General features: G+C 69.6%; 50 protein-coding genes, 2 tRNA genes and 2 rRNA genes (2 of these 54 only partly in view). 22 read left to right on the forward strand and 32 right to left on the reverse strand.

Features of this window, described 5'->3' with window-relative positions; all coding sequences use genetic code 11:
• From AC3AOF_RS30745 to AC3AOF_RS30765, 5 genes are all read right to left on the reverse strand, one after another.
• Positions 1-29: ribosomal RNA gene (locus AC3AOF_RS30745) — 23S ribosomal RNA — on the reverse strand (it extends 2,774 nt beyond the left edge of the window).
• 271 nt (positions 30-300) lie between these two features.
• Positions 301-376 (reverse strand) — tRNA-Ala (locus AC3AOF_RS30750).
• Positions 377-416: 40 nt separating this feature from the next.
• A tRNA-Ile gene (locus AC3AOF_RS30755) sits at positions 417-493 on the reverse strand.
• A gap of 142 nt (positions 494-635) precedes the next feature.
• Positions 636-2,118, reverse strand: a 16S ribosomal RNA gene (locus tag AC3AOF_RS30760).
• The 16S and 23S rRNA genes sit together here with 2 tRNA genes alongside, the layout of an rRNA operon.
• A 452-nt stretch (positions 2,119-2,570) precedes the next feature.
• Positions 2,571-3,740, reverse strand: coding sequence for an epoxide hydrolase family protein (locus AC3AOF_RS30765; protein ID WP_488349353.1), 1,170 nt, complete (start codon positions 3,738-3,740; stop codon positions 2,571-2,573).
• A 156-nt stretch (positions 3,741-3,896) separates the two neighbouring features.
• On the opposite strand from AC3AOF_RS30765, the gene AC3AOF_RS30770 reads away from it, so the two are divergent.
• Genes AC3AOF_RS30770 through AC3AOF_RS30780 form a run of 3 tightly spaced genes read left to right on the forward strand, consistent with a single transcriptional unit; the run spans position 3,897 to position 6,668 of the window.
• Complete coding sequence (locus AC3AOF_RS30770; RefSeq protein ID WP_236993004.1) at positions 3,897-4,982, forward strand: isocitrate/isopropylmalate dehydrogenase family protein; 1,086 nt, start codon at positions 3,897-3,899, stop codon at positions 4,980-4,982.
• A gap of 5 nt (positions 4,983-4,987) precedes the next feature.
• Positions 4,988-5,908, forward strand: a complete 921-nt coding sequence (locus AC3AOF_RS30775) for an NAD(P)-dependent oxidoreductase (protein WP_488349354.1) — start codon at positions 4,988-4,990, stop codon at positions 5,906-5,908.
• 55 nt (positions 5,909-5,963) lie between these two features.
• Complete coding sequence (locus AC3AOF_RS30780) at positions 5,964-6,668, forward strand: glutathione S-transferase family protein (protein ID WP_236993002.1); 705 nt, start codon at positions 5,964-5,966, stop codon at positions 6,666-6,668.
• A 165-nt stretch (positions 6,669-6,833) separates the two neighbouring features.
• Here AC3AOF_RS30780 and argC read toward each other — a convergent pair whose 3' ends face one another.
• Positions 6,834-7,775 (reverse strand): N-acetyl-gamma-glutamyl-phosphate reductase, encoded by a 942-nt coding sequence (gene argC / locus AC3AOF_RS30785; RefSeq protein WP_488349355.1) that lies wholly within the window; start codon positions 7,773-7,775, stop codon positions 6,834-6,836.
• 239 nt (positions 7,776-8,014) lie between these two features.
• Here argC and AC3AOF_RS30790 point away from each other — a divergent pair, with 239 nt between their 5' ends.
• Positions 8,015-8,539: a DUF5872 domain-containing protein gene (locus AC3AOF_RS30790; RefSeq protein WP_236993000.1), complete on the forward strand. Its 525-nt coding sequence runs from the start codon at positions 8,015-8,017 to the stop codon at positions 8,537-8,539.
• A gap of 78 nt (positions 8,540-8,617) precedes the next feature.
• Here AC3AOF_RS30790 and rpsI read toward each other — a convergent pair whose 3' ends face one another.
• The 3 genes from rpsI to AC3AOF_RS30805 form a co-directional block, all read right to left on the reverse strand.
• Complete coding sequence (gene rpsI / locus AC3AOF_RS30795) at positions 8,618-9,109, reverse strand: 30S ribosomal protein S9 (RefSeq protein ID WP_093570597.1); 492 nt, start codon at positions 9,107-9,109, stop codon at positions 8,618-8,620.
• A gap of 1 nt (position 9,110) precedes the next feature.
• Positions 9,111-9,572, reverse strand: coding sequence for a 50S ribosomal protein L13 (gene rplM / locus AC3AOF_RS30800; RefSeq protein WP_048426999.1), 462 nt, complete (start codon positions 9,570-9,572; stop codon positions 9,111-9,113).
• Positions 9,573-9,756: 184 nt separating this feature from the next.
• On the reverse strand, positions 9,757-10,206 hold the full coding sequence (locus tag AC3AOF_RS30805; protein ID WP_236992999.1) for a PaaI family thioesterase: 450 nt from the start codon (positions 10,204-10,206) through the stop codon (positions 9,757-9,759).
• Positions 10,207-10,316: 110 nt separating this feature from the next.
• Here AC3AOF_RS30805 and AC3AOF_RS30810 point away from each other — a divergent pair, with 110 nt between their 5' ends.
• Both AC3AOF_RS30810 and AC3AOF_RS30815 read left to right on the forward strand, forming a co-directional pair.
• A complete protein-coding gene (locus AC3AOF_RS30810) occupies positions 10,317-11,111 on the forward strand; it encodes an enoyl-CoA hydratase (protein WP_488349356.1) in 795 nt (264 codons plus the stop codon).
• Positions 11,108-11,635: a CoA-binding protein gene (locus tag AC3AOF_RS30815; protein ID WP_236992997.1), complete on the forward strand. Its 528-nt coding sequence runs from the start codon at positions 11,108-11,110 to the stop codon at positions 11,633-11,635. Before AC3AOF_RS30810 ends, AC3AOF_RS30815 begins: the two co-directional genes overlap by 4 nt.
• Before the next feature lie 89 nt (positions 11,636-11,724).
• On the opposite strand, the gene mgtE is transcribed toward AC3AOF_RS30815, so the two are convergent.
• On the reverse strand, positions 11,725-13,092 hold the full coding sequence (gene mgtE / locus AC3AOF_RS30820; protein ID WP_236992996.1) for a magnesium transporter: 1,368 nt from the start codon (positions 13,090-13,092) through the stop codon (positions 11,725-11,727).
• Positions 13,093-13,435: 343 nt separating this feature from the next.
• Between mgtE and AC3AOF_RS30825 the strand changes: the two genes are divergently transcribed.
• Entirely contained in the window at positions 13,436-13,882 is a 447-nt protein-coding gene (locus tag AC3AOF_RS30825; RefSeq protein WP_236992995.1) for a low affinity iron permease family protein, read from the forward strand.
• Between the two features lie 6 nt (positions 13,883-13,888).
• Here the strand turns inward: AC3AOF_RS30825 and AC3AOF_RS30830 are convergent, their stop codons facing one another.
• A complete protein-coding gene (locus tag AC3AOF_RS30830; RefSeq protein WP_236993515.1) occupies positions 13,889-14,305 on the reverse strand; it encodes a response regulator in 417 nt (138 codons plus the stop codon).
• A gap of 406 nt (positions 14,306-14,711) precedes the next feature.
• Between AC3AOF_RS30830 and pal the strand changes: the two genes are divergently transcribed.
• The 10 genes from pal to AC3AOF_RS30880 all read left to right on the forward strand — a co-directional run bounded on the left by pal (position 14,712) and on the right by AC3AOF_RS30880 (position 27,623).
• Positions 14,712-15,248, forward strand: a complete 537-nt coding sequence (gene pal, locus AC3AOF_RS30835; RefSeq protein WP_236992994.1) for a peptidoglycan-associated lipoprotein Pal — start codon at positions 14,712-14,714, stop codon at positions 15,246-15,248.
• A gap of 245 nt (positions 15,249-15,493) precedes the next feature.
• The gene (gene ybgF, locus AC3AOF_RS30840; RefSeq protein ID WP_236993514.1) at positions 15,494-16,432 is read left to right on the forward strand and encodes a tol-pal system protein YbgF; all 939 of its coding nucleotides are present in this window, start codon (positions 15,494-15,496) and stop codon (positions 16,430-16,432) included.
• A complete protein-coding gene (gene tilS / locus AC3AOF_RS30845; protein WP_488349357.1) occupies positions 16,429-17,502 on the forward strand; it encodes a tRNA lysidine(34) synthetase TilS in 1,074 nt (357 codons plus the stop codon). Before ybgF ends, tilS begins: the two co-directional genes overlap by 4 nt.
• A 141-nt stretch (positions 17,503-17,643) precedes the next feature.
• The gene (gene ftsH / locus AC3AOF_RS30850; RefSeq protein ID WP_236992992.1) at positions 17,644-19,566 is read left to right on the forward strand and encodes an ATP-dependent zinc metalloprotease FtsH; all 1,923 of its coding nucleotides are present in this window, start codon (positions 17,644-17,646) and stop codon (positions 19,564-19,566) included.
• 227 nt (positions 19,567-19,793) lie between these two features.
• Positions 19,794-21,137 (forward strand): phosphoglucosamine mutase, encoded by a 1,344-nt coding sequence (gene glmM / locus AC3AOF_RS30855; protein ID WP_236992989.1) that lies wholly within the window; start codon positions 19,794-19,796, stop codon positions 21,135-21,137.
• 270 nt (positions 21,138-21,407) lie between these two features.
• Entirely contained in the window at positions 21,408-22,343 is a 936-nt protein-coding gene (locus AC3AOF_RS30860) for an outer membrane protein (RefSeq protein ID WP_236992988.1), read from the forward strand.
• A gap of 192 nt (positions 22,344-22,535) precedes the next feature.
• Positions 22,536-23,375 carry an outer membrane protein gene (locus AC3AOF_RS30865; protein ID WP_236992987.1) on the forward strand — a complete coding sequence of 280 codons (840 nt, stop codon included), beginning with the start codon at positions 22,536-22,538 and terminating at the stop codon, positions 23,373-23,375.
• 533 nt (positions 23,376-23,908) lie between these two features.
• The gene (locus AC3AOF_RS30870) at positions 23,909-24,865 is read left to right on the forward strand and encodes an omptin family outer membrane protease (RefSeq protein ID WP_236992986.1); all 957 of its coding nucleotides are present in this window, start codon (positions 23,909-23,911) and stop codon (positions 24,863-24,865) included.
• Between the two features lie 205 nt (positions 24,866-25,070).
• Positions 25,071-25,841 carry a glucose 1-dehydrogenase gene (locus AC3AOF_RS30875; protein WP_236992985.1) on the forward strand — a complete coding sequence of 257 codons (771 nt, stop codon included), beginning with the start codon at positions 25,071-25,073 and terminating at the stop codon, positions 25,839-25,841.
• Positions 25,842-25,949: 108 nt separating this feature from the next.
• Positions 25,950-27,623 carry an acyl-CoA dehydrogenase family protein gene (locus AC3AOF_RS30880; protein WP_236992984.1) on the forward strand — a complete coding sequence of 558 codons (1,674 nt, stop codon included), beginning with the start codon at positions 25,950-25,952 and terminating at the stop codon, positions 27,621-27,623.
• A 40-nt stretch (positions 27,624-27,663) separates the two neighbouring features.
• Here AC3AOF_RS30880 and AC3AOF_RS30885 read toward each other — a convergent pair whose 3' ends face one another.
• Both AC3AOF_RS30885 and AC3AOF_RS30890 read right to left on the reverse strand, forming a co-directional pair.
• Positions 27,664-28,929: a GGDEF domain-containing protein gene (locus tag AC3AOF_RS30885; RefSeq protein WP_236992983.1), complete on the reverse strand. Its 1,266-nt coding sequence runs from the start codon at positions 28,927-28,929 to the stop codon at positions 27,664-27,666.
• A 213-nt stretch (positions 28,930-29,142) separates the two neighbouring features.
• Entirely contained in the window at positions 29,143-29,319 is a 177-nt protein-coding gene (locus AC3AOF_RS30890; protein ID WP_236992982.1) for a hypothetical protein, read from the reverse strand.
• 129 nt (positions 29,320-29,448) lie between these two features.
• Here AC3AOF_RS30890 and AC3AOF_RS30895 point away from each other — a divergent pair, with 129 nt between their 5' ends.
• Both AC3AOF_RS30895 and AC3AOF_RS30900 read left to right on the forward strand, forming a co-directional pair.
• Positions 29,449-30,705, forward strand: a complete 1,257-nt coding sequence (locus AC3AOF_RS30895) for a glycosyltransferase (protein WP_488349358.1) — start codon at positions 29,449-29,451, stop codon at positions 30,703-30,705.
• A 38-nt stretch (positions 30,706-30,743) separates the two neighbouring features.
• Positions 30,744-32,207 (forward strand): DegQ family serine endoprotease, encoded by a 1,464-nt coding sequence (locus AC3AOF_RS30900; protein ID WP_488349359.1) that lies wholly within the window; start codon positions 30,744-30,746, stop codon positions 32,205-32,207.
• 502 nt (positions 32,208-32,709) lie between these two features.
• On the opposite strand, the gene AC3AOF_RS30905 is transcribed toward AC3AOF_RS30900, so the two are convergent.
• The 17 genes from AC3AOF_RS30905 to AC3AOF_RS30985 form a co-directional block, all read right to left on the reverse strand.
• Positions 32,710-33,159: a hypothetical protein gene (locus AC3AOF_RS30905; protein ID WP_236992979.1), complete on the reverse strand. Its 450-nt coding sequence runs from the start codon at positions 33,157-33,159 to the stop codon at positions 32,710-32,712.
• A complete protein-coding gene (locus AC3AOF_RS30910; RefSeq protein WP_236992978.1) occupies positions 33,156-33,491 on the reverse strand; it encodes a flagellar protein FlgN in 336 nt (111 codons plus the stop codon). The genes AC3AOF_RS30905 and AC3AOF_RS30910 overlap by 4 nt, the downstream gene beginning before the upstream one ends.
• A gap of 5 nt (positions 33,492-33,496) precedes the next feature.
• The gene (locus AC3AOF_RS30915) at positions 33,497-33,970 is read right to left on the reverse strand and encodes a rod-binding protein (protein WP_488349360.1); all 474 of its coding nucleotides are present in this window, start codon (positions 33,968-33,970) and stop codon (positions 33,497-33,499) included.
• Positions 33,971-34,022: 52 nt separating this feature from the next.
• Positions 34,023-34,451, reverse strand: coding sequence for a hypothetical protein (locus tag AC3AOF_RS30920; RefSeq protein WP_236992976.1), 429 nt, complete (start codon positions 34,449-34,451; stop codon positions 34,023-34,025).
• Positions 34,451-35,206, reverse strand: coding sequence for a flagellar biosynthesis protein FliR (gene fliR / locus AC3AOF_RS30925; protein WP_236992975.1), 756 nt, complete (start codon positions 35,204-35,206; stop codon positions 34,451-34,453). Before fliR ends, AC3AOF_RS30920 begins: the two co-directional genes overlap by 1 nt.
• Positions 35,203-37,290: a flagellar biosynthesis protein FlhA gene (flhA, locus tag AC3AOF_RS30930; RefSeq protein ID WP_236992974.1), complete on the reverse strand. Its 2,088-nt coding sequence runs from the start codon at positions 37,288-37,290 to the stop codon at positions 35,203-35,205. The genes fliR and flhA overlap by 4 nt, the downstream gene beginning before the upstream one ends.
• Before the next feature lie 72 nt (positions 37,291-37,362).
• The gene (locus AC3AOF_RS30935; RefSeq protein WP_236992973.1) at positions 37,363-37,629 is read right to left on the reverse strand and encodes a flagellar biosynthetic protein FliQ; all 267 of its coding nucleotides are present in this window, start codon (positions 37,627-37,629) and stop codon (positions 37,363-37,365) included.
• A gap of 42 nt (positions 37,630-37,671) precedes the next feature.
• Positions 37,672-38,091, reverse strand: a complete 420-nt coding sequence (gene flgD, locus AC3AOF_RS30940; RefSeq protein ID WP_236992972.1) for a flagellar hook assembly protein FlgD — start codon at positions 38,089-38,091, stop codon at positions 37,672-37,674.
• Positions 38,092-38,631, reverse strand: coding sequence for a flagellar biosynthesis repressor FlbT (gene flbT / locus AC3AOF_RS30945; protein WP_236993513.1), 540 nt, complete (start codon positions 38,629-38,631; stop codon positions 38,092-38,094). It lies immediately after the preceding gene.
• Between the two features lie 8 nt (positions 38,632-38,639).
• Positions 38,640-38,987, reverse strand: coding sequence for a flagellar biosynthesis regulator FlaF (gene flaF / locus AC3AOF_RS30950; protein WP_236992971.1), 348 nt, complete (start codon positions 38,985-38,987; stop codon positions 38,640-38,642).
• 84 nt (positions 38,988-39,071) lie between these two features.
• On the reverse strand, positions 39,072-40,112 hold the full coding sequence (locus AC3AOF_RS30955; protein WP_236992970.1) for a flagellar hook-associated family protein: 1,041 nt from the start codon (positions 40,110-40,112) through the stop codon (positions 39,072-39,074).
• Positions 40,113-40,153: 41 nt separating this feature from the next.
• Positions 40,154-41,593 carry a flagellar hook-associated protein FlgK gene (gene flgK, locus AC3AOF_RS30960; protein WP_488349361.1) on the reverse strand — a complete coding sequence of 480 codons (1,440 nt, stop codon included), beginning with the start codon at positions 41,591-41,593 and terminating at the stop codon, positions 40,154-40,156.
• Between the two features lie 128 nt (positions 41,594-41,721).
• The gene (locus AC3AOF_RS30965; protein WP_488349362.1) at positions 41,722-43,005 is read right to left on the reverse strand and encodes a flagellar hook protein FlgE; all 1,284 of its coding nucleotides are present in this window, start codon (positions 43,003-43,005) and stop codon (positions 41,722-41,724) included.
• Positions 43,006-43,157: 152 nt separating this feature from the next.
• A complete protein-coding gene (fliI, locus tag AC3AOF_RS30970; protein ID WP_488349363.1) occupies positions 43,158-44,486 on the reverse strand; it encodes a flagellar protein export ATPase FliI in 1,329 nt (442 codons plus the stop codon).
• A 2-nt stretch (positions 44,487-44,488) separates the two neighbouring features.
• A complete protein-coding gene (flgF, locus tag AC3AOF_RS30975) occupies positions 44,489-45,217 on the reverse strand; it encodes a flagellar basal-body rod protein FlgF (protein WP_236992966.1) in 729 nt (242 codons plus the stop codon).
• A 7-nt stretch (positions 45,218-45,224) separates the two neighbouring features.
• Entirely contained in the window at positions 45,225-46,454 is a 1,230-nt protein-coding gene (locus AC3AOF_RS30980; protein WP_236992965.1) for a DUF1217 domain-containing protein, read from the reverse strand.
• 136 nt (positions 46,455-46,590) lie between these two features.
• The gene (locus AC3AOF_RS30985; RefSeq protein ID WP_488349364.1) at positions 46,591-47,142 is read right to left on the reverse strand and encodes a hypothetical protein; all 552 of its coding nucleotides are present in this window, start codon (positions 47,140-47,142) and stop codon (positions 46,591-46,593) included.
• Between the two features lie 157 nt (positions 47,143-47,299).
• Between AC3AOF_RS30985 and AC3AOF_RS30990 the strand changes: the two genes are divergently transcribed.
• On the forward strand, positions 47,300-47,611 hold the full coding sequence (locus AC3AOF_RS30990; protein ID WP_236992963.1) for a PilZ domain-containing protein: 312 nt from the start codon (positions 47,300-47,302) through the stop codon (positions 47,609-47,611).
• A 733-nt stretch (positions 47,612-48,344) separates the two neighbouring features.
• On the opposite strand, the gene AC3AOF_RS30995 is transcribed toward AC3AOF_RS30990, so the two are convergent.
• The gene (locus AC3AOF_RS30995; protein ID WP_488349365.1) at positions 48,345-50,264 is read right to left on the reverse strand and encodes a bifunctional sugar phosphate isomerase/epimerase/4-hydroxyphenylpyruvate dioxygenase family protein; all 1,920 of its coding nucleotides are present in this window, start codon (positions 50,262-50,264) and stop codon (positions 48,345-48,347) included.
• Between the two features lie 188 nt (positions 50,265-50,452).
• On the opposite strand from AC3AOF_RS30995, the gene AC3AOF_RS31000 reads away from it, so the two are divergent.
• Together AC3AOF_RS31000 and AC3AOF_RS31005 are read left to right on the forward strand one after the other, a co-directional pair.
• Complete coding sequence (locus AC3AOF_RS31000) at positions 50,453-51,316, forward strand: shikimate dehydrogenase (RefSeq protein ID WP_488349366.1); 864 nt, start codon at positions 50,453-50,455, stop codon at positions 51,314-51,316.
• Between the two features lie 98 nt (positions 51,317-51,414).
• Positions 51,415-52,752, forward strand: a complete 1,338-nt coding sequence (locus AC3AOF_RS31005; protein ID WP_236992960.1) for an MFS transporter — start codon at positions 51,415-51,417, stop codon at positions 52,750-52,752.
• A 74-nt stretch (positions 52,753-52,826) separates the two neighbouring features.
• On the opposite strand, the gene AC3AOF_RS31010 is transcribed toward AC3AOF_RS31005, so the two are convergent.
• A protein-coding gene (locus AC3AOF_RS31010) for an autotransporter domain-containing protein (protein WP_488349367.1) crosses the window boundary here: on the reverse strand, positions 52,827-55,933 show its 3' portion. The gene runs 85 nt beyond the window's last position; the window shows 3,107 of its 3,192 coding nt (coding positions 86-3,192); its start codon lies off the right edge, out of view — the gene reads right to left on this strand; its stop codon occupies positions 52,827-52,829.

Genomic DNA, 55,933 nt, shown 5'->3' on the forward strand with positions numbered 1-55,933 from the left:
TCCACCAGATGCTCTTAAGGCACTTGATCGCTCTCATGATCGGTGTCCGGCGGTGAGCGAAAGCCTTTGCAGGCTTGGCACACCACCATCCACGGTCACGATAAAGACCGGCAGCAGGTTCTTTCGAAACCGCTGCCTTATGCTTGCCGAACGCACCCCGGCCGACCGCTTTCGCAACGGCCCGGGCACATTCCCTCTTCACGATGTCAGATATCCGCAGCCACCCGCGATTGCGTCGATGGTTGCGAAGCTCTTTGATCCGGACGACCCTCGACCTCACTGCCGATTGGCAGGGGAGGGTGGTGGAGCTGGACGGGATCGAACCGACGACCTCATGCTTGCAAAGCACGCGCTCTCCCAACTGAGCTACAGCCCCGTGGGACGCCGCTCACTGGCAGGGCATCGTCACCTGATCCTGGTGGGCCTGGGACGACTCGAACGTCCGACCTCACCCTTATCAGGGGTGCGCTCTAACCACCTGAGCTACAGGCCCGTCGCTTGGCGTACCGCCCAGCGTGTCCGGATGATGAGAAAGAGAAACGAAGACGGCGCGTCCCGCCAATTGGGTCCTGACTGGACCCTTGATCCAACGACGCCGTGAGAGTGAGCGAACTCACATCAGACAGCATCCTTAGAAAGGAGGTGATCCAGCCGCAGGTTCCCCTACGGCTACCTTGTTACGACTTCACCCCAGTCGCTGACCCTACCGTGGTCGCCTGCCCCCTTGCGGTTGGCGCAGCGCCGTCGGGTAAGACCAACTCCCATGGTGTGACGGGCGGTGTGTACAAGGCCCGGGAACGTATTCACCGTGGCGTGCTGATCCACGATTACTAGCGATTCCGCCTTCATGCACCCGAGTTGCAGAGTGCAATCCGAACTGAGACGGCTTTTGGGGATTCGCTCCAGGTCGCCCCTTCGCTGCCCATTGTCACCGCCATTGTAGCACGTGTGTAGCCCATCCCGTAAGGGCCATGAGGACTTGACGTCATCCACACCTTCCTCGCGGCTTATCACCGGCAGTCTCCCCAGAGTGCCCAACCAAATGATGGCAACTAGGGACGTGGGTTGCGCTCGTTGCGGGACTTAACCCAACATCTCACGACACGAGCTGACGACAGCCATGCAGCACCTGTGTGCACGCCTCCGAAGAGGACAACGGATCTCTCCGCCTAACATGCCATGTCAAGGGATGGTAAGGTTCTGCGCGTTGCGTCGAATTAAACCACATGCTCCACCGCTTGTGCGGGCCCCCGTCAATTCCTTTGAGTTTTAATCTTGCGACCGTACTCCCCAGGCGGAATGCTTAATGCGTTAGCGGCGCCACTGACCTGCATGCAGACCAACGGCTAGCATTCATCGTTTACAGCGTGGACTACCAGGGTATCTAATCCTGTTTGCTCCCCACGCTTTCGCGCCTCAGCGTCAGAACCGGACCAGACAGCCGCCTTCGCCACTGGTGTTCTTGCGAATATCTACGAATTTCACCTCTACACTCGCAGTTCCGCTGTCCTCTTCCGGTCTCAAGCCAACCAGTATCGAAGGCCATTCCGTGGTTGAGCCACGGGCTTTCACCCTCGACTAAATCAGCCGCCTACGCGCCCTTTACGCCCAGTGATTCCGAGCAACGCTAGCCCCCTTCGTATTACCGCGGCTGCTGGCACGAAGTTAGCCGGGGCTTATTCCTCCGGTACCGTCATTATCGTCCCGGAGAAAAGAGCTTTACAACCCTAAGGCCGTCATCACTCACGCGGCATGGCTGGATCAGGGTTGCCCCCATTGTCCAATATTCCCCACTGCTGCCTCCCGTAGGAGTCTGGGCCGTGTCTCAGTCCCAGTGTGGCTGATCATCCTCTCAGACCAGCTACTGATCGTCGCCTTGGTGAGCCATAACCTCACCAACTAGCTAATCAGACGCGGGCCGATCCTTCGGCAGTAAACCTTTCCCCAAAAGGGCGTATCCGGTATTAGCTCAAGTTTCCCTGAGTTATTCCGAACCGAAGGGCACGTTCCCACGCGTTACTCACCCGTCTGCCGCTGACCCCGAAGGGCCCGCTCGACTTGCATGTGTTAAGCCTGCCGCCAGCGTTCGCTCTGAGCCAGGATCAAACTCTCAAGTTGAAGAGCTGATCAAAGCTGATCACAATAGTAACGGAGGCTCACGACCGACCGGCGTTTCCACCAATCGTGTGAGCACCGAAACGTCAGATCAGCATCATCCTACTCACGACCGGTTCCGAAGGAACCGACCCGCAGGGACGACGCCGTCCACGCTTCTCTTTCTCGTATGAACTTGTCAAAGAGCGGGCCGGGCCGGGAGCCAGACCTTGTACCCCGGAGAACAGAAAGCCGAGCCGGGTTTCCCTGGCCCTTGCTTCACCGTCTCTGGGGAAGTCCTTCGCGGCGGCCAGTTCGTCGGCGCCCCGTCGGTGAGCGGCTGTCTAAGGGTAGCCGGCTCGCCTGTCAACACAGCCCTATCCGAGGATTGCGGCCGCGGCGACAAGGGGAGGGCAGGGGGCCTGCCCAGCCCCTGCGGTCGGTGTGTCCACGGGCTGGGTCTGCACGCTCCGCGTTCAAGCCCGGGCGGCACGCTCCTCGCGTGGCAGCGAGGTCGCGAAGGCCCGGACGTCCTCGGCGAGGAGGTCCGGCTGCTCGAGGGCGGCGAAGTGGCCGCCGCGGGGCATCTCGGTCCAGCGTCGGAGATCCGCGAACATCGTCCGTTCCGCCAGCGAGCGGGGCGGGCGGACCATCTCCTTCGGAAAGGCCGCGTAGGCGGTCGGCACCTGCACCTTCTCGCCGTCCGGCACCGGCCAGGGCCGGTGCATCCGGGAATAGTAGGGATGGAACGACGAGCCGATCGCGCCGGTGAACCAATAGAACGAGATGTTGGCGAGCATCCGGTCGCGGGGAATCGCGCTCTCGATCGTGCCGCTGCAATCCGACCAGGACCGGAATTTCTCTACGATCCAGGCGGCGAGGCCGGCCGGGGAATCCGTCAGCGCGAAGGCCAGGGTCTGGGGCTTGGTGCCCTGGATCGACTGATAGCCCGTCTCCTCCTTCAGCCAGGCCGCGACGCGCCGGTAATGCGCGGCTTCCTCCGGGGTGGCATCGCGGCCCGACAGGTCGCGGCGCACCGGCAGCATGTTGAGGTGCAGGCCCTCGACCCGGTCCGGATGGCGCCAGGCGAGCCGCGTGGTGATGAAGGCACCCCAGTCGCCGCCCTGCGCCATGAAGCGGTCGTAGCCGAGGCGCGTCATCAATTCCGAAAAGTGGTCGGCGATCTCCTCGACGCCGAGGCGCGGTTGGCCGGGGCGGAAGGACAGGCCGTAGCCGGGGAGCGACGGGGCCACGACCGTGAAGGCATCCTCCGGCCTGCCGCCGAAGCGGACCGGATCGGTCAGGCGCGGGATGAGATCGAGGAACTCGAACACCGAGCCGGGCCAGCCGTGGCAGAGGAGGAGCGGGCGAGGATTCGGCCCGCGGCCCGGTACGTGCAGGCAGTGGATGTCGATCTCACCGATGCGCGCGATGGTCTGGGGGAAGGCGTTGAGAGCGGCTTCTTGCGTGCGCCAGTCGAACCGGTCGCGCCAATACGCGACGAGGTCGGCGAGGTAGGTGACGTCGGTGCCGTAGGTCCAGGGCGCCTCGGGGGCCTGGTCGGGCAGGCGGGTGCGGGCGAGGCGCTCGCGCAGGTCGGCGAGGGCGGCATCCGGAACGCGGTAGGTGAACGGCTCTCCCGTCATCGGCGGCTCCTCTCTCATCGGATCTCTTGCCTTGTCGGATCCCGTGCCGTGGATCCCTCGCATGCGTCGGACCGGATGTCGCGGCCCGCGGCGCCGTGCTAGGCGCCCTGGCAAAGGTTCCGCGCGGGCCGCGGATCTCAAGGGAGGGGCGGAGAAATGGCGCAATATCGCATCGCCACCATCGAGGGCGACGGCATCGGGCCCGAGGTGACGCAGGCGGCGATGGCGGTGCTGAATGAGGCCTGCGGCGCAGGCACCCTCGCCTTCGAGATGCTGGAGGGCGGCGCTGGCCACTACGTGAAGAGCGGCGAGGTTTTGCCGGACGACACCTTCGCGGGCTGCCGCGACGCCGACGCGATCCTGCATGGGGCCGCCGGCCTGCCGGGGGTGGTCTATCCGGACGGGACGGAAGTCGGCAACGACCTGCACTTACGCCTGCGCTTCCGCCTCGACCTCTATGCCAATGTCCGGCCGATCAAGCTCCTGCCCGGCGTGCTCTCGCCGTTGCGCGCCTTCGAGGGCGGCGGCATCGACTACGTCATCGTGCGTGAGAACACCGAGGGGCTCTATGCCAGCCGCGGCGCCGGGGTGGTCCTGCGCGACGAGATCGCCTCGGACAGCCTCGTCGTGACCCGCAAGGGGACCGAGCGGGTGGCGCGCTTCGCCTTCGATCTGGCAGCCAAGCGCTCCGGCGCGCCGCGGGACGGGCAAAGCCGGGTGACGGTCTGCGACAAGGCCAACATCCTGCGGTCCTACGCCTTCTTCCGCCGAATCTGCGACGAGGTGAAATCCGAGTATCCCGGCATCGGGATCGATTACGCCTATGCCGACGCGATCACCGTGCACATGCTCAAGCGGCCGGATTTCTACGACGTGATCGTGGCCGAGAACATGTTCGGCGACATCATCTCGGATCTCGGCGCCGCCACCGTCGGCGGGATGGGCATCTCGCCTTCGGGCGAGATCGGCGACGGCCACGCCCTGTTCCAGGGCGCCCACGGCTCGGCGCCGGACATCGCCGGGCAGAACGTCGCGAGCCCGGTCGCCACCATCCTGTCGGGGGTGATGCTGCTGCGCTGGCTCGCCGACCGGAGGAACGATGCGGCTTTGGCCGTCGCGGCGGACCGGATCGAGGCGGCTCTCGGCACCGTGTTGCGCGAGGGGCGGGCGGTGCCGCGCGATCTCGGCGGCACCGCCACCTGCACCGCGGTGGCGGATGCGGTGCGCCGGGCGCTCGCCTGAACTCATTGTCGAGGAGACTTCATCATATGAGCAAGCAGAGCGTGGGCATCGTCGGCGTCGGGCTGATGGGGCATGGCATCGCCCTCAACGTCGCCCGGAAGGGCTGGCCGCTGGGCTATCTCGACCATCCGGGCAACCAGCCGACGGACGACCTCGACGCCTTGGGTGCGACGCGCCACGCCGACCGGGCGTCGCTGGCGCGGGCGAGCGAGGTGGTGATCCTGTGCGTCACCGGTACGCCGCAGGTCGAGGACGTCTTGCTCGGTGACAATGGGCTCCTCGCCTCCCTGCGGCCCGGCACGGTGGTGATCGATTGCTCGACCGCGGTCCCGGCCTCGACGGCGCGGGTCGCGGCGGCGGTGCGCCACGCCGGCGGGCGCTTCCTCGACGCGCCGATGACCCGCACCCCGAAGGAGGCGGCGGAGGGGCGTCTCAACCTCCTGGTCGGGGCCGAGCCGGAGCTGTTCTCGGCGATGCAGCCGCTGCTCTCGGCCTTCGCCGAGAACATCTTCCATGCCGGGTCCGAGGCCGGGGCGGGCCACACCCTCAAGCTCCTGCACAATTACGTCTCGCTCGGCTCCGTCGCGCTGATCGCCGAGGCGGCGTCCTGCGCCGGCCGGGCCGGTATCGCGCCCGAGGTGCTGGTCGAGGTTTTGCGCAAGGGCGGCGGCCACGGCGCGGCGCTCGACCGGCTGTCGCCCTTCCTGCTCGCCGGCGATTCCTCGCCGATGCGGTTCTCGATCGCCAATGCCCGCAAAGACCTGAGCTACTACGTGGCGATGGCCGAGGGTCTGGGCGCCGAGCGCGCGGTCGCCGAGGGGGTGCTGGCCGATCTCGACGGGCTGGTCGAGGCCGGGCACGGTGCCGACCACCTGCCGCTCTTGGCCAAGCACTTCGCGGCCAAGCACTTCGCGGCCAAGGACTGACGCGGGTCGGCACGGTCGGGTATCGTCGCGACCCTCTCAAGGGAGTTTCCTGGCGATGCCCGACCTCTCCACCTTCCCGATCACCGCTCGCTGGCCGGCCCGGCATCCGGACCGGATCCAGCTCTATTCCTGGCCGACGCCGAACGGCGTGAAGGTCTCGATCGCGCTGGAGGAGCTGGGGCTCCCTTACGAGCCGCACGCCGTCGATATCGGCAAGAACGAGACCTGGAAACCCGAGTTCCTGTCACTCAACCCGAACGGCAAGATCCCGGCGATCATCGATCCGGACGGGCCGGGGGCCAAGCCGCTCGCGTTGTTCGAATCGGGCGCGATCCTGCTCTATCTGGCGGAGAAGACCGGGCGGCTGATCCCGGCCGATCCGGCCGGGCGCTACGAGACGGCGCAGTGGCTCTTCTTCCAGATGGCGGCACTCGGGCCGATGTTCGGCCAGCTCGGCTATTTTCATAAATTCGCCGGCCGCGAGATCGAGGACAAGCGGCCGCTCAACCGCTATCGCGACGAGTCGAAGCGGCTGCTCGGAGTGCTGGAGACACGGCTTTCCGGGCGCGACTGGATCATGGGCGCCGACTACACCATCGCCGACATCGCGATGCTCGGCTGGGTGCGCAACCTGATCGGCTTCTACGAAGCGCGGGAAATGGTGGGTTACGACGCGCTCGAGGCCGTTCCGGCCTGGTTGGACCGGGGGCTCGCTCGCCCGGCGGTGCAGCGCGGGTTGGAGATCCCGTCGCGGGGATAGGCTCGGGCCTGTTCGATCGGGTAGACCGAACTCCACCTCTCCATCGTCATCCCGGGGCCGCGAGAGCGGAACCCGGGATGACATCGAGGATGTCGGTGCTGTCGGGTTCATCGAACAGGCTCTTCGATTGCCGGAGGAGTTTCCTCCTCTCGGACGACCCGCCCCTCAGTCCAGATCGAGCATCAGGCGCAGGTTCTGCACCGCGGCGCCCGAGGCGCCCTTGCCGAGATTGTCGAGGCGCGCGACGAGCACCGCCTGGCGGTGGGTGTCGGAGCCGAACACCCGGAGCTCGAGCGTGTCGGTGTCGTTCAGCGCCTCGGGCTCGATGCGCTCGCGGTCGGCGCCGTCCTCAGCCGCAGTCACGACCTTGACCAGCGTGGCGCCGGCGTAGCGGGCAGCCAGCGCGGCTTCGAGATCGGCGACGCTCGGTCGGCCGGGCAGCAGGTCGAGATGCAGCGGGATCGACACCAGCATGCCCTGCCGGAAGTTGCCCACCGACGGCACGAAGATCGGGCGACGGGTCAGGCCGGCATATTTCTGCGTCTCGGGCAGGTGCTTGTGGCTAAAACCCAGGCCGTAGAGCTGGAAGGCCGGGGCCTCGCCGGCCTCGAACGCCTCGATCATCTTGCGGCCGCCGCCGCTATAGCCCGAGACCGCGTTGATGCTGATGGGGTGGTCGGCGGGGATCAGCCCGGCATCGACCAGGGGGCGCAGCAGCGCGATGGCGCCGGTCGGGTAGCAGCCCGGGTTGGAGACGCGGCGCGACGCCCTGATGGCGGATTCCTGCTCGGGCGCCAGTTCGGCGAAGCCGTAGGTCCAGGCCGGATCGACCCGGTAGGCGGTGCTGGCATCGAGCAGCCGCGGGCCGCCGCCGGGCAGGGAATCGGCGAGCGCCGCCGTCTCGCGCGAGGCGTCGTCGGGCAGGCAGAGGATGACGAGATCGACCTCGGACAGGAGCGTGCGCTTCGCCTCCGGGTCCTTGCGGCTCTCGTGCGGGATCGACCGGACCGTGATGTCGTCGAAGGCGTCCAGGCGCTCGCGGATGCCGAGACCGGTCGTGCCGGCCTCGCCGTCGATGAAGACGCTCGGGCTGTGCGTGCGGGTCATGGGCGAAGTCTCCGTGGCGCGGACCGGCCGATGCCGAACGACGCGCGTCGTGATGGGGGACGGGGGGCCGTCGAGTCAATCGGCAATGACGGTCCGTGAGGGGAGGAACTGTGCGGCGTGATTCGCGACGGTCTCATGTCGCAGGCCTGTCCACAGCCGGAGAACCCGCCCCAGAGGAACCCGGCCCTCGCCGCCCGGTTGTGCTGCCAGATCAGAGCAGACGACATCAGGAGCCCATCATGGCCGGTACCGCCAAGAAGACCGACCCGAAGCTGTGGGAGAAGGTGAAGAAGGACGTCACCCGCTCCGCGAAGGGCGGCAAGCCCGGCCAATGGTCGGCCCGCAAGGCGCAGATGGCAGTGCAGGAATACAAGGAGGAGGGCGGCGGCTACGAGGGCAAGAAGTCGTCCGACAACCACCTCAAGCAATGGACCGACGAGGAGTGGGGCACCAAGTCGGGCAAGGAGAGCGGCAAGACCGGCGAGCGCTACCTGCCGAAGAAGGCCCGCGAGGAGCTGTCCGACGACGAGTACAAGCGCTCGACGGCCAAGAAGCGGGCCGACAGCGCCAAGGGCCGGCAGCATTCGAAGCAGCCGAAGGACGTGGCGAAGAAGGCGGCCGCCGCGCGCAAGGCCTCGCACAAGACCGGCGGCCGGGACGGCGGCCCGACCAAGGCCGAGCTGATGCAGAAGGCCCGGGCGAAGAACATTCCGGGCCGCTCCACCATGTCGAAGGGCGAGCTGGAGCGGGCGCTGGGCGCCTGAACAGGTATCCTGTAACCGCAAAAAGGGCGGGCCCTCGCGGGCCCGCCCTCCTTTTTTTCCGTGACCGGAAAGGTCGCCTTAGCGCTTCGAGAACTGGAAGCTGCGGCGAGCCTTCTTGCGGCCGTACTTCTTGCGCTCGACCACGCGCGGGTCGCGGGTCAGGAAGCCCTCGCGCTTCAGCGGGGAGCGCAGCTCGGGCTCGAAATAGGTCAGGGCCTTGGACAGGCCGTGACGCACCGCACCGGCCTGGCCGGAGAGGCCGCCGCCAGCGACCGTGACGACGATGTCGTACTGGTCGACGCGGTCGACGATCTGGAGCGGCTGCTGCAGGATCATCCGCAGCACCGGGCGGGCGAAGTAGGTGTCGACCGGACGGTCGTTCACCGTGATCTTGCCGGCGCCGGGCTTGATCCAGACGCGGGCGATCGCGTCCTTGCGCTTGCCGGTGGCGTAGGCGCGGCCGAGGGAGTCCAGCTTCTGGACGTGGACCGGGGCCTCGTTCTCGCCCTGCGAGGAGTTCTGGGCCTTGCTGGCCTGGCCGAGGTCGGCGAGAGACTGAAGGGTCGCCATCTTACGCGCTCACGTTCTTGCGGTTGAGAGCGGCGACGTCGAGCGTCTCCGGCTGCTGGGCGGTGTGGGGATGCTCGTTGCCCTTGTAGACCCGGAGGTTGCCCAGGATCTGCCGGAACAGCGGGCCGCGCGGCAGCATGCGCTCCACGGCCTTCTCGACGATACGCTCGGGGAAGCGGCCTTCGAGGATGAACTTGGCCGAGCGCTCCTTGATGCCGCCGGCGTAACCAGTGTGGTGGTAGTACACCTTCTGGTTATACTTGCGGCCGGTGAACTTCACCTTCTCGGCATTGATGACGATGACGTTATCGCCGCAATCGACGTGGGGCGTGTACTGGGGCTTGTGCTTGCCCCGCAGACGCATCGCGATGATCGACGCCAGGCGGCCGACCACCAGGCCCTCCGCGTCGATGACCACCCACTTCTTGTCGACGTCGGCGGGCTTCAGCGAAAAAGTCTTCATCGCGGATAAGTCCCGGAAGTCTTGACGAAAAAAACAGGACGCCGCTGCGGTCAGTGATGAGCGCGCAGCGGCGATGCCGGCTCAGTAACGGAGGTTCCCGCCGACGTCAAGCGGACCGGAAAACCCGAAACGGCAAAAAAGCGAGCTTTTCGAGCGGCTTCCGCGTAGCGGTATCATGATACCGCTATTTCGGCGGGATCGCGTAGGTGCCGGTAGCGTGGCAGACGAGGTCGTCGAGGCCCTGATCGTTTTTTTTGCCCCGGCTCCGGATCAGCACCTCGCCGACGGCGAGCGAGCGCCCGAGCTTGAGCAGGCGCGCTTCGGCCAGGAGATCGGCTTGCGCGGGCTTGCGCATGAAGTTGAACGACAGGTTGGTGGTGACGGCGAGCGCCACCGGGCCGATCTGGGCCAGGATCGCGACGTAGAGCGCAACGTCGGCGAGCGCCATCATGGCCGGGCCGGAGATCGTGCCGCCGGGGCGCAGGTGGCGCTCGTGATAGGGCAGGCGCATCGTGGCCGTCATCGGGCCGACGCTCTCGACCACCGGGCCGGGGCCGCCGTGATGGATCTGCGGAAAGGCCTCGTCGAGGAAGGCCGCGACCGCGTCGCGGTCCATCATGGGGGCGGCAGGCATGCGTGGGGCGTTTCCGGTCGGTGTCATGCACGATCTTGCAGCACGGCGCCCGGCACCGGACAATAGGCCATCCGTTCCGCCCTGACCCGAGACCGCGACTCCGAGCCCCCATGTCCGATACCATGACCGACACCCAGCTCTTGCGCGACGACCGCGACGGCGTCGCGACCCTGATTCTCAACCGGCCGCGGGCCCGCAACGCCCTCTCGCACGCGATGCTCACCGCCCTGTCGGAGGAATTCTCCCGGCTCTCCCGGGACGGGAGCGTACGCGCCGTGGTGCTGGCGGCCGAAGGGCCCGCTTTCTGCGCCGGCCACGACCTCAAGGAGATGACCGCCTACCGGGCGGAATCCGACCGGGGCGCCGAGCGCTTCAAGGACCTGTTCGACCTCTGCTCGTCGGTGATGATGGCGATCCCCGCCCTGCCGCAGCCGGTGATCGCCGCCGTGGAAGGAATCGCGACGGCGGCGGGCTGCCAGCTGGTGGCCTCCTGCGACCTCGCGGTGGCCGGCGGGGACGCCCGCTTCGCCACGCCGGGCGTGCAGATCGGCCTGTTCTGCTCGACCCCGATGGTGGCGCTCTCGCGCAACCTGTCGCGCAAGGCCGCCATGGCGATGCTGCTCACCGCCGAGATGGCGGAGGCCGAAGAGGCGAAGGCGCTCGGACTCGTCAACCGGGTGGTGCCCGCCGGCACGGCGCTGAGCGCCGCGCAGGACCTCGCCGCCGGGATCGCCGCGCGCAGCGCCTATACGGTGCGGGTCGGCAAGCGCGCCTTCTACGAGCAACTGGAGATGCCGCTGGCGGAGGCCTATGCCCATGCCGGACGGGTGATGACCGAGAACATGCTGGCTCGCGCGGCCGAAGATGGCATCGCGGCCTTCCTCGACAAGAAGGCAGCGCGATGAGCCATCATGACCGCTACGACGACGAGGCGCTCCGAAAAATCCTGCAGGCGGTGCGCAGCATCGCGCTGGTCGGCGCCTCCGCCAACCCGGCCCGGCCGAGCTGGATCGTCACCAAGTACCTGCTGGAGCGCGGGTATCAGGTGATCCCGGTCAATCCGGGCCTCGCCGGGACCGAGCTCCTGGGCCGGCCGGTGGTGGCGCGGCTCGCCGACCTCGCCCAGCCGGTCGACATGGTGGAGATTTTTCGCAATTCCGAGGCCGCCGGCCCGCTGGTCGACGAGGCTCTGGCCCTCGACCCGCTGCCTCGGGTGATCTGGATGCAGCTCGGCGTGCGCAACGACGAGGCGGCGGCCCGGGCCGAGGCGCGGGGCGTCACCGTGGTGATGAACCGCTGCCCGAAGATCGAGTATGGGCGGCTCTCGGGCGAGATCGGCTGGACGGGGGTGAATTCCCGTATCCTGAGCGCCAAGCGGCCGAAGCTGGCGGCGAAGGGGTTCCAGAAGCTGACGATCGAGGAGCGCTAAAGCACGTCATGGTCTCGACCCCACCCTCGACCTCGGGATGAGGTTGAGGGTGGGATGGACAGGACCGACACAGCGACGCTTTTGGCGTGCTACAACAACGTCCCCTTCAGGATCACCAGCGCCACCGTGAAGTAGATCACCAGACCCGACACGTCGACGAGGGTCGCGACGAACGGGGCCGAGGCGGTGGCGGGGTCGAAGCCGACGCGCTGGAGGATGAAGGGCAGCATCGAGCCGGTGAGCGAGCCGAACAGCACGATGCCGACGAGCGCCGTGCCGACCGTGGCGGCGACCAGGAACCAATGCTCGCCGTAATCGTAGAAGCCGAGTTTCTGCCAGATCACGATCCGCACCACGCCGATCGTGCCGAGGATCGCCCCGAGCGTCAGGCCGGCCGGGATCTCGCGGAGCGCCACCCGCCACCAGTCGGACAGGCGCACCTGGTGGAGCGCCAGTGCCCGGATCAGCAGCGAGGTCGCCTGCGAGCCCGAATTGCCGCCCGAGCTCATGATGAGCGGGATGAACAGGGTCAGGACCAGGGCCTTTTCCAGCTCGCCCTCGAAACCCTGCATCGCGCTGGCGGTCAGCATCTCCGAGAGGAACAGCACGCAGAGCCAGCCGGCCCGCTTGCGGATCATGGTCAGGAAGTTGATCGACATGTAGGGCTCGTCGAGCGCCTCCATGCCGCCGAAGCGCTGCACGTCCTCGGTCTGCTTCTGGATCATCGCGTCGATCACGTCGTCGACGGTGACGATGCCGACGACGTGGTTGCTCGCATCGACCACCGGCACGGCGAGCAGGTCGTATTTCGAGATCAGGCGGGCCGCCTCGTCGCGGCTGGCATCGGCCGAGACCACCACCGGGCGGCGGTTCGGCGCCACCGACAGGATGTTGTCCTCCGGGTTGCCGGTGATCAGGCGGCGCAGGGGGACCGCCTTGGCGAGCGCCCCGGTGCGCGGATCGAGCACGAAGATCGAGTAGACGGTCTCGCGGGTGCGCTCGACCTTGCGGATGTAGTCGAGGGTGAGCCCGACGGTCCAGGTCGTCGGCACGGCGACGAACTCGGTCGTCATGATCGAGCCGACGCTCTCCTCCGGATAGGCGATGAGCGTGTCGACCGCCCCGCGGGTCTCGGCGTCGAGGCGGGCGCGCAGGTCGGAGCGGCCCGGCTCCTCGATCTCCTTGAACACGTCGGTGACCCGGTCGGCCGACATGCCCGACAGGAACGAGGCGACGCGGTCGCGCGGCAGCATCTCGATGATGTCGGGGGCGCAGTCGAGCGAGGGCTGGTCCAGCACCTCGACGGCGCGGTCGTGCGGCAGGCTGAGCAGGATGGCGGCGGCCACCTCCGGCGCCTCCCGGTTCAGGGCCTCGGCGATGTCGGGGGCGCTCTCCTCGGAGAGGCGTGCGGCGAGGGCGGCGGGCTCGACGGGGGCGTCGATCACGGTGTCGATCATGGCTCACCTGTTTGGGGCGCTGGCGTCGGCCGGCCGTCCCCGGCCGGTCGCGGTGAGCCGCCGACAGGCGAAGCGCGCGGGACCTCAGGCCGGAGACGGCAAGGGCGGTCGACTGTGACTGTCGCTCGGCATGGAGTTCGGGGGTGTCCGGGAGTGCCGTAGCGCGAGAGCGCGCCGCGAGCGGCCTGTCACTGCGCCGGCCTGCCGGCCGCGTCAAGAGGGGAACCGGATGCGCACGATCGGAATTCGTAAGCGGGATCTCAATCAGCCCGGAGCCCTTGGAAACCTTGGGGAAATCTTCCAGGAATCCATTCCGGGAAACCGGGCCGCCGCGGGAGCCACGATGGCGACGACACCTGTCCGCACCTTCTCGGATTTCGCCGCCGCGGTCGCCCGGGCGGCGGGCCGTCCCGGTACCTTCGCGGCGAGCCTGCTCCTGATCGCGGTCTGGGCGGTGACCGGCCCGCTGTTCCACTACTCGGATACCTGGCAGCTGATCATCAACACCGGAACCACCATCGTGACGTTCCTGATGGTGTTCCTGATCCAGAACACCCAGAACCGCGACGGGGCGGCGATCCAGGCCAAGCTCGACGAGCTGATCCGGGCGAGCGCGGCCCAGAACGCCTATATCGGCATCGAGCACCTGACCGAGGAGGAACTCGATTCCCTGCGCGCCCGCTGCGAGGCGCGGGCGAAGAACTTCCATCTCGGCGACGCGGCGGACGCCGCCGAGGAGGCCGCCAACGCCAAGGCCGCCGCAGCCGCCCGGGCCGCGACCGGCGCGTGAGCCGTCTCACGCACAGAGCTGGCGCGACGCCTCGATCTCGCTGGCCATCATCCGGGCGAGACGCAGGATGTCGGCGATCACGAAGGGCTTGGTGACGAAGATGCTCCCGGGCACCGCCGGGTGGTTCAGGTTCGCCGTGGTCGAGGAATAGATCACCGGCCGGAGCGGCTGGATCCGCCGGTAGGCTTCGGCCACGCCCCAACCGTCGACGAGACCCGGAAGCCGGATGTCGGTGAGGAGCCAGTCGATCCGCGCGCCGTGCTCGCGCAGCAGGGTCAGCGCCGCCTCGCCGCTCGACGCGGTCAGCGTCTCGACGCCGTGCTGCTCGCACAGGGTCACCAGCAGCTCGAGCAGCATGTAGCTGTCCTCGACGATCAGGACGCAGGGCTTGCGAACCGGGGGCTTGGAGCCCGAATGGGGCATTCGGGGCGAGGGCAGTGTCGCGGGCATCGCGGGCGAATCTCGATCGTCGGTCCGGCGACGGTCCGACGTCCTGGTTAATGAAACGTCAACGGATCGGGGCCAGGATGTTGCGGGAATGCAACAAGGGCCGGGCGCGCGCGGCGATCGCGTCCCGCGCCGCAGCGTAGCCGTATTTCAACGGTGTCTGGGACTCGCCCCGTCGCGTGCCGGGGCTCGGCCTGACGGCGGCTCCGTGCCGCGCGGTCCCGCCGGGACGCAAGGTTCCGTCAAGCTTGACGAAAACCTTCGCTTAACCGGTCGGGCCTATGGACGATTGCGTGTCGTGAAGCGGCGTTGCCGGGCTCCTCGTACGGCTCGGACCTCGCCGGGTGCGGCCCCACGGGGTCGCCAGAGGAGTTCCCAGTCGATGCCGCTGTCGCTCGCGCCCCTGCGCGCGCTCAAGATCGCCGCCGCCCTCGGGCTCGCCCTGTCGATGGCGGCCTGCGCGAGCAACAACGACCTCGCCGATGCCTCGGCGGCCTACGGGGCCGGCGGACCCGGCGGCTATGGCGGCCGCGGCGGGCCCGCGACGCCGGGCAGCGCCCAGGATTTCGTGGTCAATGTCGGCGACCGGGTGTTCTTCGAGTCCGACTCGACGGACCTGAGTTCTACCGCCACCGCCACCCTCGACAAGCAGGCCCAGTGGCTGCAGCGCTACCCGCGCTACACCTTCCTGATCGAGGGCCATGCCGACGAGCGCGGCACCCGCGAGTACAACTTCGCCCTCGGCGCCCGCCGCTCGCAGGCCGTCCGGGACTATCTCGCCTCCCGGGGCATCGGCTCGAACCGGATGCGTACCGTCTCCTACGGCAAGGAGCGCCCGGTCGCGGTCTGCAACGACATCTCGTGCTGGTCGCAGAACCGCCGCGCCGTCACGGTGCTGGACGGCGGCGCCGGCTCGTGAGGCCAGGGCGGCGTACGCCGCCGTCCTGGAAAGTACCCGGCGGCGTACGCCGCCGTCCCGCGAAGCGAACCGTGCGGCGCGAGCCGCCGTCTTGCAGAGCGAAAGGGGCGGCGCACGCCGTCCCTTTCGGACCGAGGTGAACGGGACGGCGCCCGCCGTTCCTTTTGCCGGGAGCCGCGGCATCTGCTAACCCCCGCTCCCGAGTGCGGACCCGCCGCCTGACCCGAGCCGTGATGCGCCCCGCCATGCTTCGCCGCCTGCTCCTCGCCCCCCTCGCCGTCTCGGGGCTCGCCCTCGCCGCCGCATGCCCGGCCGCGGCCCAGGACGCCGCCGAGTTCGTGGTGCGCCTCAACCGGCTGGAGAACCAGTCGCGCCAGATGGCGGGCCAGATCGAATCGCTCCAGTACGAGAACCGCCAGCTCAAGGAGCAGCTGCGCAAGTTCCAGGAGGACGTCGAGTTCCGCTTCCAGGAGTCGAAGGGCGGGCAGAAGCCCGCGGCCTCGACGCCGCCGGCCAAGCCTCACAAGCGCAGCGACGCCTTCGACCCGTCCCAGAATCCCGACGCGCCGGGCGCGCCCCAGACGCTGGGCGCGACGACGCCCTCTCAGGCGCCCCGGTCGACCGCCCCGGCGACCCCGGGCGCCACCGCCGCCCTGGCGCCGCCCCGTGCGGCGATCGAGGAGCCGGCGCCCGAATACGGCGAGCCGGTGGACCTGCGCCCACCCTCCCGTCCGGCCGCCGCCGCGCCGACCCCGGCGCCGCGGCCCTCCGCCAGCGTCGCGGCCACCGGCAGCGGCGACGCGAAGGCGGATTACGAGGCGGCCTACGCCTACGTGCTCCAGCGCCAGTACGAGCAGGCCGAGATGAGCCTGCGCCAGTTCATCCAGTCCCATCCCCGCGATGCCCTGGTGCCGGACGCGACCTACTGGCTCGGGGAGAGCTACCTGCAGCGCAACCGCACCCGCGAGGCGGCCGAGCAGTTCCTGAAGGTCTCGACCGACTATGCCCGCTCGCGCAAGGCGCCGGACGCCATGCTGAAGCTCGGCGCCTCGCTCAACGCGCTCGGCGCCCGCGAGCAGGCCTGCGCCACCCTGGCCGAGCTGGAGCGCAAGTTCCCGCAGGCCTCCTCGACGGTCAGGCAGGGGGTCGACCGGGAGCAGCGGCGCGCGCGCTGCGCGGCGTGACCCGCCCGGAAGGGCCGCCTGTCGACGAACCCTTGAGTCCCGCCGAGGGCGCGGCTCTCCTCGGGCCCTGGATCGGCCCGGCTGCCACTTATCGGGGCGCCGTACTGGCGGTGTCCGGAGGACCCGATTCGACGGCGCTGATGGGCTGCGCCGCCCTGGCGGAACGCGGGATTCCCGTGATCGCCGCCACCGTCGACCACGGCCTGCGCCCCGCCTCGGCCGGGGAAGCGGAGGGGGTCGCCGGCCTCGCCGCCCGGCTCGGGCTCATCCATCGCATCCTCCCCTGGACCGGCCCCAAGCCCGCTTCGCGCCTCCAGGAGGCGGCCCGGGCGGCGCGCTACCGCCTGTTGGCCGACCTCGCCCGGGAGACCGGTGCCGACCTCGTCCTCACCGCCCACACCCTCGACGACCAGGCCGAGACCGTGCTGATGCGCCTCTGCGCCGGCTCCGGTCCCGCCGGCCTCGCCGGCATGGCGCCGGCCCGCGCCCTCGACGGTTTCACCCTCGGCCGGCCCTTCCTCGGCGTGCCGAAGGCCCGCCTCGTCGCCACCTGCGACGCCCAGGGCTGGCCGTTCGTGCGCGACCCCTCCAACACCGATCCGCGCTTCGGCCGCGCCCGCCTGCGGCACCTCATGCCGCTGCTCGCCGAGGAGGGGCTGACGCCCGGACGACTCGCCCGCCTCGCCGGGCGCCTGCGCCGCGACGAGGACGCCCTGGCGCAGGCCGCCGCCTCGGCCCTGCGCGACCTCCGCTGTCTTTCGCCGGGCGGGGAGGGCTCCCTGACCCTCGACGGGCCCGGGCTCGCGGCCCTGCCGGAGGCTTTGGCCCTGCGGGTCGTCGGCCTCGCGGTCGCGGCCGCGCAGGGCGAGGCGGGACACGGTGATCCTCGCGCCTATCCGCCGCGCCTGGACCGACTGGAGCGGATCGTCCTCGGCGAGATCCTGCCGGCGTTGCGCGGCGGCTTGCCCTGCCGGCGCACCGTCGCGGGACTCCTCCTGGCCGCCGGCGGCGGCCGGCTGACGATGAGCCCGGCGCCGCCCAGACGCTTCCCGGGATCCCGCCCGGCCTGACGCGAGGGACGGCCCGCGGCGCCGCAGGCGCGGGCGATTACTTGGCAAGCCCCGGGCGGGTGCCTACATTGCGTTCCGAGTGCCGGTGCCCCCACCCAGCACGCCCGCCCGGTACCGCGCTCCTCAGGGATTGACTCTTCGATGAACCCCAATTTCCGCAATTTCGCCCTGTGGGTCGTCATCTTCCTGCTGGTGCTGGCCCTCGTGACCCTGTTCCAGAACCCGGGTCACCGCTCGGGCGGCGGGGAGATCGCCTACAGCCAGCTCCTGAATGACGCCGATCAGGGCCGCATCCAGAGCGTGGTCATCTCCGGCCAGGAGGTGAGCGGGACCTATACGAGCGGCGGCACCTTCACGACCTACGCGCCGAACGACCCCTCGCTGGTGTCGAAGCTCCAGGGCAAGGGCGTGACCATCACGGCCCGTCCGCCGTCGGACAACACGCCGTGGTTCATCGCGCTGCTCGTCAACTGGCTGCCGATCCTGGTGTTCATCGGGGCCTGGATCTTCCTGTCGCGCCAGATGCAGTCCGGCGCCGGCCGGGCCATGGGCTTCGGCAAGTCCAAGGCGAAGCTGCTGACCGAGGCCCATGGCCGCGTCACCTTCGAGGACGTGGCGGGGGTCGACGAGGCGAAGGAAGACCTGCAGGAGATCGTCGAGTTCCTCCGCGACCCGCAGAAGTTCCAGCGCCTCGGCGGCCGCATCCCGCGCGGCGTCCTGCTGGTCGGCCCCCCCGGCACCGGCAAGACCCTGATCGCCCGGGCGGTCGCGGGCGAGGCCAACGTGCCGTTCTTCACCATCTCGGGCTCGGACTTCGTCGAGATGTTCGTCGGCGTCGGCGCCAGCCGCGTCCGCGACATGTTCGAGCAGGCGAAGAAGAACGCCCCCTGCATCATCTTCATCGACGAGATCGACGCCGTCGGCCGTCACCGCGGCGCGGGCTTAGGGGGCGGCAACGACGAGCGCGAGCAGACCCTCAACCAGCTCCTCGTCGAGATGGACGGCTTCGAGGCCAACGAGGGCATCATCATCATCGCGGCGACCAACCGCCCCGACGTGCTCGATCCCGCCCTGCTGCGCCCGGGCCGCTTCGATCGCCAGATCATCGTCCCGAACCCGGACGTGATCGGCCGCGAGCGCATCCTGCGCGTCCATGTCCGCAAGGTGCCGCTCTCGCCCGACGTCGACCTGAAGGTGATCGCCCGCGGCACCCCCGGCTTCTCGGGTGCCGACCTGATGAACCTCGTCAACGAGGCGGCCCTGCTTGCCGCCCGCCGGGGCAAGCGCATCGTCACGATGCACGAGTTCGAGGACGCCAAGGACAAGGTCATGATGGGCGCCGAGCGGCGCACCCTGGTCATGACCGAGGACGAGAAGCGGCTCACCGCCTATCACGAGGGCGGCCACGCCATCGTGGCCTTCAACGTCCCGGCGACCGATCCCGTCCACAAGGCGACGATCATCCCCCGCGGCCGGGCGCTCGGCATGGTCATGCAGCTGCCGGAGCGCGACAAGCTGTCGATGTCCTTCGAGCAGATGACCTCGCGCCTCGCCATCATGATGGGCGGCCGCGTCGCCGAGGAGATGATCTTCGGCCACGACAAGGTCACCTCGGGCGCCCAGTCGGACATCGAGCAGGCGACCCGTCTCGCCCGCATGATGGTGACCCGCTGGGGCTTCAGCCCTGAGCTCGGCACCGTCGCCTACGGCGAGAACAACGACGAGGTCTTCCTCGGCATGCAGGTCAACCGGCAGCAGAACGTGTCGGAGGCCACCGCCCAGAAGATCGACGCCGAGGTCCGCCGCCTGGTCGAGGCCGGCCTCCAGGATGCCCGCCGCATCCTCGACGAGCGGCGCGCCGATCTCGAGGCTCTGGCCCGCGGCCTCCTCGAATACGAGACCCTGTCGGGCGACGAGATCCGCGGCCTCCTCGACGGCAAGCCCCCGGTGCGCGATGCCGGCGACTACCCGACGAACCCGTCGCGCGGCTCGCCGGTCCCCTCCGCCGGCCGCGGTCGGCCGCGGGAGAACGACGGCGGCTACGAGCCGCAGCCGCAGGCCTGAGACAGCGACTGAATTGACGACGAAGGGCGGCGGGAGCGATCCCGCCGCCCTTTCTCTTGTGCCCTTCGCCTGTGCGGCTCTTCGCGCGGCAGCCTCAAAATAACCCGAACCGTGCAATAGCCCGGGGCGATAGGGCCGCGTCGTCCGGATCGAGGCGGCACCGGCCTTGCGCGGCGTCGCCGACCGGCGGGCCGGATGGCCCGGAACGGGACAAGGAGTGGACAGCCGTGCGTAAGTATTTCGGGACCGACGGCATCCGGGGCCGGGCCAACGGCGTCATCACGCCGGAACTCGCGCTCAAGGTGGGACAGGCCGCCGGGCTCGTGTTCCAGCGCGGGGACCATCGCCACCGGGTGGTGATCGGCAAGGATACCCGCCTGTCGGGCTACATGATCGAGACGGCGCTCGTCGCGGGCTTCACCTCGGTCGGCATGGACGTGCTGCTGCTCGGCCCGATGCCGACGCCGGCCGTCGCGATGCTGACGCGCTCGATGCGCGCCGATATCGGGGTGATGATCTCGGCCTCGCACAACCCGTTCGAGGATAACGGCATCAAGATCTTCGGCCCCGACGGGTTCAAGCTCTCCGACGACGTCGAGCGCGAGATCGAGCGCCTGATCGATTCGAACCTGCAGACCAAGCTCGCCGGCGCCGGCGAGCTCGGCCGGGCCAAGCGCATCGAGAGCGTGCATGCCCGCTACATCGAGTTCGCCAAGCGCACCCTGCCGCGCAACCTCACCCTCGACGGATTGCGGGTCGTGGTCGATTGCGCCAACGGCGCCGCCTACCGGGTGGCGCCCGAGACCCTGTGGGAGCTCGGCGCCGAGGTGATCGCCATTGGCACCGAGCCGGACGGCTTCAACATCAACCGCGACGTCGGCTCGACGGCGCCCGAGGCTCTGGTCGCCAAGGTACGCGAGTTGCGTGCCGATATCGGCATCGCGCTCGACGGCGACGCCGACCGGGTGCTGGTGGTGGACGAGAAGGGCCAGCGGGTCGACGGCGACCAGCTGATGGCGGTGGTCGCCCGCTCCTGGCAGGAGGACCAGCGCCTGTCGAAGAACGGCATCGTCGCCACCATCATGTCGAATCTCGGCCTCGAGCGCTATCTCGGCGGCCTCGGCCTGGGCATGGTCCGCACGGCGGTGGGCGACCGCTACGTCCTCGAGCACATGCGCGAGCACGGCTACAACCTCGGCGGCGAGCAATCCGGCCACATCATCATGTCGGATTACGCCACCACCGGCGACGGGCTGGTGGCGGCGCTCCAGCTCCTCTCGGTGGTGCAGCGCCAGCAGCGCCCGGTGAGCGAGGTCTGCCACTGCTTCGATCCGCTGCCGCAGGTGCTCAAGAACGTGCGCTACGGCGCCGGCGGCGAGCCCCTGCGCCAGGATTCCGTCGTTACCGCCATCGAGGGCGCCCGGCAGCGCTTGGGCGAGGGCGGCCGCCTGGTCATCCGGCCCTCCGGCACCGAGCCGGTGATCCGCGTGATGGCCGAGGGCGACGACCGCGACCTCGTGGTGCAGGTGGTCGACGATGTCGTCGAGGCCCTGCGCAAGGTCGCGGCCTGACCGGACACCTCGGGAGCGGGCGCCGCGTCCGCTCCCTCCGCGCCACAGCCGAGGCGCGAACAGGCGAGGACCTTACGCGCAGGATTTGTGCGAGCCGGGCTCGCCTCATCGTGCTTCCGCCTGGGCGACGACACCGATCAATCGAGTGCAACTCTTTCTCAGCCCTAAGGCTTAACGTTAAGCGCGGGTTTACCGAACCCGGCGACAGTCATGACGTCTTCCGGAATGGCCGCCCGACGTCTCCGCGGCCCTCCACAACAAGGAACCGTCATGGGCCGCCGCAGCAAGCCACTCGCGCTGGCGCGCATCTTCACGCTCGCAGCGAGCGTGGCAGCGCCGGGCCTCGTCCACGCCGCCGACCTCGATTTCCTGCCGCCCCCGCCGCCTCCGCCGCCCCCGGCGGTCGAGTTCGGTGGCGGCTGGTACCTGCGCGGCGATGTCGGTGCCAGCATCTACACCCGGCCGAAGCTCTCGACCGTGCCGAGCCCGGACGTGGTCAACTACTACAACACCGATCTCGGCGGCGGCGGTTTCGCCGGCATCGGCGTCGGCTACCAGTTCAATTCCTGGCTGCGCGGCGACGTGACCGGCGAGTACCGCTTCTCCAGCGGCTTCCGCACCAACGACCGCATCAAGTCGCAATACTCGACCTACGACGACAACGGCCTGCGCAAGGATTACGACGAGACCACCCACGAGACCACCAACGGCAATTACTCGGCCGCGGTGGTCCTGGTGAACGGCTACGCCGATCTCGGCACCTATTACGGTGTCACGCCGTTCATCGGTGCCGGTGTCGGCGCGGCGTTCCACCGCTTCTCCGGCCTGTCGGAGACGAGCCAGATCACCGGCAGCTACACCTATCCGGATTACCCGGATGCGGGCGCGGTCGGCTACCAGAACATCAGTGGCGGCACCTACAAGACCCAGATCAAGACGAGCTTCGCCTGGGCCCTGCATGCCGGCCTGTCCTACGCCGTCACGCCGAACCTGAAACTCGAACTGGCCTACCGTTACCTCAACATGGGCGAGGGGAGCACCGGCGTGCTCAACTGCTTCTGCGGCAGCACCCTGACGCCGATCAAGGTGAAGGACATCGAGTCCCACGACATCAAGCTCGGCATGCGCTGGATGTTCGGCGCGCCGGTCGTGGCCGCCTACGAGCCGCCCCCGCCGCCGATGATGCCGCTGGTGCGCAAGTACTGACGCTTCACGACTCGACTCCGGCGCGTCCCGCGCCGGAGACCTCGACGGCGGGCCGTTAGGGTTAAGTCGCCGCTAAACCTTTTTCGTTACCTTAAGGCATCGGGCCTCTCGGGTCCGCCGTCACCCCCAAGTGATCATCACAACGTGAAGCACGCCCCGGCTGAGGAGCCGTAGGGGCAGGAAAGGGCTCCCATGGCACGGTTCGGTCACTGCATCCCGGTCGCGGCCCTCGGGCTCGGCCTGCTCGGGGCGCCGGCGCGCGCCGCCGACCTGCTGCCGCCGCCGCCCCCACCGCCGCCGCTGCCGGCCCCGGTGGAGGTCGGCTCCGGCTGGTACCTGCGCGGCGACTACACGGCGAGCGACTTCCGCCACCCGAAGGACGACACCCTGCCGGGCACCGACGGTGCCAAGCTCGTCGGCTTCCGCCTCGGCAATACCGACGGCTATGGCGGCGGCATCGGCTACCGCTTCAACAGCTTCCTGCGCGCCGACGTCACCGTCGACGGCCGCACCCGCAGCCGCTTCCGCGATTATTCCTCGCGCACCAACTTCGTCGAGGGCTTCAACACCGAGGCCGGCAAGCTCGACGTCCTGACCGGCCTGTTCAACGTCTACGTCGATCTCGGCACCTGGTGGGGCTTCACGCCCTATATCGGCGCCGGCGTCGGCATGGCGAGCAAGCGCTTCCACGACGCCTGGACCGGCACCACCTGCTTCACCACCGCCTGCGGCAGCGGCGTCGACGGCGCCTACCAGCTCGGCGCCCAAGGGTTCGACGCCCGCGCCAACCACACGGCGATCGGCCTCGCCTGGGCGGCCATGGCGGGCATCTCCTACGAGATCGGTGCCGGGGTGAGCATCGACGCGAATTACCGCTACCTCGAAGTCGGCAAGGCGCGGACCGGCTTCGACGCCTACACCCAGAATACCCGCATCAAGGACATCGCCGCCAACGAGTTCCGGGTCGGCCTGCGTTGGGCCTTCGGCAACGGCCTCGCCCTGCCGGGCCTGGGCGGTGTCGGACCGTACTGAACAGAAACCGGACCCAAGCGATTGATGTTGCGATCGAATTTTGAGCGCGGGATCCCCTCTCCAGGCGATGCCGGGCTTGCCCGGTATCGCCTGGAGAATGGGACCCGCCCCAGAATAAAAACTGTCTTCGATAATTTATAATATGTACGGATGATCACCGCTTCGTTTCATCCGCCAGGGACGGCAAAGCCGGTGACGAACTGATACCAATAGCCCAAGAGGCTGACGCATCGGGCCATTGATCCATCTCGAATGTTCGTTTCGAAGCCGGAGGCTTGGCGAAGATTCGAGAACGGAACCAAAGGTCGTGTCCAACGACCGCTGGTATGACGAGACACATCCTCGTGCGCGAAACCGATCCGAAAACCGGGGCCGCGTCGGCGCCCCGACCCCGAAACGAGACGCCGGGCGCCCTACCGCGCCGGGCGTCTCGTTTCGGGGTCGGTGACGTACGGAAACCAAATATTAGGGTAAACAAGTCACTATCGCAGGCGTGATCGGCCCGGGGGAGAGGCCGACCCGTTGGAGCCGTGATGCGCACCGTTCTTTTGGGTCTATGGGCCAGTCTGCTGTTCATGCCGGCCGCCGGAGCCGCCGACCTGTTCGCCGAGGACACCGCCGAGGTGTTGCGCGGCAACACCTTCTCGGGCGAAGTGTTCACCGGATACCTGCGCAGTGAAGTGCGGGAATACGTGAACGACGTGGGTTCGCGCGCCCGGGTCAGCCAGCTCAACTGGAACACCGATGCCGCCGTGGTCGGCGGCCGGCTCGCCCTCCAGCCCTTGGATTGGCTGGCGATCCGGGGCCGCGGCTGGGCCGCCGTCGCCTCCAGCGCCGATATGCGCGATTACGACTGGCTCTACGGTTATGCCGGCAAGAACAGCTGGTCGCATTACTCGAACAGCCCGAACACCCAGACGCCGAAGGCTTGGCAGCTCGACATCAGCGCGGCAGCGACGTTCTACGAGGACGAGGAGACCAAGGTCTACGCCATTGCCGGCTACCGGGCGCTCACGTTGAAATCGAACGCCCGCGGCGGCGGGTTCATCTACTCGCAGAACGGATTCCGGGACACGGCCGGAACCTTCCCGGACGACAAGATCGGCGTCGCCTACCAGCAATGGTGGCAGACGCCGTATGTCGGCATCGGCGGCTCCTTCGCGTACGACGATTGGAGCGTGTCCGGCGAGCTGATCGGCAGTCCGTTCGCCTATGGGAACGACAAGGATCATCACGCCGCGCGCCACCTGGTGTTCCGGGAGGATTTCGGCACAACCGGCATGTTCGGCGCCACGGCGTCGGTCGAGTACCGTATCAACCCGTTCCTCTCGGCCGTGGGCCGGGTGGAGTACCAGCAATATTTCGAGGGCAACGGCCCGACGCGCATCACCTCGGGTCTCACCGGCGCGACGACGACCCTGCCGGCTCCGTCCGGCAGCGGCAGCGCCGAAACCATGCTTCTGTCGGTCGGCCTCAAGGCGCGGCTCTGATATGGAATCCGGAAGATCACTTCCGGATTCCATATCATCAGCCCGCGCGGCGCCTGAGCGAAGCCGCTTTCCGCATCGCAAAGCGATCAATCGGAAAGCGTATGACACGGTGACGCCATCCCTGCGACGATCGGCTGGCGCAACGCCGCCGGGCCGGCTAGCCTCCGGGACAAGCCGCGCGACAAGCGGCGGGGAGGGACACCGGATGCAGCGTCTGGCCGGCAAGGTCGCCCTGGTCACGGGCGGCGCGCGGGGAATCGGGTTCGCGATCGCGCGGCGCTTCGCCCGCGAGGGAGCGGCGGCGGTGATCCTCGCCGATCTCGACGAGGCCGAGGCCGCGCGCGTGGCGCCGGAGAACCCCGCCTTCCATCCCTGCCCCCTCGACGTGACGAAGGACGAGGACTGGGCCCGGGCCGTCGACCGCACGGTCGCCCGCCACGGCGGCCTCGACGTGCTGGTCAACAATGCGGGAATCGCGGTCGTCGGCACGATCGAGTCGGTCACCCTCGAAGAGTGGCACCGCGTCCAGGCGGTCAATGTCGACGGGACCTTCCTCGGCTGCCGCCACGCGGTGCGGGCGATGAAGCCGCCGGCCGGCCGCGGGGGATCGATCATCAACCTCTCGTCGGTCTCAGGCATCGTCGGCGGACACAACCTCGCGGCCTACAACGCCTCGAAGGGGGCGGTGCGGCTCCTCACCAAGTCGGTCGCCCTGCACTGCGCGCGCCAGAAATACGGCGTGCGCTGCAACTCGATCCATCCGGGCTTCACCGAGACCGACATGCTGCGCGACCTCGCCGCCGGCAGCCGCTACACGCCCGACGAACTCTCCGAGCGCCTGCGTGCTTCCGTGCCTCTGGGACGCAATGCCGCCGCCGAGGAGATCGCGGGGCTTGCCGCCTACCTGGCCTCCGACGAGGCCGGCTTCGTCACGGGTGCCGAGATGGTGATCGACGGCGGCGTCACCGCGCAATAATCCCCGCTCCCCATAAAGTCGGACCCCAGCGGCAGCCCAGGCCCTCTACAGACCGGCGATTCGCCGCTATTTGTATGCGCCGCAGCAAAATCACCGGAGACCTGCCCGATGTCCGCCCAGGCCGCCCCCGCCCCGACCGATCTCGTCACCCTGGCGCAGGAAGCCGGCCTCGCCGCGAAGGCGCTCGCCGCGGACGCCACGAGGCGCGTGCGCGCCGGCCTCGTCGGCCCCGACGGCCGGCTCTCGCCCGAGCGCCTGGAGACCGAGCAGCACGCCGCCCATGGGCTCGCCTGGCTCTCGACCTATGCCGAGGCGATCAGCCAGCTCGGCGCCTATGCGGCGCGCCTCGCCGAGCAGGGGCGCCTCGGCGAGACCGAGACGCTGCTGGTGCGCATCGGGCTGGGCGAATACCTGGAACAGCTCTTCACCGGCATCCCGATGAGCCAGGGCGAGATGGTGCGCCCGACCTCGTCGCTCGGCCTCAAGGCCCAGGAGGTCGCACGCCACCGCTCGGACGCCGTCGAGACCCTGATCGCGGAGGGCAACACCGCCGAGAACCGCGCCGCCCTGGTGCGGCTGATCCGCGAGGGCTCGGGCGCCACCGTCGGCGAGAGCGGCCTCGACGAGGACATGGAGGCGATCCGCACCGAGATGCGCCGCTTCGGCCAGGCCGAGGTCGCGCCCCACGCCCATGAATGGCACCTCGAGAACGCCTATATCCCGCTCGAGATCATCGGCCAGATGGCCGAGCTCGGCGTGTTCGGGCTGACCATCCCGGAGGAATACGGCGGCATGGGCCTGCCGAAGATCTCGATGTGCGTGGTCTCGGAGGAATTGTCGCGGGCCTATATCGGCGTCGGCTCGCTCGGCACCCGCTCGGAGATCGCCGCCGAGCTGATCCTGGGCGGCGGCACCGAGGAGCAGAAGCAGCGCTTCCTGCCCAGGATCGCCTCGGGCGAGATCCTGCCGACCGCGGTCTTCACCGAGCCCAATACCGGCTCCGACCTGGCCTCGCTGCGCACCAAGGCGGTGAAGGACGGCGACACCTGGCGGATCCACGGCAACAAGACCTGGATCACCCACCCGGTCCGCGCCGACCTGATGACCGTGCTGGTGCGCACCAAGCCCGAGGAGCCGGGCCACAAGGGCCTGTCGCTGCTGCTCGGCGAGAAGCCCCGCGGCACCGACGAGAACCCCTTCCCGGTCGAGGGCCTGTCGGGCGGCGAGATCGAGGTGCTCGGCTATCGCGGCATGAAGGAGTACGAGCTCGCCTTCGACGGGTTCACGGTTCCCGAAGGCAACCTGCTCGGCGGCGTCGAGGGCAAGGGCTTCGCCCAGCTGATGCAGACCTTCGAATCGGCCCGCATCCAGACCGCGGCCCGCGCCATCGGCGTCGCCCAGTCGGCGCTCGATGTCGGCCTGCGCTACGCCGAGGAGCGGGTGCAGTTCGGCAAGCCGCTGGTCTCGTTCCCGCGGGTCGCCGACAAGCTCGCCATGATGGCGGTGGAGATCGCCATCGCCCGCCAGCTCACCTACTTCGCCGCGCACCAGAAGGACGAGGGCAAGCGCTGCGACCTCGAGGCCGGCATGGCGAAGCTGCTGGGCGCCCGCGTCGCCTGGGCGGCCGCCGACAACGCCCTCCAGATCCACGGCGGCAACGGCTTCGCCCTCGAATACCCGGTGAGCCGCCTGCTCTGCGACGCCCGCATCCTGTCGATCTTCGAGGGCGCGGCCGAGATCCAGGCCCAGGTCATCGCCCGCCGCCTGCTCGAAGTGCAGTAAGGGGGATCGGGAGCCTCGCTCAGCCAGGCTCCCGATCCCGTCACGCCGCCCGCGCCCGGTAGACGGCGCGGTCGGCGACCGAGCAGTTCCGGCCGGCGGCCTTGGCGGCGTAGAGTTCGAGGTCGGCGGCCTTCAGGGCCTCGGCGTAGCTCATGGCCTCGGTCACCCGCGCGACCCCGGCGCTCGCCGTGACCGGGCCGGCGACGATCGGCACCTGTGCCGCCGCCCGTACGGGAATCGTCCGCCGCAGGGCCTCGACGGTGGAGAGCGCGGCCTCGTCGGAGAGGAGGAGCGCGAATTCCTCGCCGCCGAGCCGGCCCGCGAAGGCCGGGCCTGCGGCGAGTGCCCGTGCCACCGCGACGATGACCGCGTCGCCCTGGTCGTGGCCGAACGTGTCGTTGATCCGCTTGAAATGGTCGATGTCGAGGATCGCGACCGCGCGCGGCCGCGCCTGAGCGAAATGCCGCTCCAGGCCGCGGCGGTTCGGCAGGCCCGTCAGCGGATCGGTATGGGCGACGAGGTCGAGGGTGTCGGCCCGGGCCTGCGCCTGGTCGCGCTCGCGCTTCAGGCGCATGAACCGGTCGCCGACGCTGGCGGCATTCAGCAGCATCTCCAGCGCGATGGCGCCGAACAGGACGTAGAGGAAGAGGCCGAACGGACGCCCGAGCACGATGTCGTGGTAGAGGCTGACCGCGCAGACCGACAGCACGCAGAGCGAGGCCGCCGACTGGAACCGCGCCGCGCGGCTGCCGCGGGCGAGCGCCAGGCCCAAAGCCGTACAATACAGCACCAGGATCGCCACCAGGACGACATCGCGAAAGGCCCGGTAGGCGGGCGGGCAGGGGTCGAGGAGCATCGCGGGCGTCGTGAGCGCCACCGCGACGGGCAGCCGGACGAGAGCCTTGCGGAAGCCCGCCGGCAGCGTGCCGGGTTCGAGCAGCGTGCCGAGGAACGGCCCCATCAGGGCGATCACCCCGTCGAACAGGACGTTGATCGCGACCTGCCGGGCAACGCTCTCCGCTTCCAGGAGCGGACCGAGCGGCAGCGACGACAGGCAGAGCGTGAGGGCGACGAGCGTCAGGATGCGGGCGGTGTCCCAGAGCAGGAACCGCTCGCGCAGGATGACGAAGAAGGCTGCGTTGTAGGCGATCGGCAGGAGCAGGAAGCCGAGGAAGGCGCCGCTCAGCACGGCGGGCCAGTCGAGGGCGGTGCCGCGGGCGAAGCTGGACTGGGCCAGGGCGGGCGCGGTCGCGAACAGGAGGAGCGCGGCCGCGGGCCAGGCGGATCGGTTTGGCGGACGGATCATGCGGATGGGGCGGCTCTCCCGCGTCGCCCCGACATCGTCGTTCCCCAGGTCAGGCCGCGCCGCGCGCGGATTTAGGGGCCGGGCATTTCCGCGGCAAGCCGGCGATCAACTGATGAAACCAGAAGTATGAATGATTTCATCGGGATCGCCTGTCCCGTGCAGGAGCGGGGAGGCGCGCCGGTCTCGTCGCCGACGGACCGGCGCGCCTGCCGCCTACTTCGTGATCTTCACCGAGACCGGATCGCTCGAGGGAAACGTCTCTTCCAGTCCCTCGTCGAGCCGTTCGCTGAGCTTGCTCTGCTGGTTCTCGGGCCGGGCCTTGTCGTCCGGCGACGCGCTGTCGCGGCGGAAGCCGGGCTGGTCCTGGTTCGGGGTCTTCGTGTCGCTCATGGTGGTCTCCTCGGTCGGAGCAGTCTGCCCGGCTAACGCGCGGGGACCGGGGGTGTTTCGTCCGTGGCGCGCTTAACCGGACGGTGGCGCCTCCCGGGCTAGGGTCCCGCGGGTGAGAGGACCCTTCCGATGCATGTCGGCATCCTGACGAATTTCGCGACGCCGAAGGGCGGCGCCGAGAAGGTCGCGCTCGAATCCGCCCGCGGGCTTGCCGAACGCGGCGTCGCGGTCACGCTGATCCACGGCGCCGACGGGCCGGCCGACCCGATGCTCGATCATCCGGGCATCCGCCGGGTGGGTTTGGGCCTCACCGACGTGTGGGAGCGGCCGGCCTGGCGCGGCGCGATCGAGGGGATCTGGAATCGCGAGGCGGCGCGGCGTCTGGACGCGGCCCTGGCGGCCCTGCCGGTGAGGCCCGACGTTCTGCATTTGCACCAATGGACCCGCTCGCTCTCGCCGGCGATCTTTCCCGTCCTCGCGCGCAGCGGCCTGCCGGTGGCGATCACGCTGCACGATTACTTCCTCGCCTGCCCGAACGGCGTCTATTACCGCTTCGACACGGCCGAGCCCTGCACCCTGCGCCCGGTCTCGCCCGGTTGCCTCGCGGCATCGTGCGATCCGCAATCGCGGGCGCACAAGGCGGTGCGGGTGGCGCGTTACGTCGCGCAATGGGCAGCGATCACCCGCGGTTTCGACCGTCGCCCGATCGACCTCGTCCACGTCTCCGACGGCAGCCGCACCCGGATCGAGACGATGATGCGGGGCGCGCCCGTGCGCCACCACCGCATCGACAATCCGGTCCGGGTCGAGCGCGCCGCCCCGGCCGATCCGGCCGCCAATGACGCGATCGCCTTTGTCGGCCGCTTCACCCGCGAGAAGGGCGCCGACCTCGTGGCGCAGGGAGCCCACCGGGCGGGGCTGCCGTCGCTGTTCATCGGCGACGGGCCGCTCGCCGACGAATTGCGCGCCGTGCCGGGGGCCGAAGTGGTCGGCTGGCGCGCCCCGGCGGAGGTCGAGGCGCTGCTGCGCGCCCGAGCCCGCGCCGTGGCGGCGCCGTCGCGCTGGCTCGAGACCGGGCCGCTGACGGTCTACGAGGCGCTCGCCGCCGGCATCCCGGCCATCGCCTCCGACCGGGCCGGCGCGGCGGAAAAGATCCGGGACGGGGAGACCGGCTTCGTCACCGCGCCCGACCTCGCTTCGCTCAGCGGAGCCTTCGGCCGGTTGACGGACGACGCTCTGGTGCGCCGCCTCGGCGCGGCCGCGCATGCCCGCGCCTGGTCCGCCCCGATGACCCTCGCCGCCCACGCGGACGCCCTGTGCGACCTCTATGCCGGGATGACGGGCACGGCCGAGGCGCCATCTTTTCAGCGCAGTGCTGTCATGTGAGAGAGCATCCAGCGTCAAACCCGAACTTTCGGAGCCGAATGCCGATGCACCGCCCGACGACCTCCCTGCTGCTCGCCGCGCTCCTCCTCGGGGTCGCCCGACCGGCGGCCGCACAGGCCGAGTCGGTGCCGCCGTTCCGCGCCCTGACGGATAACCGGGCCGTGCCGGACTCGAAGGCGCAGGTGCAGCTCTCCTTCGCGCCGCTGGTCAAGCGCGCGGCGCCGAGCGTGGTCAACGTCTACGGCACCCATGTCGAGAAGCGCGCCGCCAATCGCGGCGCCATGGACGAGTTCCTGCGCCGCTTCTTCGGCGATGCGGCGCCCAACCTGCCGCAGGAGCGGGCCCAGCGGTCCCTCGGCTCCGGCGTCATCGTCGACGCCTCGGGGCTGATCGTCACCAACAACCACGTCATCGAGAACATGAACGAGGTGAAGGTGGCGCTGAACGACCGGCGCGAGTTCGAGGCGCAGATCCTGCTGCGCGACCCCCGCACCGACCTCGCCATCCTGAAGATCAAGAGCCCGAGCGGCGGCCTGACGCCGATGGAGATCGGCGATTCCGAGCACCTGCAGGTCGGCGATTTCGTGATCGCCATCGGCAACCCGTTCGGCGTCGGCCAGACGGTGACGCAAGGCATCGTCTCGGCGCTCGCCCGCACCCAGGTCGGCTCGGCCGATTACCAGTTCTTCATCCAGACCGACGCGGCGATCAACCCGGGCAATTCCGGCGGCGCGCTGGTCGATCTCAACGGCGGCCTCGTCGGCATCAACACGGCGATCTACTCGCAATCGGGCGGCAGCCACGGCATCGGCTTCGCCATCCCGGCCAGCATGGTCAAGGCGGTGGTCGAGACGGCGAAGGGCGGCGCCAAGACGGTGCGCCGGCCCTGGCTCGGCGCCCGGCTCCAGCACGTGACGCCGGACATCGCCGACAGCGTCGGCCTCGACCATCCGACCGGGGTGCTGGTGGCCTCGATGCAGGCGAAGAGCCCGGCCGAGGAGGCGGGCCTGAAGCGCGGCGACGTGATCCTGGCGGTGGACGGCCAGACGGTCGACGACCCGGAAGCCTTCGGCTACCGCTTCGCGCTCAAGGGCATCAAGGGCGAGACCAAGCTCACGGTGCTGCGCGGCTCCAGCCGCACGACGGTGCCGGTGCGCTTGGGCCCCGCGCCTGAGACCCGCCCGCGCGACACCCTGAAGGTGAAGACCCGCTCGCCGTTCCTCGGCGCCACCGCGGTCAACCTGTCGCCGGCCGTGGTCGAGGACCTGCAGCTCGACCTGCCGACGCAGGCGCAAGGAGACGGCGTCATCATCGCCGAGGTCGAGGGCGGCAGCCTCGCGAACCGGGCCGGCCTTCAGAAGGGCGACCTCGTGGTGGCGGTGAACGGGGCGCCCGTGACCTCGACCAAGGACCTGGAGCGCATGACCCGCACCGCCGCCTCGATGTGGGAGGTGACGATCAACCGGGGTGGGCAGCAGCTGACGTCGGTGTTCGGGGGGTAGGGGGCGGGAGGCGGGTGCTGCGGCGCCTTCAGCTCGACGAGGCGTGGCGCCCGTCTCCATGACACCCTCGATGTCATCCCGGGGCCGCGAAAGCGGAGCCCGGAATCCAGGGACTCAGGTGCGTCAGAACCTGCTTCGACCGATTGGCGGATTGTTCATCCTACCCACTCACCTCATCCTGAGGTGTTGGTCGATCGCAGATCGACTGACCTCGAAGGAGGGCTCCAGAAGTCTCGGCGCTATCTGGAGCCATCTTTCGAGGCTCCTTTCAGTCGCACCTCAGGATGAGGTAAGGGGATAGGAACATCCCGCTTGTCTTAAATGTCGAGAATAAAATCTCACTCGAGCAGGCTCTCAACCAATGGCGGATTCGCTCGTCTTCCGCCTTTCCTGACCTATCCGCGGCTCTGGATCCCGGGCCAACGCTGCGCGGCCCCGGGACGACCCTGTGCGGGTGGAAACGATGCGGTCATTCTGCCGGGGGTTTTCTGCCTCGGCAAGCTTACGACCGTACTTCCCGCTTCGCGACGAAATTGATTTCGTCCACCAGCACGTCCTTGACGACGTCGCCGCCCAGGCGCTCGTTCACCTTCGCCCGCACCTCGGCCAGCCGCTTGGTGATGTCGTATTTCGCCAGTTTGCGAAAGTCGAGCGCCGGGTCGGCATAGATCTGGCGGAAGGCTTCATCGACCACGAAGGCGTTGGGCGGCACCGGCAGGGTGTGCATCAGCTTGGCGTCGGCGGTGAAGACCAGCACGGCGATGACGTAGCCCTGCACCTTGCCGTCGGCGATCATCGGGATGTTGATCGGCGCGAGCTTCTGGTATTGCAGGCCTTCGAGGTAGGGCTCGGTCTTCTTGCCCGAGAAGATGCCGCCGCCGAAGGTCACCGCACCGTAGCAGGAGGCGATGGTGACGGCGCAGATCCACAGCCCGGTGATCAGGATCTTCATGACCGGAGGCTCGTCCGCGCACTATAGGTCCCGTCCGACTCGGCGGCGAGCGCCGCCTGGGTCACGGTGTCGTCGATCTCCTCCATCGCCCGCAGGTGCAGGGCGACGACCTGCTGGTTGCGGGCGAGCTTGTCGCGCAGGCGCGCGAGGTGGATCGCCGTGGTGGCGTCGAGGCCGGTGGGGTCGAGGCCGCGGGTGAGGCGGGTGAGTTCGAGGAGTCCCTGGCTCTTGCGGCGGTTGAGGCCGTCGAGATCGGCCGCCCCTCGCGCCTCCAGCGCCTCGGTCTCCTCCTCGATCACGGTTTCGAGCCGCTTGATGCAGGCGAGCAGCATGACGGTCACACCTTGGCCGCGGGATTGGCGGCATCCACCGCCGGCGCGGCGGGGGCAGCCGGATGAGCGGCGTTCAGCATCTTGGCGATGCCGATGCCGCCGGCCTTGGCGATCTGGGTGCCGATCTGCTCGGCCAGCATCGACTTCCAGATGCCGCCGGCATTGCCCTTGCCGTACACGGTCTCGGACTTCTCCGGCATCATCGCCTCGACGAATTGCTGCATCACCAGCCCCTCGAACTTCTTGTAGGGGTCGCTGCCGGCGCCGGTCAGCGCGGTCTGGTTCTGCAGGCTGAGGAGAGAGCCGCGGGCATCGAGCGGCATGTGGGTCGAGAGCCCGGCATCCCGCGCCGCATCGGCGAAGGCGGTGGCGCCGGCGCTGCCGGGCTGCGACAGCTTGGCGGCGGCCTCCTGGAAGCGCTGCGGATCGGCCGCCCGGGCCACGTCGAGCACGATGTCGGAGGGCGGTGAGATGCTCATCGGCGGCTCGAATCAGGATCGGTTACGTCAACAGGATCTTAACGGCCCTGGCTTACGGGAGGCTTGCGTCGGGACGGCCCGAGCGGGCCGCGAGCCGCGCCACCTGCCCGTCGAGCCGTTCGAGGTCGTCGCGCTTGTCCGCCTCGCGGCGGTGATCGTCGGCCCGGCGCTCGGCCAGGGATTCGGCGCGCTTCTGGGCGAGGCCCCGCTCGCGTACGGCTTCCCTCTGCGCGGCGGCCTCCGCCTCCAGCGCGGTCGCCTGCGCGGCGAGCCCGCGCAGGCGCCTGGCCGTGGCCTCCAGCAGCATCGGGCCGTGATCGGAGGAGGCGAGCGCCGCGAGCAGCCGCGACCGGTCGGCCTCGATCTCGGCCGCGCGCTCGCGGGTGGCGGCGAGCTCGATCTCGGCCGCGCGGCGCATCTGCTCCTGCACGGTGACGAGGCGCCTGGCGCGCTTCAGCCGGTCGCCGGTGCCCGACGCCATCAGCCGCGCACCAGCCAGGCCGCGTAGCCGCGGAGGAACTGCGTCATGAACTCGCCCGCGAGGTAGTAGAGCATGAGAAGGCCGCCGAACATCACGAACGGCGTGGCGACGAAGTAGACCGGGATCGTCGGCGTGAGCTTGTTGACGAAGCCCGCCGCCAGGTTGACCATGATGGCGTAGAGGATGAACGGCGCGACGATGCGCAGGCCCAGCATGAAGGCGGCGGTGACCTGGTCGACGATGCGGGTGAGGATCAGCTGGCTGCCGAGCCCCTCGCCGGGCGGGATGCGGGAATAGGATTCGACGAGGCCGCGAAACAGCTCCCAGTGCAGGTCGGCGGCGAAGATGATCGCGGCCGCGGTGAGGAGGATCAGCCCCTCCACCGCCGGCACCGGATCGATGCCTTCGACCGGCGAGCCTGGCATGCCGCCGAAGCCGACCATGGTCGAGGCGGCGTTCATCACCGTCTCCAGCACCAGGATGAAGATCCGGCCGAGGAAGCCGATCATCAGCCCGGTCAGGGTCTCGCTGGCGATCCAGGCCAGGGTCTGCACCGGCAGCTGCCCGGCGAGCCGCGGCTCGAATTGCGGCACGATCAACGGGGCGATGGCGAGCGAGACGGCCCCGGCGATGAGGAGCCGGACCTGCTGGGGCACCCGCGGACTCGAAAAACCCGGGACGACGAGGAGACAGCCGCCGACCCGGCAGAAGATCAGGAAGACGGCGAGGAAGCTGTCCGGCCCGATCTTGGTCACGAGACCGTGCCCAGCGACTTGATCTCGACGCCCCGCGCGATCTCGAGATGCGAGAGCACCGGCAGGGTCGGAAAGATCCGCTCGATGATCATCCGCACGTAGGGCCGGGCGTCGGGCGCGGTGACGAGGGCGAAGCCGTGCACCTCCTTCATCCGCGAGCGGATCGCCTCCGAGGCCTCGGTGCCGAATTGCTCGACGAGGCGCGGGTCGATGTCGAACTCCACCACCTCGCCCTTGGCGTCGCGCTTCAGGCTCTGGTGGAACGACAGGTCCCAGCTCGCCCCCAGCCGCAGCACGCTGAGCACGCCGTTCTCGGCGAGGTCGCCGCAGATCTGCTGCGCCATGCGCATCCGCACGTGCTCGGCGATCTGCTCGGCCCGGCGCGCATGCGGGGTGATCTCGGCGATCGCCTCCAGGATCAGGTGCAGGTTGCGGATCGAGACCCGCTCGGCCAGCAGCAGCTTCAGCACCGCCTGGAGGCCGGAGTAGGAGATCTGCGACGGGCAGATTTCGTCGAGCAGGCGCTTGTATTCGGGGTCGAGCCGGTCGAGGAGCGCACGCATGTCCTTGTAGGACAGGAATTGCGGCAGGTTGTTGCGGATCACCTCGGAGAGGTGGGTGAGCAGCACCGAGGCGCCGTCGATCGGCTCGAAGCCGCCGCGGCGCACCTCCGCGGCGTAGGAATCCATCACCCACAAGGCCTTCAGGCCGAAGGCGGGCTCGCGCACCTCGTCGCTCGGCACGTCGGGCTTCGGCCCGTCGCCGACCACCACCAGCATCTCGCCGGGGCGCAGCTCCTGGCTCGCCGCCACGGTGCCGTGGATCAGGATCTGGTAGCTCTTCGGCGGCAAGGCGAGGTTGTCCGCGACCTTGATGTCCGGCACCACGAAGCCGTACTGCCGGGCGAACTTGCGCCGCATCTTGGCGACCCGGTGGCCGAGCTCTCCTTGCGAGGCCTGGATCTGCGAGCCGACCTGGCGGCCGAGGCTGAGCTCGATCTCCGGGGTCTTGAGCGATTCCTTGACCGAGTCCTTCTCCTTGGTCTCGGCCTGCTTCATCGCCTCCTCGGCCTTGGCCTTGGCCTCCGTCGCCGCCGCCTTCGCCTGGAGCCGGCGCGGGATGGTACGGGCGATGAAGAACAGGAGCCCGCTCAGCGCCATGAAGGGCAGGAAGGGCAGGCCGGGCACGAGCGCGAACATGCCCATCATCGCGGCCGCCACCAGCAGCGCGCGCGGATAGGCGCCGAGCTGGCCGATCACCGCCTGTTCGGCGGTGCCCCGTGTGCCGCCCTTCGAGACCAGCAGGCCGGCGGCCAGCGAGACGATGAGCGCCGGGATCTGCGAGACCAGGCCGTCGCCGACCGAGAGCTTGGTGAAGATGTCGGCGGCGGTGCCGAGCGGCAGGCCGTGCCGCGTCGTCCCGATGATGATGCCGCCGAAGACGTTGACCGCGATGATGATGAGCGAGGCCACCGCCTCGCCGCGGACGAACTTCGAGGCGCCGTCCATCGAGCCGAAGAAGGCGCTCTCCTCCTCCAGTTCCCGGCGCCGGCGCTGCGCCTCCTTGTCGTCGATCAGCCCGGCATTGAGATCGGCGTCGATCGCCATCTGCTTGCCGGGAATCGCGTCGAGGGTGAAGCGGGCGCCCACCTCCGCGATGCGGGTCGCGCCCTTGGTGATGACCAGGAAGTTGACGGTGATCAGGATCAGGAACACCACGATCCCGATCACGAAGTCGCCGCTCATCACGAACTGCGAGAAGCCCTGGATGACGTGGCCGGCGGCGTCCACGCCCTTCTGGCCGTTGGCCAGGATCAGCCGGGTCGTCGCGATGCCCAGCGCCAGCCGCAAGAGCGTGGCGATCAGCAGCACGGTCGGGAAGGCCGAGAATTCGAGCGGCTTCTGGATCCAGAGCGCCACCATCAGGATCAGCACCGACAGGGCGATCGAGAAGGCGAGCCCGACATCGATGAGCAATGCCGGGACCGGCAGGAACAGCACCGCCAGGATCGCCACGATGCCGGCCGCGAAGCCGAAATCCCGCCGCGACTTGCGCTCGATTGCCGGAGCCGCGCCCACCGCCATGATCCCACCATCCTCCGCGAAGGGTTTTCGCAGGTGGGTGTGCCACGGCTAGCTTGCGCGGGGGTTGGGCATTCAGAATCCCGTCGCGATCCGCCCGTAGGCGGCCTCCGCGAAGGCGTTGATCTGGCCGCCGATGAAGGTGCCGGTGACCAGCAGGACGAGCAGGATCACCACGATCTTCGGCACGAAGGTCAGGGTGACCTCCTGGATCTGGGTGAGCGCCTGCAGCAGGGCCACCGCGATGCCGACCAGCATCGCGGCGCCGACCGCGGGGCCCGCGGCGACGATCACGGTCCAGATCGCGGCGCGGACGAGTTCGAGGGCGTCGACCTCGTTCATGGGTGTCTCCGAAGCGCCCGGCACGTCGCCGGATGGCGCACCTTACTGGATGGTGACGCCGGAGGTCAGCAGCACGTCCTGGCCGCTGGTCAGGCGCGCCAGCGCCCCGTCGCTCGTCACCCGCACCGACTGGACGGTGCCGGTCTGGGTGCCGTCGGCCGAGGTCAGGGTGCGGCCGATCACCGTGTCGGCCTGGTCGAGGAAGCTCGAGGCGAGCAGCGAATCGAGCTTGGTGTTGGTCTTCGTCGCCTGCTCGACCTGCGAGAAGGTGGCGAGCTGGCCGACATAGGCGGTCGAGTCCATCGGCTTCGTCGGATCCTGGTTCTTCAGCTGCGCCATCAGCAGCGTCAGGAAGGTGTCCGAGTTCATCGAGGCGGCGAAGGAGCTGCCGGCCTTGGCGGCGGCGGCGGTCGCGGAGGTCCCCGCGGCGGCGGTGGCGCTGGTGGTGCTGTCGACGGTCATTCAGGCCTCCGGGTCGCGGGCGGGCAGAGCGGCATGGGCGGAGCGGCGGTTCGTGGCAGGCGGCCGCACGGCCGTACGCTCGCGGGGCCGCTCGGGGCTGCGGGTGCGGCGGGCGAGCGCGGTCAGGGCCGGAGCCGGCGCCGGAACGGCGGGCGCGTCCCCGGCCTTCATCAGGGCGGCCTCGAGGGGATAGAGCCCGCGGATCAGCTTCAGCGCCTCGAACAGCCGGCCGCCCTCGATCAGGGCGTGGGCGGCGGCGAGCCCGTCGCGCAGGACCGCCTCGCCGGTCGTCGCCAGCAGGCCGTCGCGCAGGCCGTCGTAGAGGACCCGCGCCGATGCCGCCTGGGCGGGATCGATCAGCATGGTCTGGGCGGCGAAGTAGAGCTGACGCAGGGGCGTCGTCGCGTCCTCCGCCTGGAGCACGTGGCTCTCGAGCAGGAAGGTTGCATCGTTCATGAGTTCGATCGCCACCTTGCGGTCGACCCGCAAAACGGCGCCGTTGATGTAGATCCGTTCCCCGGCTCGCAGCGACAGGCGCATGGTGCGGCTCACCTCAGGCCGTCGCGGATCGAGGTGTTCACCTCGATCAAGGCGGAAAGGCTGCGCTCGGGCGAGCGCAGGACCTCGCCGACCTCCTGCATGGTCCAGGCGCCGATCGATACGAGGTCGTCGCGAAGCGCCGGCGGCAGGGCGTTCTCGGGCCCCAGGAGGTCGGCGATCAGGACGTTCCACAGGTCCTGCACGAAGCCGACCGCGGCGGTCCGCTCCGGCCCGGCGAGGCCCCGGGCCTCGACGTCGCGCAGCTGGGCGAGCGCCCGGTCGAAGGCGGCGCGCTCGCGCTCGCGGCCGACCTCCGGGGCGTCCTCCAGGATCTCGGAATAGGAAAAGCGGTACATCGAGCCGATGCCTCGTCGGTCTGTGTCTACGCGTCTGGATGGGGTCGCGGGGATGACGTCGCGCGGGCCGGCGGGGTCGCCGGGCTACGAGAGGTATTTCAGGAGCGACAGCTGCTGGATCTGCGCGGTCAGCGAGTAGGACATCTGGAGCTGGGTCTGCGCGGCGTCGAGCCGGGTCTTGGCCTCGGCCGGATCGACCGCTTCGAGGCGGGAGAGTTCCTTCTGGAAGAGGGAGGCCTGCGCGTCGAGCCGGGTATTGGCGTCGGTGATGCGCGACTGGCTGCGGCCGAGATCGGCCTGGAGCGAGACCAGCCCGGCACTGGCCTGGCTGAGGAGACCCATCGCCCGGTCGGACACGACGGCCTGGGCGTCGGCCGAGAGGCCGGTGAGGCCGAGGCTCGACACGATGGCGGCTTCGGCGAGCTGGCGGAACGCCGTCCCGTTGGCCGAGACCGAGGTGGTCACGGTCTCGCTCAGCGAGATCCGGCTGGTCACGGCGGTGCTCGAGGCCTGCGACCAGGTGTTGCCCCAGTTCGGGTCGGCGAACTGGGCCGCGACCGTGCCTTCGAGGAAGTTCTTCACCTGCGCCGCCGTCAGGGTGGAGGCGCGGGGGTCGTTCGGCCGAAAGCCGAAGGCGGTCTGGAACGCGGCGGTCGCGGCGGCCTGGGCATTGGCCACGGCCCCGTCCTTGATCGGGCTCACGCCGGTATTGATGCCGGAGAACAGCGTCTGCCCGCTCGCGGAGGAGTTGAGGAGGCTCGTCAGCGACGCCAGGGTGTCGCCGGCCGAGGCCGCCATCGCGGCGACGCGCTTGTCCGAGGTCAGCCCGGTCAGGGCGGCGAATTGCGTGTCGGCGGATTTCTGCAATTGCTGCAGGATGTTCTGGGTCGCGCCGAGGCGCAGGGCGGTGACGCCGTTGCCGTCCTTGAGGGCGGCGATCTCCGCCGTGCTCTGGCGCAGGGAGAAGCTGCGGCTCACCTGGGACCCGAGGGCGAGGCCGATATCGGCGTAGCGCCCCGCCGTGATTTCCTGGGTCGCGGTCGCGATCTCGGTCTGGAGCCGGCCCGCGGCATTGCGCGGGGTGTTCCACAGGCTGAGGCTGGAGATGTAGCTGGTGGTCATCATGGCAGGCAGGGCTCTGTCTTGCGGGGGATCGCCGGGACGCCTCACCGGATCGCGGTCAGGAGGGTCTGCAGCAGGTCGTCCACCATGGTCAGGATCTTGGCCGAGGCCGTGTAGGCGCGTTGGAGCTGCAGCATCTGGGCGGTCTCGTCGTCGCCGTTGACGCCGACGGCGTTCGACAGGGCGTCGCTGGCCCGCCCGAGCAGGGTCTTCTGGTAATCGGCATCCCCCGAGGCGGCCTTGCGGGTCGCTTCGAGCCAGCCGGCGGAATCGGCCGCGAAGCCCGCGAGCGTCGCGGTCTCGTTCAGCGGCGGGCCCGGGGTGAAGCTGCGCGCCGTCGCCAGCCCGGCGACCAGCCCGTTCAGCCGCGTCGCGTAAGCCGCGTCGGTGCCCGGATTGGCCTTGTAGGCGGCACCGTTCATGCCGCCGTCGCGCAGGGTCGTGACGTCGCCGCCGCTCGTCGGGTCGACGGCGGCGTTGAGCGCGATCCTCCCTGCGAGCCCGGCGGTCGAACCCGGCAGGGCGCCGCTCGCGCCGGCCGTGAACAGGCCCGTCTTCGACCCGGCGGCGCCGGTTTCCTTGAAGGTGTCGATCAGGGCGCCGGCGATGGCGTCGAGCTGGTTCTCGTAAGCGACCGCGCTCTCGTCGCGCAACGAGGCGAGGCCGGCGAGCCGCCCGCTCGCGAGCCGCATCGGCGAACTCGCCCCCGTGACCGGCACGCCGTCGACCGTCACGGCCGAGCCCACCGTGCCCGCCGCGAAGGCCGTCGTCGGGGTGAAGCTCACAGTCCGGGCGCCCCGGTCGAACAGCGTCACGCCGCTGTCGGTGTAGATCGCCATGTCGCCGCCCGGACGGTCGGAGACGGAGATGCCGATCTCGGCCGAGAGCTGCGACACGATGCGGTCGCGGGTGTCGAGGCTGTCGCTGACGTCCTGGCCGCTCGCCGTGCCGCGCATCACCGCCCGGTTGGCGATGTCGAACTGGCCGAGCAGGTCGTTGATGCGCGCGACCGAGTCCGCCATGCCCTGGTCGGCCGTCGCGCGGGCATCGTGCACGGCGTCCGCCGCGCCGTTGAGGCTGGTGGCGAGGTCGCGGGCGCTCTCGACCGCCGTCCGGGCGAGCCCGGCATCGTCCGGGCGGTTGGCGGCGGCCTGGAGCGCCGCGTTGAGGGCGCCGAGCCGCGCGGCCGGCGACCCCGCGTCGCTGGTATCGCCCACCGTCATCGACAGCTTGGTGAGCCCGTCGAGCAGGGCCTGGCTCTCGGAGGCCGCCGAGGCCGCCGAGAGCTTGCGGGTGAACAGGGCCGCGTCGCTCGCGCGGGTCACCACGACCGTGGTCCCGCCCGCGCCGGTCACCAGGCTGACGATCTTGCGCGAATAGCCGGGGTCGTTCGCCCCCGCGGTGTTGCGGGCGTTGGTGGCGATCTGGCTCGACGTCGCGAGGAGCGCCGAGCGTGCCGAATCGAGCGCGAGCGAGAGACCCATCTGTCAGTTCCGGTTGGCTGGAGCATTTTCCGACGAAGTGGAGACCGGTTCGTCGCAGAAAATGCGGCAAAACCAGATCGAGAGCGGCGCCCGATCGCGGCGCGATCAGGCGCTGCTCTCCTCTGCCGTTACCGCTTCAGGCTCATCAGGGTGTCGAGCATCTCGTTGCCGGTCGTGAACACCTTCGAGTTGGCGGTGTAGGTCGACTGCGCCTCGATCATCGCGGTGAGCTCGGTGCTGACGTCGACGTTCGACTGCTCGAGGGAGCCCGACAGGATCTTGCCGCGGCCGCCCTGACTGGCGAAGCCGACCTGGATCGCGCCGGAATCGACCGTCGGCCGGTAGACGTTGCCGGACCGCGGCTCGAGGTTGTCGGCGCTCGGCACGGTGGCGACCGGGACCTTGAAGGCCGCTAGGCGGGTGCCGTCGTCGAAATTGGCGTACACGGTGCCGTCCGCGTCGAACGAGGTGCCGGTCACGGCGGCCGGCGACTTGCCGTTGGCCGTGCCCGTGATGGCGTAGTCGCCGGCGAGCTGAGTCAGGCCGGAGAGGTCGAAGGTCGTGCTCTGCCCGCCCGGGGTGGTGAGGGTGAGGGATTTCGGACCCGTATAGGTTCCCGAGCCCTTGGCTCCGGTGCCGGTGATCTGGCCCTGCGCATTGAAGCCGAGGGTGGTGCTCGCCAGCGGCGCGATCGTGGCCCCACTCGCGTCGAAGGGCAGCCTCGGGGCGGTGCCGGACGGGGTCGGGGTGGCAGCGCCGTCGTAGAGCGAGACCGTCCAGGTGTTGTCGTTGTTCTTCGCCAGGTAGACGTCGACGGTCCGGGACTTGCCGACGTTGTCGTAGGCCACGACCGAGTACTTCTTCGAGTACTGGTCCGCCCCGGCCGCGGTGGCGTCGACCGGCAGCTTGCCCGACAGGGAGCCGGCGGTGGTCGGCGTCGCCCGGCTGTTGACCGCGGCGAGGCTGATCGGCACCATGTCGGCGACGCCGTTGAGGGTCGTCGAGGGCTCGCCGTTGAGCAGGCTGTAGCCCATCAGGGTCATGCCGGCGGCATTGGTGAAATTGTTGGTCGTGGCGTCGATCTTGAAGTTGCCGGCCCGGGTCAGGAGCGGCGCGCCCGACGGGTCCTGGACGACGAAGAAGCCGTTGCCGTCGATCGCGAGGTCGGACTTTGAGGTCGTGGCGTTGATGGTGCCGCCCTCGCTCACCGCCCGGCGCACCGTCGTCTCGACCGAGCCCGAATTGTAGTTGCCGGTCCCGGTATCGGCGATCAGCAGCGAGGAGAACTCCGTCGAGGCGCGCTTGTAGCCCGTCGTGCTGGAATTCTGGATGTTCTCCGCCACCGTCGAGATGCGGTTGGACTGGGCGTTCATGCCCGAGACACCGGAGCGGAGCACGCCGATGAGACTCATTGCGGGACCTCGTTCGTCAAAATGCTTCGAATGGGATGCAGGCGGGACTGGGCTTGCGGAGATGCGACTCGCGAAGCCGGAACTCGGGACGGACTAGACCCGCCCAGGCTTGCGCGGGGCTTGGAGAACGGGAGAGGCTCGGCCATCGCGCGTCAGCCCCGCAGGCTCTGGGCGAGCTCCAGGAACGCGTCCCGGCTCGGCGGCTGGGTCGGGTCCTGGTGCAGGGCGTCGTAGATCCGCGGCACCAGGGCGATGGCCTGGTCGAGCTCGGCGTCGGTCCCGGACCGGTAGCCGCCCATCAGGCGCAGGTCCCGGGTCTCCTCGAACCGGGCCATCATCGCCCGGAGCTTGCGGATCAGGTCGCGCTGCTCGGGCGTCCAGACCTCGGTGGCAAGTCGCGAGATCGAGCCGAGGAGGTCGACCGCCGGGTAGCGCCCCTGCTCGGCGATGGCCCGGTCGAGGACGACGTGGCCGTCCAGCGTGCCGCGGATGCTGTCGGCGACGGGATCGTTGTGGTCGTCGCCGTCGACCAGCACCGAGAACACCCCCGTGATGGTGCCGCGCCCCTCGAGGCCCGGGCCCGCCCGCTCGAGCAGGCGCGGCAGGTCGGAGAAGACGCTCGGCGGGTAGCCGCGGGCCACCGCCGGCTCGCCCGCCGCCAGGGCCACGTCGCGGGCGGCATGGGCGTAGCGGGTCACCGAATCGACGATGAGAAGCACCGATTCGCCGCGATCGCGAAACGCCTCAGCCACCGCGAGGGCCACCTTCGGTGCCTGGCGGCGCATCATCGGGCTCTCGTCGCCGGTCGAGACCACCACCACGGCGCGGCTCCGGCTCGGTGCGAGCGCGCCTTCGAGGAATTCCCGCACCTCGCGCCCGCGCTCGCCCACCAGGGCGACCACGACGCTGTCGAATCCTTCCGCTCCCGCCAGCATCGCGAGCAGGGTCGACTTGCCGACGCCGGAACCGGCGAAGATGCCGATGCGCTGGCCGGCGCAGAGCGGGGTGAAGAGATCGAGCGCCCGCACGCCGGTGCGTAGCGGCGCGCGCACCCGGGCGCGGCCGAGCGCCGCCGGCGGGTCGGCGTCGAGGGGAACGGCGCGCTCGCCCGCGATCAGCGGGCCGGCCCCGTCGATCGGGCGCCCGAGGGCGTCGATCACCCGGCCCTTCCAGCTCGGATCGGGCCGCAGCTCCGCCGGCCCGAGGCGGCGGGCGATCGTGCCGATCCCGGCCTCGATCCGGCTCTCATAGGCCTTGAGGGTCGCGCCCTCGGCGTCGACCCGGACGATCTCGCCGACCTGCGACCGCCCGCCCGTCGAGAAGGCCATCCGGTCGCCGAGGCGCACGAAGGGCGCGACGCCGCCGATCCGGCAGGCGCTCGCGGTCACCTCGCGGATCGGCCCGCCGATCCGCACCAGGGCCCCGTCCTGCCGGGCCGACGTCATCGCCTCGGTAAGGCGCGCGAGCGGGTCGGCGTCCATGCTCAGCTACCCTGCGGCGAGAGCGACTTCACGGCGCTCTGGAGCGAGGATTCGGCTTCCGTCGTCGCCGTGGCGGCGCTCTCGAAGGCGCGCTGGATGGTGATGAGCTTCGTCATCTCCATGATCGGGTTGACGTTCGAGCCCTCGACGTAGCCCTGGACGATGCCGATCCGGGTGAAATCCTGAACCGGCTGCGCCGGCATGTTGGCGGTCACGGCGTTGCCGGGCGCCCGGGTGAGCGTCGCCTTCTTGTCGATGACGAACAGGCCGATCCCGCCGACCTGGTTGGTGCCCTGGTAGATGCTGCCGTCGCGCCCGATCGTCGGCGGGCCCTGTTGCGGATCGAGGAGGAGGGGAGAGCCGCCCGGATCGAGCACCGGCTGGCCGGTGAGGGTACGCAACTGACCCGTCGCGTCCATCGTCATGCGCCCGTCGCGGGTATAGACCGGACCGGACGGGCCGCCGATGCTGAGCCAGGCATCGCCCTGGATCGCGACGTCGAGGGGCGAATCGGTCTTGGTGATCGGGCCGGAGGCCCGCGAGAGGTAGGTGTCGCCCGAGTTCACGAAGGCCACGGCGCCCTTGGTCGCCTGGGCGAGGAGCGCCGAGAACTTGGTCTCCTCGGCGCGGAAGCCCGCCGTCGCCATGTTGGCGACGTTGTTGGCGGTGGTGGTCAGGCGCTTGTCGAGGGCGACCTGGGCCGAGAGGTTGACGTAGAGGCTGTTCTGCATCGCCGCCTCACGCCTGGCCGTTGCTGAACAGGGCCAGGATCGGATCCGTGGCGGTGTTGTTCTGCGCGTCCCAGATCGCCGCGAAGCGCCGGGCGAAGGCCTCGACCTTGTCCGGGTCCAGGAAGCTCGTGAAATCGACCTTGGAGGAGATGAGGGCCGCGCGCTTCGCCAGGGCATCGCTGGTGGTGGCGCTGCTCGTCGCCGGCAGGCCGATCACCGTGTTGACGACCTGCGTGAGAGCGGGATCGCTCAGGATGTCGTAGCCGCTGTTGAGGAACGGCGCCTTGCGGGCGAAATAGAGGGCGAGGCGCACCCCGGTATCCTCGGCGCCGGCATCGGTTTCGAGGCTCTGCTGCAGGTAGGCGTCGACCACGCCCTTGACGTTGGCGCCCGGCGTGAGGTCCGTCCCGTTGCCGATGCCGACGGCCGTCTGCCCCGGATCGGACAGGGCGGCATTGGTCACCGTCAGGGTGCGGTTGGTGCCGCCGGCGAGGTAGACCGTGTCGGCGTTCACGCCGCTGCCGCCCGGCGCGCCGTCGAGGCCGAGATCGGTGTAGCCGGTGGTTTCGAAGAACAGGTTGCCGTTGGCCCCGATGCCGACCTGCACCTTGCCCATCAGCCCGTCGGCCCCGGACGCGCCGATCTGGGCGTTGATCGCCGCGCCGATCTCGGTCGGGGTGACCTTGGCGAGGTCCGCGACCTTGCCGGCGAGGGTCGCCTTGTTGAGGACGATGGTGGCGCTCTTCGTCGTGGTCGCGTCGACCTGCGACGAGAGGGTGAAGCTCGCCTCGTTGGTGCCGGTGAAGTCGTAGGATGCGGCGAGCGCGTAGGGCAGGGAGAGCTTCGCGCTGCCCGCCGGGGTCAGCTGGGTCGGCGACACCACGACCGGGTCGGTCCCCTTCGCGGTGGTGTTCTGCGTGAAGTCGAAGGCCTTGGCGAAGGCGACGTAGCGGTCGTCCGCCAGGCGGTTGGCGAAGGCGGTGGACGTGGCCGTGCCCTCGGTCAGGACCTTCTTCATGAACGCCTTGGCGTAGCCCATGTCCTCGAGGCCGAAGGCCTTGACGGCGTAATTGTAGAGCCGCGTATCGGCCATGAAGTCGTCGACCGACTTCACCTTGCCGATATTGGCCTGGTAATAGGCGGTGTCGCGGGCGACGACCGGATCGTTGCCCTTGCGCTGCAGCGAGGTCGCGAGATTCCGCGACAGGAGCATGTAGCTCGTCAGCGTGTTCGTCACGGATGCGTCTCCGGCCCGTCGGCGCGGTGGGGCGGGTCCGCCCGCCGCTGCGGCGCGGTCTCCCGATGAGGCTCCCGCTCTAGGCGGCCACGCTTGCTCCAGGCTTGCTTCAGCCCTGGAGTTTGCCGCAGCGCACTCACAGCGGGGTCGGTCCGATGATGGTCTCGGTGGTGATGACGATCCAGCCGGCGCTGGTGCTGCGGATCGACAGCACCCGGCCGGCGCCCGGCAGGGTGGAGCCGATGGCGATCTCGTGCATCCCGTCGCGTCCCTCGACCACGGCCTGGCCCGCCGAGGCGCGCCGCAGGGCGAAGCCGGCGGGCGGCGGTCCGGCGGGCGCTAGCGGCACGGCCGCCGCCGCGGCGGGCGCGGCCGGCTTCTCCGCCAGCGAACCGGTGATCAGGGGATCGAGGTCGGGCTCGGGGGCGCGCGCCTCGGTGATCGTCCGCTGCCAGGCGAAGGGCCCGGTCATCATGGCCGGCAGCACCTGACGCACGTCGTAGGGCCGGGTCGGCTGGGAGAGGGTGTAGCCGGCAAAGCCCGTGGCGGTGAGCGCCAGCAGGATGGCGGCGCCGAACACGCCCCGCTCCGTCGCCGCCTCCCGGGCGCGGCGACGGGCGATCAGGCCCGCGACCGGGCTTTCGGGCGGGAGGGAAGGGCGCTTGCGCGGGACCGGGGCTGCGGGCATGGGCCGGGACGTGTCCGACGGTTGATGGCTAACGAGGCATGAAGGAACATGCTTGACGCCTGGTTAACGGAGCCGCTTCGACCCGCGCCGGGTTTGCGCGGGCGGCGGAAAGCCGTAAGCGTGCCGTGCGGGCACGGGGCCCGGTTGCGGGGATTCCATGACCGATCTGCGGAAGACCGACGGCGATGACGGTCGGGTTTCCGCCCCCACTCCCCGCGTCGGCCGCCGCCGCCGCATGATCCAGCCGGGACGGATCGTGCTCGGCCCCGACCACTCCGTCGCCTGCGAGGTCGTGGACGTCTCGACCGCGGGCGCGCGGCTTCGCGTCCCCACCCGCATCCCCCTGCCGGAAACCTTTCCCCTCGTCATCGCCGCCCACGACCTGCGCAACTTCACGGTGCGCCTGCGCTGGCGCCGGGGGGATTTCGCCGGCGTGACGTTCGAGGGGGCGGGGTTCTACGTCGGGTGAGGACGCCGCAAAGTCCGCCCTCGTTCCTTCACGGCGGCGCCTCCGCGAGGCGCCCGTGAGCTTGCAAGCGGATGCTGGCGATACGGCTTCCGCATCGCGAAGCGATCAATCGGAACTGTGTGAGAGCCTGTTTGAGCGGGCCGGCCCGATCCAAACTCTCCCCGTCATCCTGGGGCTCGTCGAGGACGAGAACCCGGGATCCATAAACGCTGACTCATCTTGAAAGAGCGAACGGCGTTCCGCTTCATCCTGCATCGTCAGCGGTGATGGATCCCGGGTTCCGCTTTCGCGGCCCCGGGATGACATCGAGGGTTCCAAGGCGGTCGGTCGACTCATACGCTTTCCGATTGATCGCATCGCGATGCGGAAAGCGACTTCGCTCAGGCGCCGCGCGGGCTGATGATACGAAATCCGGAAGTGATCTTCCGGATTTCGTATCAAACAGGCTCGGAGTGGTTGGCAACTCCGGCTGCGACGCACGCAATTCCGTGGAAACCAGGGGCCGTCCGAGGCCGTGTTTCCCATGGCGGAGCCTGTCGTGAACCACCCTGTCGGCTGCGGTCCCCGGGGCTGCACCCAGGCCGGAAATCGGGATGCGACGCGAACGCTCGGCCGGACTGCTCTGCTTGCGAGAAGGGGCCGTCCACATCGGAAATCCCGGGCTCCGCGGCGCGGCCCCGGAATGACCGGAGGGTGTCGATATCGTCGAGCGGGTTCCTGCCGCCCCCCGGCCCTACCGCAGCACCTGCGACAGGTTCGGACCCCGCAACGCCGCCAAGGCCGCCATCCGCACCGGTGCGTTCGGCGCGCCGTAGAGGTCGTAGCCGCCCTTCCGCTGCACGATCTCGAAGTAGAACCGCTCCTCGAACGGCGTCGTGTAGAATTGCAGGAACTCGCCGTCGCCGACGCGGTCGTAGAGGATGCTCAAGGACTGCATCCGCGCGACGGTCGCGTCGTCGAGGCCGAAGCGGGCCGCCACGTCGTCGTAGTAATTGGCCGGGATCGGCAGCAAGGTCGCGCCGGCGGCCTTCAGGCGTTCGGCCGCCGCGAAGATGTCGTCGGTGGCAAGCGCGATGTGGTGGACGCCCGCCCCCGCGAAGCTCGTCACCAGGCGGGCGGTGGCGGTGTTGCGGCTCTCCGAGATGTTGAGCGGCAGCCGCATGGTGCGCTCGGCATTCGACATCGCCTTGCTGCGCACCAGCCCGTAGGGATCGGGCAGCACCACCACGTCCTCCGGCTCGAGGCCGAGCACCGCGCGGTAGAACAGCACCCAGGAATCGAGCTGGCCCTCGGGCAGGGCCTGCGCCACGTGGTCGACCCGGGTGAGCAGGCCCGCCGGCTCCGCGCCCTCGTCCAGCACGAAGTCGCGCTCGAAATCGCCCCCGGTCGTCGCGTCGGTGAGGATGATCAGGCTGCCGTCGGGTGCGCGGATCGACGGGAAGGTGTTTTCGTCCGGTCCGATCCGGCCGCCGAAGCGGGCGGCGCCGTAGGATTCGGCCCGGCCGAGAGCCGCCAGCGCGTCGTCGGTGGTGATGGCCTGGGCGCAGACCGAGGGGCCGTGCATCAGGAAGTAGGACGAGGCGAAGGAATCCGGCTCGCGGTTGAGCACGATGCGGATCTCGCCCTGGCCGTAGAGCGTCACCGCCTTGCTGCGGTGGCGGCCGAGCCGGGTGAAGCCGAGCTGGCCCAGCAGCCGCGCCAGCGCGCCCTCGCAGCGCTCGTCCACCGCCACCTCGATGAAGCGGTGGCCGGCGATGGCCGGCGGCAGCGGCGGATCGAACAGCTCGACCCGGCGGCGGGGCCGCTTGGGCGAAGAGGGAGACAAAGCCGCCGCCTCGTCGGTGCGGCGCACCTTCTCCTCGAGGAACAGCAGCGAGCGGTGGCCGTCGGCGGCGGTCTGGCGCGGGGGAGCGGCGCGCATGTCGTCGTTGAAGATCTCGAGCGAGATCGTGCCGGTATAGCCGCAGGCCAGCACCGCCTGGAGGAAGCCCGGCACGTCGAGGTCGCCCTGGCCCGGCAGGCAGCGGAAGTGGCGGCTGAGCGTCAGCGGGTTCATGCCGATGCGCGGCGCGTCCGCCAGCTGGACGAAGAACACCCGCTGGCCCGGCAGATCGGCGATGCCCGACCAGTCGTCGGGAAGCGCGAGCGTGTGGAAGCTGTCGAGGATCAGGCCGAGATGCGGGTGGTTCGCCCGTTCGACGATGCCCCAGGCCCGATCGAAGGTGCGCACCTTGGTGCCCCAGGACAGGGCCTCGAAGCCGATCTTGAGGCCTCTTTTCGCCGCCCGGTCGGCGAGCTGGTAGAGCTGGTCGGCCATCCGGGCGTCGTCGTCCGAGACCTCGGTGCCGACATTGGAGCAGACCAGGATCAGCGGCGCGCCGAGCTCCTCCATCAGGTCGAACTTGCGCTCGGCCCGGTCGAGGTTGCGCTTCAGCTGCTCGTCCGACACGCCCTCGAAATCGCGGAAGGGCTGGAACAGGTCGATCGACAGGCCGAGGTCGGAAGCGTAACGGCGCACGTCGCGCGCCGGGCCGGTATGGAACAAGAGGTCGTTCTCGAAGATCTCGACCCCGTCGAAGCGCGCCGCCGCGATCGCCTCCAGCTTCTCGATCAGCGTGCCGCTTACCGACACCGTGGCGATCGCCTTCCTCATCGCGTTCTCCCGTCCGCTTGTCCGCCGGCTCTCCATCGCAAACGGGGCCGGCTCCGTCGAGCCCGAACCGGGGACCTGGCAGCCCACCGTCTTTCGCGCTTGACATGAACGTACCGGTTAGTACATTTGGATTCAAGCGCGTCGCAATCGCGTCATCCGAGGAACGTTTCGAGAGAGGAGCCCGTCGCATGGGCGCAGCCACTCATTCCGTCCTGGCCGGCCTGATCGGCAACGGCATCCAGGCCTCCCGCACCCCGGCGATGCACGAGCACGAGGGCGACGCGCAGGGCCTGCGGCTCCTCTACCAGAAGATCGATCTGGAAAAGCTCGGCCTCGGAGCCGACGCCCTGCCGGACCTGCTGACGGCGGCCGAGCGGATGGGTTTCTCGGGCCTCAACATCACCCATCCGTGCAAGCAGGCGGTGCTCGCCCATCTCGACGAGCTGTCGCCCGAAGCGGCGGCCCTCGGCGCGGTCAACACCGTGGTCCTGCGCGACGGCAAGCGCGTCGGCCACAACACCGACTGGTGGGGCTTCGCCGAGGCGTTCCGGCGCGGCCTGCCGGACGCGGCGCTTGACCGGGTGGTGCAGCTCGGCGCCGGTGGTGCCGGTGCGGCGGTCGCTCACGCGCTCCTGACCCTCGGGGTCAAGGATCTCGTCCTCAACGACATCGACCCGGCGCGCGCGGCTGGCGTCGCGGCCTCGCTCTGCGAGCGGTTCGGCGTTGGCCGGGCGCGGGCCTGCACCGACCTCGCGGCGGAAGTCGCCGCGGCCGACGGCCTCGTCCATTGCACGCCGACCGGCATGGACAAGTATCCGGGCCTGCCGCTGCCGGCCGAATACCTGCACCCGACGCTGTTCGTCGCCGAGATCGTCTATTTCCCGCTCGAGACCGCGCTCCTGCGCGAGGCGCGGCGGATCGGCTGCCGCACCCTCGACGGCGGCGGCATGGCGGTGTTCCAGGCGGTCGAGGCGTTCCGCCTCATCACCGGCCTGACCCCGGACCCGGAGCGGATGCTCCGCCATTTCGCCGAGCTCGGCCGGACGGCCTGAACCGGTCCCGGTCGGCGGCCCGAGCCGCCACCCAATCCCCCGAAGAATGCGGTCCGATCCAACGGGCCCGTCCGTCTCCATTCCCTAGGAAACGCCCGATGACCTCCTCCGTCTATCCCGCGACCGCCGCCGCGGTCGCCGAACCCGAGGCCGTGAAGACGCCGAAGAAGGCCGCACTCGCGAGCTGGATCGGCAGCGCGGTCGAATACTACGACTTCTTCATCTACGGCACTGCCGCGGCGCTGATCTTCCCGAAACTGTTCTTCGCCCCGAACAACCCGCAGGCGGCGGCGATCGCCTCGTTCGCGACCTTCGGCGTCGCCTACATCACCCGGCCCCTCGGCGCGGTGGCGCTCGGCCATATCGGCGACCGCTTCGGCCGCAAGAAGGTGCTGACCTTCACGCTGCTCCTGATGGGTCTCTCGACCTTCATGATCGGCTGCCTGCCGACCTACGAGCAGCTCGGCATCCTGTCGCCGATCCTGCTCGTCATCGCCCGCCTGCTCCAGGGCATCTCGGCGGCCGGCGAGCAGGCCGGCGCCAACTCGATGACCCTCGAACACGCGCCGTCGAACAAGCGCGCCTTCTTCACCAGCTTCACCTTGAGCGGGACCCAGGCCGGGCTGATCCTCGCCACGCTGGTCTTCCTGCCGATCACCCAGATGCCCGAGGCGCAGATGCTGTCCTGGGGCTGGCGCATCCCGTTCTTCCTCAGCGCCCTCGTGGTCGCGGTCGGCTTCTGGGTCCGCCGCACCCTGCCGGAGACCCCGGTCTTCGAGAAGGAGCAGGAGACGCAGGTCCACGCCAAGGCGGACCTGCCGGTGGCCGTGCTGTTCCGCACCCAGTGGGCCGACGTGCTGCGGGTGATCTTCGCCGCGCTGGTCTCGGTGGTGAGCACGATCTTCAGCGTCTTCACCCTGTCCTACGCGGTCAACACGATGCAGATCGACCGCTCGACGATGCTGACCGTGCTGATCCTCGCCAACGTGGTGGCGCTCGGCGCGATTCCCGCCTTCGCGGCGCTCTCCGACCGCATCGGCCGCCGTCCGGTCTTCATCTTCGGCGCGCTCGGCTCCGCCGCTTTGATCTGGCCCTACATGTGGGCGATCAGCCAGGGCAACATCCCGCTGATCTTCACCTTCGGCATCCTGCTCTCGGGCGTGGTCTACAGCGCCGCCAACGGGGTGTGGCCGTCGCTCTACGGCGAGATGTTCGACACCAAGGTCCGTCTGTCGGGCATGGCGATCGGCACCCAGATCGGCTTCGCCCTCGGCGGCTTCGCCCCGGTCATCAGCGCCTCGCTCCTCGGCACCGGCCCGACCGGCTGGGTCCCGGTCGCGGTCTTCGTCACCGCCACGGCGGCGATCGCCGCTTTGTCGATCGTCACGGCGCGGGAGACCTACCGGACGCCGATGGAGATGCTGGGCAAGCGCTGACGCGCTCGGCCCCGCCCGAACGAGAAAGGCCCGCCGCCTCGGCCGAGGCGGCGGGCCTTTCTCGTTTCGGCTCGTCAGAACCGGTAGGTGAAGTTCCCCTTCACCGCATGGTCCTGCGCCCGCTCGCCGGCCTGGCCGGTATAGGAGACGCCGAGCGTCGCCGCCGGGGAGAATGCCCAGTCGAGGCCGGCTTGCGCCACCACCGCGTCGCGGTTGATCGGCACGCCGGCGACCAGGAAGCCGGTCTGACCGGCCCCGAAGGCGAGGAGGGCCTTGGGCACCACGTCGCCATAGGCCCGGCGCCAGCCGACGAGGCCGGTGAGGGTCACCGGCAGGTCGGCCGAGAGGCGGGTCGAGCCCCGCAACCCCACGGTCGTGGCGGCGAGGTCGTTGTCGCGGCCGAGGCCGGAGAGGGCCGCCGGCCCACCGCGCTCGGTAAACGCGTCCTGGCCGATGCGGATCGCGGCCGCACCGACGAAGGGCTCGATGACGGCGGCCCCGAACGCCACCCGGTAGCCGACCTCGCCGAAGACCTGCGCGGTGATGCCGCCGGTGCGGGCGCTCAGGCCCTGGGCGAAGCCGGGCGCCAGGATGCTGCGCCGGAGCGAGAGGCTGTTGCCCCCGGCGATGCCGCCGAAGCGGTAGGAGACCGGTCCGAGGGTGGTGCCGGCATAGAGGCCGCCGAAGCCGCTCTCGATCACGCCGGAGGCGGCGCGGCCGGTCACGTCGAGGCTGGTATTGGTGTAGCCGCCGGCGACGCCGAGGCGCCAGGCGCCGGGGAGCCCGCCGAAATCCATCTGCGCGTCGGCGCCGAGCACGAAGCCGCTGATCTGGCGCGACAGCGAGGCGGCGTTGCCGTCGCCCCGCGTGCGGCCGAAGGCGCCGAAGCCCTGGCCCCAGACCGCGTAAGGCCGCGGCTCGGCCAGTTGCGCCGGGACCTGAACCGGCGGCGCGACCCGGCCCGGCAGGTCGGCCGAGTAGGCCGCCGGCAGGCTGGGGGCCGAGAGGTTTCCGAAGACCGGCGCGCCCGGGACGTCGCCCCGGCGCAGGCGGTCGAGGATCGCCTCGCGGACGAAGAACGCGGTCTCGAACTGCGCCGTCACCGCGCTGGCATGGACCTCGCCCGACAGGGAGGCGAAGGCGTTGCGCGCCGCCCCCGCATCGGTGCTGACCAGCACGGTCTCGTAGAGCGCGTTGCCGGCGCCGAGAGCCTCGATCGCCCCGCCCGTCACCGCCTGGTTGCGGGTGGCGCCGACCGACGCGAAGGTCGCTCCGTTGCGCGCCAGCGTCAGGCCGACGTCGCGTGCGTCGTAGTCGAGGCTCGCCCCGATGAAGGCGTAGCCCGGGGTCGCGCCGTCGAAGCGGCCGACGATCCCGTTCGTCGACCGCAGGATGACGGTGCGCTGGCCGAGCAGGCTGCGCAGCGCGCCCGGGGTCAGGCTGTCGGCGCCCGGGGACGTGACCGCGACGGTGCCGCCCTCGATCCGCGCCGTGCCGAGGACCGCGACGCGGTCGCTGATGCCGGGCGCCACCTCGACGGCGTAGCGGGAGCCGCGGGCGAAGCTCAGGTCCCCGACCACGATGAGGGAGTCGAGGCCGCCGACGCCCGGCGAGAGGGTGCCGCCGGAGCGGACGTTGACGCTGCCGAGCAAGCCGCCGCCGCTCAGGGTCGAGCCGCCCAGCGTGCCGCCGGCATTGACGTTGGTGAGCGAGGTCACCCGCCCGGTGACGGCGAGAAGGCCGCCATTCACCTCGGTGGTCCCGGTATAGGAGTTGTTGCCGGCGAGGATCAACGTGCCGTCCCCGGCCTTGGTCAGTCCGCCCTGGTAGGTGCGGGCCAGGTAGGCTTGGCTGCGCGCCTCGCGCCAGAGGTACTCGGCCTGCTGATCGGCAGTGAGGGCCACCACCGGCTGGCCGGATCTCGGGTTGCTGACGGATTGATTCAGCAGCCAGGTCGCGATCTCGGTGCTGTCTTCGGCCTGGCGCTGGCGCAGGGCTGCGTCCGAGATGTCGTTGGACCAGACGTCGAGCGTGCCGCCCGGCAAGGTGGCGGTGAAGCGGCCGAGGAACTGGCCCGGGCCGTTCATCGCCCGGCCGAGGTCGATCTTGCCCCAGCCGAAGGTCTCGTTCGGCACGTCGGCCGGGCCGCTGCCGAGATGGGTCGCGGTGGTGAGCAGCACGTCGCGCGCCTGCTCGTTGGTCATGTAGGGGTAGCGTTCCATCACCAGGGCCAGCGCGCCGGTGACGTGGGGCGCCGACATCGAGGTGCCGCTCTTCGAGCCGTAGCCGGCCACGCCCGTGGTCGAGGTGACGGTGCTCAGGATGCCGCGCCCGGGCGCGGCAATGCACCAGTACTTGGCGAGCCCGCACCGGTTGAACGCCGTGCCGTCGTCGATGGTCAGGCCCGACGCCGCGATCCAGCGCGATTCGAGGTCGGGCTGGAAATAGGGCAGGGCGGCCCGCACGGTCGGGTTGTTCACCCCGGCATTGCCGGCGGCGAAGACCATGATCGTGCCGTATTGCCGGGCGGTCTCCGCCACCGCGTCGAGCCAGTCGAGCCGGCCCTGGAACTTGGCGTAGCCGGAAGCGACCCCCGCGAGGGTGTTGTAGTTCTCAGGTGGATGCGGGCTGCCCCAGGACGAGTTGATCACCCGGGCCCCCGCCGCCGCGAGGTTGCCGTAGGCGGCCTTGAAGTAGGTGTAGTCCTGGTTGGCGCCGTAGATCGCGGAATCGGTGGCGTTGGTGTTGGTGGCGAGCAGGCTCGCCCCGAAGGCGACGCCGTGCATGCCGGTGCCGTCGCGCCGCGCCGCGATGGTGCCGTCGACATGGGTGCCGTGGTCGTCGTTGACGCCCCGGATCCAGGTGCCCGGCACCGAGAACGGGCTCCCGGCCGTGAACAGGTCGCTGCGCACGCCCCCGGCGGTCTCGTAGCGGTAGCCGTCCGCCAGGTAGGTGCCCTGCACGGTGAGCGGCGTCACCTGTCCGGCGAATTCCGGATGGGTGGCGAGAAAGCCCGAATCCACCGAGCCCACCACCACGCCGCGGCCGGTGATGCCGCGTGCATAGGCCTGGTCGGCCCGCATCGAGGTCAGGCCCCAATCGCCGAGATATTCCGGCGTCCGCCAGCTCGCCGCATCGCCGAGGCGCCCGGGATCCTGATAACCGGACGACTGGGCCAACG

The sequence above is a fragment of the Methylobacterium sp. 142-1Y genome (assembly GCF_057747795.1).

Bases quoted from the DNA above. Each gene is read 5' to 3' on its own strand.
- AC3AOF_RS30825 (WP_236992995.1), top strand. From the start codon at position 13,436: ATGGCGACGACACCTGTCCGCACCTTCTCGGATTTCGCCGCCGCGGTC.
- flbT (WP_236993513.1), bottom strand. From the start codon at position 38,631: ATGCGCCTGTCGCTGCGAGCCGGGGAACGGATCTACATCAACGGCGCC.
- AC3AOF_RS30910 (WP_236992978.1), bottom strand. From the start codon at position 33,491: ATGCTGCTCGCCTGCATCAAGCGGCTCGAAACCGTGATCGAGGAGGAG.
- AC3AOF_RS30875 (WP_236992985.1), top strand. From the start codon at position 25,071: ATGCAGCGTCTGGCCGGCAAGGTCGCCCTGGTCACGGGCGGCGCGCGG.
- AC3AOF_RS30870 (WP_236992986.1), top strand. From the start codon at position 23,909: ATGCGCACCGTTCTTTTGGGTCTATGGGCCAGTCTGCTGTTCATGCCG.
- AC3AOF_RS30895 (WP_488349358.1), top strand. From the start codon at position 29,449: ATGCATGTCGGCATCCTGACGAATTTCGCGACGCCGAAGGGCGGCGCC.
- rplM (WP_048426999.1), bottom strand. From the start codon at position 9,572: ATGAAGACTTTTTCGCTGAAGCCCGCCGACGTCGACAAGAAGTGGGTG.
- flgF (WP_236992966.1), bottom strand. From the start codon at position 45,217: ATGCAGAACAGCCTCTACGTCAACCTCTCGGCCCAGGTCGCCCTCGAC.
- ybgF (WP_236993514.1), top strand. From the start codon at position 15,494: ATGCTTCGCCGCCTGCTCCTCGCCCCCCTCGCCGTCTCGGGGCTCGCC.
- AC3AOF_RS30890 (WP_236992982.1), bottom strand. From the start codon at position 29,319: ATGAGCGACACGAAGACCCCGAACCAGGACCAGCCCGGCTTCCGCCGC.
- AC3AOF_RS30885 (WP_236992983.1), bottom strand. From the start codon at position 28,929: ATGATCCGTCCGCCAAACCGATCCGCCTGGCCCGCGGCCGCGCTCCTC.
- AC3AOF_RS30995 (WP_488349365.1), bottom strand. From the start codon at position 50,264: ATGAGGAAGGCGATCGCCACGGTGTCGGTAAGCGGCACGCTGATCGAG.
- AC3AOF_RS30805 (WP_236992999.1), bottom strand. From the start codon at position 10,206: ATGCCTGCCGCCCCCATGATGGACCGCGACGCGGTCGCGGCCTTCCTC.
- AC3AOF_RS31000 (WP_488349366.1), top strand. From the start codon at position 50,453: ATGGGCGCAGCCACTCATTCCGTCCTGGCCGGCCTGATCGGCAACGGC.
- rpsI (WP_093570597.1), bottom strand. From the start codon at position 9,109: ATGGCGACCCTTCAGTCTCTCGCCGACCTCGGCCAGGCCAGCAAGGCC.
- AC3AOF_RS30900 (WP_488349359.1), top strand. From the start codon at position 30,744: ATGCCGATGCACCGCCCGACGACCTCCCTGCTGCTCGCCGCGCTCCTC.
- AC3AOF_RS31005 (WP_236992960.1), top strand. From the start codon at position 51,415: ATGACCTCCTCCGTCTATCCCGCGACCGCCGCCGCGGTCGCCGAACCC.
- fliI (WP_488349363.1), bottom strand. From the start codon at position 44,486: ATGGACGCCGACCCGCTCGCGCGCCTTACCGAGGCGATGACGTCGGCC.
- AC3AOF_RS30955 (WP_236992970.1), bottom strand. From the start codon at position 40,112: ATGATGACCACCAGCTACATCTCCAGCCTCAGCCTGTGGAACACCCCG.
- AC3AOF_RS30765 (WP_488349353.1), bottom strand. From the start codon at position 3,740: ATGACGGGAGAGCCGTTCACCTACCGCGTTCCGGATGCCGCCCTCGCC.
- AC3AOF_RS30880 (WP_236992984.1), top strand. From the start codon at position 25,950: ATGTCCGCCCAGGCCGCCCCCGCCCCGACCGATCTCGTCACCCTGGCG.
- flgK (WP_488349361.1), bottom strand. From the start codon at position 41,593: ATGGGTCTCTCGCTCGCGCTCGATTCGGCACGCTCGGCGCTCCTCGCG.
- AC3AOF_RS30815 (WP_236992997.1), top strand. From the start codon at position 11,108: ATGAGCCATCATGACCGCTACGACGACGAGGCGCTCCGAAAAATCCTG.
- mgtE (WP_236992996.1), bottom strand. From the start codon at position 13,092: ATGATCGACACCGTGATCGACGCCCCCGTCGAGCCCGCCGCCCTCGCC.
- AC3AOF_RS30860 (WP_236992988.1), top strand. From the start codon at position 21,408: ATGGGCCGCCGCAGCAAGCCACTCGCGCTGGCGCGCATCTTCACGCTC.
- argC (WP_488349355.1), bottom strand. From the start codon at position 7,775: ATGACCCGCACGCACAGCCCGAGCGTCTTCATCGACGGCGAGGCCGGC.
- AC3AOF_RS30920 (WP_236992976.1), bottom strand. From the start codon at position 34,451: ATGGCGTCGGGCACCGGCGACCGGCTGAAGCGCGCCAGGCGCCTCGTC.
- AC3AOF_RS30810 (WP_488349356.1), top strand. From the start codon at position 10,317: ATGTCCGATACCATGACCGACACCCAGCTCTTGCGCGACGACCGCGAC.
- AC3AOF_RS30985 (WP_488349364.1), bottom strand. From the start codon at position 47,142: ATGCCCGCAGCCCCGGTCCCGCGCAAGCGCCCTTCCCTCCCGCCCGAA.
- AC3AOF_RS30965 (WP_488349362.1), bottom strand. From the start codon at position 43,005: ATGAGTCTCATCGGCGTGCTCCGCTCCGGTGTCTCGGGCATGAACGCC.
- pal (WP_236992994.1), top strand. From the start codon at position 14,712: ATGCCGCTGTCGCTCGCGCCCCTGCGCGCGCTCAAGATCGCCGCCGCC.
- AC3AOF_RS30935 (WP_236992973.1), bottom strand. From the start codon at position 37,629: ATGAACGAGGTCGACGCCCTCGAACTCGTCCGCGCCGCGATCTGGACC.
- AC3AOF_RS30865 (WP_236992987.1), top strand. From the start codon at position 22,536: ATGGCACGGTTCGGTCACTGCATCCCGGTCGCGGCCCTCGGGCTCGGC.
- AC3AOF_RS30915 (WP_488349360.1), bottom strand. From the start codon at position 33,970: ATGAGCATCTCACCGCCCTCCGACATCGTGCTCGACGTGGCCCGGGCG.
- AC3AOF_RS30770 (WP_236993004.1), top strand. From the start codon at position 3,897: ATGGCGCAATATCGCATCGCCACCATCGAGGGCGACGGCATCGGGCCC.
- ftsH (WP_236992992.1), top strand. From the start codon at position 17,644: ATGAACCCCAATTTCCGCAATTTCGCCCTGTGGGTCGTCATCTTCCTG.
- AC3AOF_RS30905 (WP_236992979.1), bottom strand. From the start codon at position 33,159: ATGAAGATCCTGATCACCGGGCTGTGGATCTGCGCCGTCACCATCGCC.
- AC3AOF_RS30790 (WP_236993000.1), top strand. From the start codon at position 8,015: ATGGCCGGTACCGCCAAGAAGACCGACCCGAAGCTGTGGGAGAAGGTG.
- AC3AOF_RS30990 (WP_236992963.1), top strand. From the start codon at position 47,300: ATGACCGATCTGCGGAAGACCGACGGCGATGACGGTCGGGTTTCCGCC.
- flgD (WP_236992972.1), bottom strand. From the start codon at position 38,091: ATGACCGTCGACAGCACCACCAGCGCCACCGCCGCCGCGGGGACCTCC.
- AC3AOF_RS30830 (WP_236993515.1), bottom strand. From the start codon at position 14,305: ATGCCCCATTCGGGCTCCAAGCCCCCGGTTCGCAAGCCCTGCGTCCTG.
- flaF (WP_236992971.1), bottom strand. From the start codon at position 38,987: ATGTACCGCTTTTCCTATTCCGAGATCCTGGAGGACGCCCCGGAGGTC.
- AC3AOF_RS30780 (WP_236993002.1), top strand. From the start codon at position 5,964: ATGCCCGACCTCTCCACCTTCCCGATCACCGCTCGCTGGCCGGCCCGG.
- flhA (WP_236992974.1), bottom strand. From the start codon at position 37,290: ATGGCGGTGGGCGCGGCTCCGGCAATCGAGCGCAAGTCGCGGCGGGAT.